This window comes from uncultured Parabacteroides sp. (assembly GCF_947855115.1).
Taxonomy (GTDB): domain Bacteria; phylum Bacteroidota; class Bacteroidia; order Bacteroidales; family Tannerellaceae; genus Parabacteroides.
Map to the genome: position 1 here is coordinate 57,672 of NZ_CANTZW010000015.1, position 52,812 is coordinate 110,483.

38 protein-coding genes and 3 tRNA genes (1 of these 41 cut by a window edge) are annotated in these 52,812 nt (G+C 47.3%); 27 read left to right on the plus strand and 14 right to left on the minus strand.

What is annotated here, in order from left to right; genetic code table 11:
* Positions 1-770: the 5' portion of a PhoH family protein gene (locus Q0110_RS10665; RefSeq protein ID WP_297906133.1), read on the minus strand. 556 nt of this gene lie to the left of the window's left edge; only the first 770 of its 1,326 coding nucleotides appear in the window; the start codon lies at positions 768-770; its stop codon lies off the left edge, out of view.
* A gap of 167 nt (positions 771-937) precedes the next feature.
* On the opposite strand from Q0110_RS10665, the gene Q0110_RS10670 reads away from it, so the two are divergent.
* A complete protein-coding gene (locus Q0110_RS10670) occupies positions 938-1,549 on the plus strand; it encodes a MarC family protein (protein ID WP_297906134.1) in 612 nt (203 codons plus the stop codon).
* A 5-nt stretch (positions 1,550-1,554) separates the two neighbouring features.
* Here the strand turns inward: Q0110_RS10670 and Q0110_RS10675 are convergent, their stop codons facing one another.
* The gene (locus Q0110_RS10675; protein WP_297906135.1) at positions 1,555-3,921 is read right to left on the minus strand and encodes an outer membrane beta-barrel family protein; all 2,367 of its coding nucleotides are present in this window, start codon (positions 3,919-3,921) and stop codon (positions 1,555-1,557) included.
* Between the two features lie 198 nt (positions 3,922-4,119).
* Between Q0110_RS10675 and Q0110_RS10680 the strand changes: the two genes are divergently transcribed.
* From Q0110_RS10680 to Q0110_RS10700, 5 genes are all read left to right on the plus strand, one after another.
* A complete protein-coding gene (locus Q0110_RS10680) occupies positions 4,120-5,106 on the plus strand; it encodes a linear amide C-N hydrolase (RefSeq protein ID WP_297906136.1) in 987 nt (328 codons plus the stop codon).
* A 99-nt stretch (positions 5,107-5,205) separates the two neighbouring features.
* Positions 5,206-6,087 (plus strand): helix-turn-helix domain-containing protein, encoded by an 882-nt coding sequence (locus tag Q0110_RS10685; protein WP_297906137.1) that lies wholly within the window; start codon positions 5,206-5,208, stop codon positions 6,085-6,087.
* A gap of 94 nt (positions 6,088-6,181) precedes the next feature.
* Complete coding sequence (locus Q0110_RS10690) at positions 6,182-8,563, plus strand: response regulator (protein WP_297906138.1); 2,382 nt, start codon at positions 6,182-6,184, stop codon at positions 8,561-8,563.
* An 83-nt stretch (positions 8,564-8,646) separates the two neighbouring features.
* A complete protein-coding gene (locus Q0110_RS10695) occupies positions 8,647-10,173 on the plus strand; it encodes a HAMP domain-containing sensor histidine kinase (protein WP_297906139.1) in 1,527 nt (508 codons plus the stop codon).
* 22 nt (positions 10,174-10,195) lie between these two features.
* Positions 10,196-10,879, plus strand: a complete 684-nt coding sequence (locus tag Q0110_RS10700) for a response regulator transcription factor (protein WP_297906140.1) — start codon at positions 10,196-10,198, stop codon at positions 10,877-10,879.
* Here Q0110_RS10700 and Q0110_RS10705 read toward each other — a convergent pair.
* Positions 10,869-11,126, minus strand: coding sequence for a TIGR03905 family TSCPD domain-containing protein (locus tag Q0110_RS10705; protein ID WP_297906141.1), 258 nt, complete (start codon positions 11,124-11,126; stop codon positions 10,869-10,871). The two genes, Q0110_RS10700 and Q0110_RS10705, sit on opposite strands and share 11 nt — an antisense overlap.
* Before the next feature lie 82 nt (positions 11,127-11,208).
* On the opposite strand from Q0110_RS10705, the gene Q0110_RS10710 reads away from it, so the two are divergent.
* The 6 genes from Q0110_RS10710 to Q0110_RS10735 all read left to right on the plus strand — a co-directional run bounded on the left by Q0110_RS10710 (position 11,209) and on the right by Q0110_RS10735 (position 19,809).
* Positions 11,209-12,528, plus strand: a complete 1,320-nt coding sequence (locus Q0110_RS10710; RefSeq protein ID WP_297906142.1) for a folylpolyglutamate synthase/dihydrofolate synthase family protein — start codon at positions 11,209-11,211, stop codon at positions 12,526-12,528.
* Positions 12,529-12,551: 23 nt separating this feature from the next.
* Positions 12,552-13,967: an MFS transporter gene (locus tag Q0110_RS10715; protein ID WP_297906143.1), complete on the plus strand. Its 1,416-nt coding sequence runs from the start codon at positions 12,552-12,554 to the stop codon at positions 13,965-13,967.
* 150 nt (positions 13,968-14,117) lie between these two features.
* Positions 14,118-14,957: a Bro-N domain-containing protein gene (locus Q0110_RS10720; RefSeq protein WP_297906144.1), complete on the plus strand. Its 840-nt coding sequence runs from the start codon at positions 14,118-14,120 to the stop codon at positions 14,955-14,957.
* 126 nt (positions 14,958-15,083) lie between these two features.
* Positions 15,084-15,899, plus strand: a complete 816-nt coding sequence (ispE, locus tag Q0110_RS10725) for a 4-(cytidine 5'-diphospho)-2-C-methyl-D-erythritol kinase (RefSeq protein ID WP_297906145.1) — start codon at positions 15,084-15,086, stop codon at positions 15,897-15,899.
* A 65-nt stretch (positions 15,900-15,964) separates the two neighbouring features.
* The gene (locus Q0110_RS10730) at positions 15,965-18,457 is read left to right on the plus strand and encodes a prolyl oligopeptidase family serine peptidase (protein WP_297906146.1); all 2,493 of its coding nucleotides are present in this window, start codon (positions 15,965-15,967) and stop codon (positions 18,455-18,457) included.
* A 197-nt stretch (positions 18,458-18,654) separates the two neighbouring features.
* Entirely contained in the window at positions 18,655-19,809 is a 1,155-nt protein-coding gene (locus Q0110_RS10735; RefSeq protein ID WP_297906147.1) for a carboxymuconolactone decarboxylase family protein, read from the plus strand.
* A gap of 93 nt (positions 19,810-19,902) precedes the next feature.
* Here the strand turns inward: Q0110_RS10735 and Q0110_RS10740 are convergent, their stop codons facing one another.
* Both Q0110_RS10740 and Q0110_RS10745 read right to left on the minus strand, forming a co-directional pair.
* Positions 19,903-20,556: a CatB-related O-acetyltransferase gene (locus Q0110_RS10740; RefSeq protein ID WP_297906148.1), complete on the minus strand. Its 654-nt coding sequence runs from the start codon at positions 20,554-20,556 to the stop codon at positions 19,903-19,905.
* A gap of 171 nt (positions 20,557-20,727) precedes the next feature.
* The gene (locus Q0110_RS10745) at positions 20,728-21,729 is read right to left on the minus strand and encodes a malate dehydrogenase (protein WP_297906149.1); all 1,002 of its coding nucleotides are present in this window, start codon (positions 21,727-21,729) and stop codon (positions 20,728-20,730) included.
* 153 nt (positions 21,730-21,882) lie between these two features.
* Here Q0110_RS10745 and Q0110_RS10750 point away from each other — a divergent pair, with 153 nt between their 5' ends.
* Positions 21,883-23,733, plus strand: a complete 1,851-nt coding sequence (locus Q0110_RS10750; protein WP_297906150.1) for a YgiQ family radical SAM protein — start codon at positions 21,883-21,885, stop codon at positions 23,731-23,733.
* A gap of 125 nt (positions 23,734-23,858) precedes the next feature.
* On the opposite strand, the gene Q0110_RS10755 is transcribed toward Q0110_RS10750, so the two are convergent.
* Positions 23,859-24,239, minus strand: coding sequence for a RidA family protein (locus Q0110_RS10755; protein ID WP_297906151.1), 381 nt, complete (start codon positions 24,237-24,239; stop codon positions 23,859-23,861).
* Between the two features lie 27 nt (positions 24,240-24,266).
* Positions 24,267-25,010, minus strand: a complete 744-nt coding sequence (rlmB, locus tag Q0110_RS10760) for a 23S rRNA (guanosine(2251)-2'-O)-methyltransferase RlmB (RefSeq protein WP_297906152.1) — start codon at positions 25,008-25,010, stop codon at positions 24,267-24,269.
* Between the two features lie 688 nt (positions 25,011-25,698).
* Between rlmB and Q0110_RS10765 the strand changes: the two genes are divergently transcribed.
* From Q0110_RS10765 to htpG, 5 genes are all read left to right on the plus strand, one after another.
* Entirely contained in the window at positions 25,699-26,139 is a 441-nt protein-coding gene (locus tag Q0110_RS10765) for a MarR family transcriptional regulator (RefSeq protein WP_297906153.1), read from the plus strand.
* Complete coding sequence (locus tag Q0110_RS10770; RefSeq protein ID WP_297906154.1) at positions 26,120-27,439, plus strand: TolC family protein; 1,320 nt, start codon at positions 26,120-26,122, stop codon at positions 27,437-27,439. Before Q0110_RS10765 ends, Q0110_RS10770 begins: the two co-directional genes overlap by 20 nt.
* A gap of 16 nt (positions 27,440-27,455) precedes the next feature.
* Positions 27,456-28,526: an HlyD family secretion protein gene (locus Q0110_RS10775; protein ID WP_297906155.1), complete on the plus strand. Its 1,071-nt coding sequence runs from the start codon at positions 27,456-27,458 to the stop codon at positions 28,524-28,526.
* On the plus strand, positions 28,523-30,127 hold the full coding sequence (locus Q0110_RS10780) for an MFS transporter (protein ID WP_297906156.1): 1,605 nt from the start codon (positions 28,523-28,525) through the stop codon (positions 30,125-30,127). The genes Q0110_RS10775 and Q0110_RS10780 overlap by 4 nt, the downstream gene beginning before the upstream one ends.
* A gap of 164 nt (positions 30,128-30,291) precedes the next feature.
* Positions 30,292-32,346 (plus strand): molecular chaperone HtpG, encoded by a 2,055-nt coding sequence (gene htpG, locus Q0110_RS10785; protein ID WP_297906157.1) that lies wholly within the window; start codon positions 30,292-30,294, stop codon positions 32,344-32,346.
* A 59-nt stretch (positions 32,347-32,405) separates the two neighbouring features.
* Here htpG and Q0110_RS10790 read toward each other — a convergent pair whose 3' ends face one another.
* Positions 32,406-32,729, minus strand: a complete 324-nt coding sequence (locus Q0110_RS10790) for a thioredoxin family protein (RefSeq protein WP_297906158.1) — start codon at positions 32,727-32,729, stop codon at positions 32,406-32,408.
* A gap of 112 nt (positions 32,730-32,841) precedes the next feature.
* Here Q0110_RS10790 and Q0110_RS10795 point away from each other — a divergent pair, with 112 nt between their 5' ends.
* The 5 genes from Q0110_RS10795 (at position 32,842) to nrfA (ending at position 37,281) form a co-directional block, all read left to right on the plus strand.
* Positions 32,842-35,160 (plus strand): patatin-like phospholipase family protein, encoded by a 2,319-nt coding sequence (locus Q0110_RS10795; RefSeq protein WP_297906159.1) that lies wholly within the window; start codon positions 32,842-32,844, stop codon positions 35,158-35,160.
* 76 nt (positions 35,161-35,236) lie between these two features.
* A tRNA-Arg gene (locus tag Q0110_RS10800) sits at positions 35,237-35,313 on the plus strand.
* Positions 35,314-35,339: 26 nt separating this feature from the next.
* Positions 35,340-35,413 (plus strand) — tRNA-Arg (locus Q0110_RS10805).
* Between the two features lie 28 nt (positions 35,414-35,441).
* Positions 35,442-35,515: transfer RNA gene (locus Q0110_RS10810), tRNA-Arg, on the plus strand.
* 302 nt (positions 35,516-35,817) lie between these two features.
* Positions 35,818-37,281 carry an ammonia-forming cytochrome c nitrite reductase gene (gene nrfA / locus Q0110_RS10815; protein ID WP_297906160.1) on the plus strand — a complete coding sequence of 488 codons (1,464 nt, stop codon included), beginning with the start codon at positions 35,818-35,820 and terminating at the stop codon, positions 37,279-37,281.
* Here the strand turns inward: nrfA and Q0110_RS10820 are convergent.
* Entirely contained in the window at positions 37,278-39,593 is a 2,316-nt protein-coding gene (locus tag Q0110_RS10820) for a sensor histidine kinase (RefSeq protein ID WP_297906161.1), read from the minus strand. The genes nrfA and Q0110_RS10820 overlap by 4 nt on opposite strands.
* A 98-nt stretch (positions 39,594-39,691) precedes the next feature.
* On the opposite strand from Q0110_RS10820, the gene Q0110_RS10825 reads away from it, so the two are divergent.
* Together Q0110_RS10825 and Q0110_RS10830 are read left to right on the plus strand one after the other, a co-directional pair.
* Entirely contained in the window at positions 39,692-40,153 is a 462-nt protein-coding gene (locus Q0110_RS10825) for a hypothetical protein (protein ID WP_297906162.1), read from the plus strand.
* A gap of 98 nt (positions 40,154-40,251) precedes the next feature.
* Positions 40,252-41,523 (plus strand): phosphoglycerate kinase, encoded by a 1,272-nt coding sequence (locus Q0110_RS10830; protein ID WP_297906163.1) that lies wholly within the window; start codon positions 40,252-40,254, stop codon positions 41,521-41,523.
* An 82-nt stretch (positions 41,524-41,605) separates the two neighbouring features.
* Here the strand turns inward: Q0110_RS10830 and pulA are convergent, their stop codons facing one another.
* Entirely contained in the window at positions 41,606-43,606 is a 2,001-nt protein-coding gene (gene pulA / locus Q0110_RS10835) for a type I pullulanase (RefSeq protein ID WP_297906164.1), read from the minus strand.
* A gap of 16 nt (positions 43,607-43,622) precedes the next feature.
* Positions 43,623-45,140 (minus strand): replicative DNA helicase, encoded by a 1,518-nt coding sequence (gene dnaB / locus Q0110_RS10840; RefSeq protein WP_297906165.1) that lies wholly within the window; start codon positions 45,138-45,140, stop codon positions 43,623-43,625.
* Between the two features lie 90 nt (positions 45,141-45,230).
* On the opposite strand from dnaB, the gene Q0110_RS10845 reads away from it, so the two are divergent.
* Both Q0110_RS10845 and Q0110_RS10850 read left to right on the plus strand, forming a co-directional pair.
* On the plus strand, positions 45,231-46,124 hold the full coding sequence (locus Q0110_RS10845; protein ID WP_297906166.1) for an immunoglobulin-like domain-containing protein: 894 nt from the start codon (positions 45,231-45,233) through the stop codon (positions 46,122-46,124).
* A gap of 470 nt (positions 46,125-46,594) precedes the next feature.
* Positions 46,595-47,521 (plus strand): magnesium transporter CorA family protein, encoded by a 927-nt coding sequence (locus Q0110_RS10850; protein WP_297906167.1) that lies wholly within the window; start codon positions 46,595-46,597, stop codon positions 47,519-47,521.
* 89 nt (positions 47,522-47,610) lie between these two features.
* Here Q0110_RS10850 and Q0110_RS10855 read toward each other — a convergent pair whose 3' ends face one another.
* The 3 genes from Q0110_RS10855 to Q0110_RS10865 form a co-directional block, all read right to left on the minus strand.
* Positions 47,611-49,854, minus strand: a complete 2,244-nt coding sequence (locus tag Q0110_RS10855; RefSeq protein ID WP_297906168.1) for a GH92 family glycosyl hydrolase — start codon at positions 49,852-49,854, stop codon at positions 47,611-47,613.
* Positions 49,855-49,894: 40 nt separating this feature from the next.
* Positions 49,895-52,072, minus strand: a complete 2,178-nt coding sequence (locus Q0110_RS10860) for a family 20 glycosylhydrolase (RefSeq protein ID WP_297906169.1) — start codon at positions 52,070-52,072, stop codon at positions 49,895-49,897.
* 127 nt (positions 52,073-52,199) lie between these two features.
* On the minus strand, positions 52,200-52,445 hold the full coding sequence (locus Q0110_RS10865) for an RNA-binding protein (protein ID WP_297906170.1): 246 nt from the start codon (positions 52,443-52,445) through the stop codon (positions 52,200-52,202).
* Between the last annotated feature and the right edge of the window lie 367 nt (positions 52,446-52,812).

A 52,812-nucleotide genomic window follows, 5' to 3' on the forward strand; every position in this document is an offset into this window, starting at 1 on the left:
TTTCCGGTCAGACCTACCAGCTTGATATCCGGGTCGTTCAACACCTCGAAAGCGAAACTCTGCTCGGCGTTGCGGGGCTGGATGCCGAAGTTCGTACCCTTCTCCACTTTCTTGATCTTATCCGTAAACGGGTTGAAACGGGCCAATACGCTATTGCGTACGCTTTTCAAGATAAAGCATTCGTTCGGGTCGAGCTTAGACCTGATTTCCAGCAGATCAGCGTCGATACCTTCCGGGGAGGCATAGATCTTGTCGATCATGTCGGGATCGATATTCTCGTAGGTCTCTTGCGCACGCTCGAAAATATCCACGTTCACCACCTTATCCGTGATATAATCCTCAACGGGAATACCCAAAGAGCGAGCCTTCATACGGAGGTTCACGTCTTTGCTGACCAGGATCGTCTTCACCGTCTTATCCTTCTCAGCGATACTCAGGGCACAGGAGAGGATACGGTGATCCGGTGTTTTCTCGGGGAAAGAGGCTGCCACGGTCGGGTGAAAGACCTCCCCTGTCCGGATGTAGAGAGTACCTTTGCCCGGCCCTAAGGAGGCACCTTTCAAGGAGAGATCGTTGCTGGTCAACAAGTCTAGCTCCCGGACAAACTCCCGGGCATTGAAATTGATCTGCTCACTGCCCTTCTTGAACTTATCCAGCTCCTCTAACACCACGATGGGTAGATAGATATCATTTTCCTGAAAGTTCTCGATACACTTATAGTCATGTAATATGACGTTCGTGTCCAACACAAAATTCTTCTTTGCTCCCATGGCCTTTCGATTTAATGATTACTGCTTCTAATATAAGAATAATTCCGGTATGTTGATAACCTTTGTCCGCTAAAATTAGTTACACACACCAATAATCTCGTCTTATTGACCAATTCAAGGAAAATGCCTATCTTTACGAAGACATAAAAATATAGGAGGATAACGTCATGTTTACAGATTTCAACTTCCAGCAAATACTTAGTGCCTTTATCGTATTATTTGCCGTTATCGATATAATCGGGGCCATCCCCATCATCATTGACCTGAAGGATAAGGGGAAGGATGTCAACGCATTGAAAGCGACCCTGATCTCTTTCCTGCTGTTATTAGGGTTCTTCTATGCCGGAGATATATTGCTCAGGCTTTTCCACGTAGACATCGAGTCGTTTGCCGTGGCCGGCGCTTTCGTGATCTTCCTCCTCTCGCTGGAGATGATCCTCGATATCGAGATTTTCAAGAACCAAGGGCCGATCAAGGAAGCAACGTTGGTACCGCTGGTATTCCCGCTGCTGGCCGGGGCGGGATCGTTCACCACTTTGTTATCGCTTCGGGCCGAATATGCCAGCGTAAATATTATCGTAGCCTTGGTACTGAATATGCTATGGGTCTATTTCGTCGTCCGCATGACACGCAAAGTAGAGAAAGCATTGGGAAAAGGCGGCATATACCTGATCCGTAAATTCTTCGGCATCATCCTGCTAGCGATCTCCGTCAAGCTATTCATGAGCAATATCACGCTTTTGATGGAACAGATAGAGGCAAGTACCAAGGCTATGTAAGGTCTCTATTTCCCGAACCGGGAGGTATCTACCGATTCGTGTTTCTTCGCCTTATAGCCGCCGAATTTCCAGACGAACGACAGTTGCAAGCAACGCTCGTCGTTCAGCTTCCTCAAACGGCTCCATTGGTTTCCTTGGTTTATCTTGATAGACCGGGGAATACCTGTGGCAAAGAGGTCATTCCCTTTCAGGGTCAAGCTGGCCCGGTCGTCCATAAAGGTCCATTTCAAGCCGGCAGATACCTCATATATGGAGCCGAGGTCGTAAACACCTTGAATGGCACCCGGGGTTACATACTGGCCGTCGACGGTCAGTTTCAAGTTAGGCCGGGAACAGAGATTGAAGGTATTGCTCATATGGAACAACCCGACATAGGCCTCACGATTATACGACATGCCGTGGAAATCACTATTCTTCTCCTGCATGCGCCATCCCCGCAAGGTGACACGGCTATTCCAGAAACTTCCCACATTGAATGGAACTACCAGCGCAAGCCCGGCCTCCAAGCTATAGTCCATATTCTCGTAACGAAAGATGTTTTTCAACTCCGTATCGCTTTGGTAAGGCATTTGGGCGAAATAATCCGGCGTATACTCACAGAAAGCGACCAACATGTATTTCTGCCGGAAGATATAGATCAACTGCCCCTCATACGAGCGATAAGGCTTCAAGGAAGGATTCCCGATCACCTCGGAATAAGAGCTTATAGGCATGACCTGGGGCGTAACCTGCCAGTAACCGGGATAAGTCTTATCGCTGCTCACCTCGAATTGAAGCATATGCGACGGAGAGAACACATAGCTCAAAGATACCGTAGGGAACAAAGACCATTCATTCCATAAGTTCATGCTTTCCTTGGCAGAGGTATAATCCGATTTAAAATACTCCCCTTTCAGCCCGACCGTAGCGGAGAAACGCTCGTTAAAACTCTTGGAAACCTCGGCGAAAAGATCGGCGCTATATTCTTTCTGCGTATTGTTCTCAGACTCCTCCTCGTCTATCTCATAACCATTTCCCCGGTTATATAAATATTCGGAATAATTCCAGGAAGAGGCGTACCCGCCGTGTAAGCCATAGTTCAAGCTCCATCCGGTACTGAAATCATGGGTCTTGTTCAGGAATACAGACCAACGGGATACGTCTTGCCCTGTATTGTTGATCAAATCCGTATGAGTACCGCCCGTATTCTCATCCAGGAAATAAAGCGTCGAGGGGGAATGGAAACGGGTGAAATCTATCCCGGCAGAGAGATTTTTATGGCTATCATACTGCAAACGAATATTGTGGGTTGCCGAACGGTCATCGTTACTAATATCGCTTGTGCTGACAGAAGTATTCTCCGGGTCCGACATATCCTGATAGGTAGTTATAGAGGTTCGCTCTGTCTTAGGTTTACTCCCGCGTAAATAATACGCAAGCGAAAGTTTGTCTTTATTCGCAAATGTATAATCCATGCCTAAACGAGCCGTAGCCAAGTTATAATGAGTGATCCCCCGGTTGTGTTGAGTTATTTCCGTCACGCTATTGTTTAATGTATGACGTGCCAGCATATCCTCGCCCGATACCGGCCGGCCCTTCATGCCGTTTACCAAGAAATCCATGTTAAAGCCTTTATTCGCGTACAGCAAGTTCACGTGGGCATCCCCGCTAGCGCGGCGGTTCTGCTTGTAACTCGTACCCACCTCCCCTTGCCAAGAATGGGTATCAGACTCGTTTTTACTCAATATGACATTCAATAACGCTCCTTTCACGTTGTATTTCGCCGGGGCGTTATACATTACCTCGGCCTTCTCCACCCTTGAGGCAGGCATGCTTTTCAGCAGTTGGATCAATTGGTCGGCAGACATCGTGGTCAATTGCCCGTTCAAGACGATACTCAAGCGACTGGCACCTACCAGTTCCAGGTTATCATTCCGCTCGATAAGACCCGGTAAGTCCTTGATGACCTCGAAAGCGTTCGTGGCGGTCTTATTCTTCATCAATTGTGGGACATCATATGTCAACTTTCCTCCCTCTAATTTCACTTGCGGGCGTTCTCCTTTCACGGTAATCTCGGCCAACTGGTAATCCTTGTCCTCAAGGACCACCATTCCTACCTCCGCACCGGTTATCACCTTCTCTGCCGTATTGTATAAGATATGTTGGAAAATAAGTCGGTACGAGCGGTCAAGAGGATGATCCAGCCGGAAACACCCAAGTGTATCGGTAACGACGGCATCCACATACACGGAGTCGAGGGTCTGTAAAATCACCGCCACACCGTCCACCGGCTGTTCCTTGCCATCCATCACCTTTCCGGAAATACCCTGTGCCATAATCTCGCCGAAACTCATCAGCAAACTTAAAATCATGCAATAAATAATACGTTTCATCTTAGTTCGTTTTATCATTTTTCGTTAACGCAAAGGAAGCGCATTCTTTTTAAAGACTATGTTATCGTTCGCTTACAGAGTCTTATCTAGTCTTATCAGAAATGTTATTTAGTCTTATCGAGGCCGAACTTTAAAGAACGCTTATTGTTGATATATCAATCAAACACAAGAAGTAAAGTATATTAAAAATTGAGGATCATGTGTACAAGAGTAGTTTATTCAGGAACGAACGGGATGGTGGCGACCGGCCGTTCGATGGATTGGAAGACCGATATGCACAGTAACCTGTGGGTGTTTCCACGGGGGATGGAGAGAAATGGGGAGACGGGAGAAGATTCCCTGAAATGGAAGTCAAAATACGGCAGCATCATCACATCCGCTTTCGAGATAGCCAGTACGGACGGGATGAACGAGAAAGGACTGGTAGCGAACTTGCTATGGCTACCCGAGGCCCAATACCCGGTAAGAGACAAGGACAAGCCGGGCCTCGCCATAACGATATGGGTACAATATATGCTAGATAATTTCGCCACGGTAGAAGAAGCGGTCTCTCTGGTCGGAGAAGACACGTTTCAGGTAGTATCCGATAAGATGCCGGACGGCTCTCGCTTGGCGACCTTGCATCTGTCGATCTCCGACGCAACCGGAGATTGTGCCATCTTCGAGTATATCGGGGGTAAACTAACCGTCTACCACAGCAAGGAATATAACGTGATGACCAATTCGCCAACCTACGACAAACAGTTGGCCCTTTGCGAGTATTGGAAATCCATCGGAGGCTTGAGTTTCCTTCCGGGAACCAACCGTGCGTCGGATCGTTTCGCCAGAGCCAGTTTTTACATCAATGCCGTACCTAAGACAGACGATGAGAAGACTGCTATCGCCTGCGTATTCAGCGTGATTCGCAATGCCTCCGTTCCTTATGGCATATCGACTCCCGAAAGCCCGGAAATCTCTACGACACAATGGAGAACGGTATCCGAGAGCAAGAACCTGATCTACTTCTTCGAGTCGAGCCTCACCCCGAACACGTTCTGGGTAAGACTGCGGGATATGGATTTATCGGAAGGTGCCCCGGTACTTAAATTATCCATCGCCAACGGCGAAACCTATCATGGTAACGCCTCAAAAGACTTCAAGCCCGCGATACCTTTCAAATTTCTGGGCGTAAAAGAGCTTACCTAGCCTTGACGAACCATTTTTTTGGATAATATGTTCTACATTTCCTCTCACGGCGATTGAGTTTCGATTAATATTTATATTTGACATCAAAAATCTTACAACATGGATAAACAATTCCTCTGCCTTGATTCACCGACCGACTTTATGGTCGGCAAATACATATCCGCCGATGAACTCAAGCAGTTTATTAATATCCCTTGTAAGATAAAAGCCGGGGCCTTTATCCTTTGCGCGGAAGGGCAAATACGCTCAACCATCAATATGTCTGAATCCATCACTTCGAGGCTCAATATCGTAACGCTGCTGCCCAATAGCTGCATACAAATACAGGAGATATCCCCGGATGTCTTGATCTATTTCATCGCGTTCTCCTTCGATTTCATGTGTTACGCAAATTTCATCAAGAGCACGATGGGCTATCTGCCGATGATCTACAGGTATCCGGTCATAGAGATCTCCCAGAGCAGGGCCAACCTGATCACGGACTTTTACGAGCTTCTTTACCAATATACCGTATATCCCGATATCTTGAGTAATAAAGAAATGATAAAAGCCATTTTCACGATGTGCAGCCAGGGTATCGTAGAAATATATTGTAAAACTTATCCGCTGGAGAAACAAGAGCTCACACGGCCTTTACAAATCTACCAAGAGTTCCTGAATATCGTATTGAAATATTATACGAAAGAACATAACGTATCGTTCTATGCCGAGAAGCTGGGCCTAACGTTCTCTTATTTCTCGACATCCATCAAAAAAGCGACCGGCGAGACTCCTCAAGAGATACTCACGCAGATAATAATCATAGACGCTAAGACCCAATTAAAAGGGACCGACCAAGAAATTAAGAACATAGCGATGGACCTTGGCTTCAACAACCTGTCGTTCTTCAATAAATTCTTCCGGCGACACGCAGGCATGACTCCGCAAGAGTATAGGGGCAAATCGTATACCTACTCCTATCATTTAAACGCTTCCGACTAATAGGGAGCAAAAACAGAACATATTATCGAAAATAGAATCCCGTCGGTTATCCTTGATAATCTTTAACTTTGCAAGATAATCAAAAAGATATATAATGGAAGACTGGGGAACGGATTTTGAGTACAATTTACTGATGGGACTTACGGGAGCCAGTGTCAGCAAGCATTTACTAGACGAGCATTTCACACTTTTATGGGCGAATGATTTCTACTACGATATGATAGGCTACTCGAAAGACGAGTACGAGACCCTTTTCCATAACAAGCCCGACCTGTACTTTAAAGGTTACGACGAGGCTTGGAATATATTATCCGATAATATCTATGGGGCGTTAGCGAACAATTCCAACGGTTACGAGGTCGTTTTTCAAATGCCCACGAAGAACGGGGAGAGATGGACAAAGATCACGTCTACGTTTACCAAGCAGCTTCAAGACGGTATCCCGATCTCTTATACCGTGATGACCGATGTGGAAGACATAATGCGGAGACGGATCGAGCAAACCATAGCTTACGACAATATCCCCGGTTTCATTTCCAAGCACAAGGTACATAAGGACGGTCATTTCACGCTACTGGAAGCGAACGATAAATACAAGGAATTCTCCGGCGCTGACAAGAATTCTTTCGCAACGTTCAGCCCCTTTTCCCGTCTAGACGAGGCAAGCCACAATACGATGGACACCCATATCCCCTGTATGTTGAAAGGAGAACCCGTACATTTCGTTATCCAGTCGAAAGACAAAAATGGACACAGTGCTTGGCTACAGTTGAACGGGGAATGCATTGGCTGGGAAGGTGACGAGCCTATCTATCTTATTGTCTACATCAATATCACCGATATCACTGAGCAGAAGGAGTTACAAAAGAAATTGGAGAAACAGTCGAGGCAGCTTAAAGAGGCACTAGAATCGGCCGAAAAAGCCAACCAAGCCAAATCGGACTTCCTCGCCCGCATGAGCCACGACATCCGGACTCCCATGAACGCTATCATGGGAATGACAGCCATAGCGCAAGCTCACGTGGACGAACGTGAAAGAGTACTCGATTGCTTGGAGAAAATCAACGGAGCCTCTAAATTATTACTGAGCCTGATCAATGAGGTACTCGATATGTCCAAGGTAGAGAGTGGCAGGCTGATCCTCTCCGAAGACGATTTCAACGTGGGGGAACTCTTGCAAGACTTGATCGTCATGATGCAGCCGGAAATAAAAAGCAAACAACAGACCCTGGACATACATCTCAAAAATCTGAAGCACGAGAACGTAAAAGGTGATACGCAACGGATCAAGCAGGTATTGATGAATATCCTCTCGAACGCAATCAAGTATACACCGGACAAAGGCCGCATCACAATAGATATCTATGAGAAAGAACCTCATGACGGCATCGGTAATTACGAGTTCGTGTTCGAGGACAATGGAAGAGGCATGAAACCGGAGTTCCTGGATAAGATATTTCTGCCTTTCGAGCGTGCGAGCGATGATGAGATCAAGACAATACAAGGAACCGGTCTCGGCATGGCGATCAGCCATAAAATCATCCAATTGATGGGAGGAGATATCAAGGTAGAGAGTGAATATGGCAAAGGTTCCCGTTTCACGATCAATATGCCCTTGGCATACCGAGACCAGAAACAGGCTGAGAGAATCGAGGCCGAAGATTTGGAAGTTCTCGTGGTAGATGACGATAAGATCGCCTGCCAAAGCACGTGTAACTGCCTACAGGAAATCGGGATAAACAGTGAATGTGTTTATTCGGGCAGCGATGCCATAGAAAAAGTACGGCAACATCATTTGGCCGGCAAGGATTACTTCGCCGTGATCATCGACCTGAAAATGCCTCAAATGAACGGTATCGAGACAACCCGGAGAATCAGGCGTTTCGTGGGAGCGGATGTCCCGATCATCATTCTCTCCGCATACGATCTGGAGGAATATGAGGCCGAGGCCAAGGAAGCAAAGGCCAACGGGTTTATCACCAAGCCTCTCTATAAATCCAAGTTGATCCAAGTATTGAAATCCTTCCTCGATGAAGAAGGCCAGCCGGAACCGATCCGTCCGTTCAAGTTATCGAACGCCGACTATTCCGACAAGCGTGTCTTGCTCGTGGAAGACAACGAGTTAAATCAAGAGATAGCCGTAGAGATCATCGGTAGTACCGGTGTCGCGATCGATACGGCGGTAAATGGCCTGGAGGCCGTTCATAAAGTCTCCCAATCAGAAGAAGGCTTTTACCAGATGATACTGATGGATATCCAGATGCCTGTCATGGATGGTTACGAGGCTACCCGGCAGATTCGTTCCCTCCAGCGAAAAGACACCGCACATATGCCGATCATAGCCATGACCGCCAACGCTTTTTCAGAAGACGTGACAAACGCCATCAAAGCGGGCATGGATTATCATCTGGCCAAACCAATTGATATCGGGGCATTAATGAGTATCCTTAATAAATATTTACAATCGCCGATATAAAGTTTATCTTGCAAATTAGAAGCTCATGTTGTAAAAATTATCTATTTTAGCGATAAATTCGGTTACAAGCATAAAGAGAGTTCATGAACATCAGACTTCGTTTTAAGTTAATCGCTTTGCTGATCACCTTATCGCTAGCCGGGCTACTGGTATTCCAAGGATACTGGTTGAAAGGTTTATATGAAACCTTATATAAGCAAATGGAGATCAATATAGAGGAAGCGATGAAGATCGCCGACTATAAGGAGTTGTTCCTGCGCATCCGGTCTGTCAAGAAAGAACAGGGGGTGCTGGGGCCTCAAACCCAAGAGATCTATTTCAACTCGGCGGCAGATTCGCCCGATGAACACGATACGGACAAACAAAACGGTACCCATATCGATGAGCAAGATACGAACACCGACGAGAGGAAGGAACTCCAGACAAAGCTCCCCATCTCACGCCTAGGGGTAAGTATCGATTACGGGGACGATGAGGAAGAGTTTAGCTCGATAGACTCTACGCTGACGGATTATCTATACATAATCGGAGAGTTGGAAGATATGGTGCAACAAGCGATGCACGCCAATATAGATTCCATAAAACCGGTCAATTTCGAGGCTTACAACAAATTATTGACTTTGGAGCTGGAGGCTAGAAATATCATGACAGAACATGAGTTGGTGACAATTTATAAGTCGGTCAACGGGGAAGAGAAAAGTTGGATGCACCTGAACAATCCGGAACGGTTCACTACATGGAAAAACCCGACGTATTTCGACTACCCGCTCCATAACGAGAGTACATTACTATATCGCTTGTATCTTAAATCGCCGGCCAGCGTGATACTCACCCAGATGAAAGGTATCCTGATCTCCTCTTTCCTATTGCTTTTGCTGATTATTTGCGCTTTCATCTATTTGCTCCGTACCATCTTGAAGCAAAAGACCGTGGAGGAGCTAAAGACCGATTTCACCAACAACATGACACATGAGCTGAAAACCCCGATCAGCGTCGGTTATGCCGCCGTAGACGCATTATTGAATTTCGGCGATCCTGTCAATGAGAAACAGCGGAAATACCTGACGATCGTAAAAGACCAGCTTATTCATCTTACCGGACTGGTGGAGCAAATATTGACGCTCGCCGTAGAGAACCGCAGTACTTTCCGCTTACGGCCCGAAACGATCTCTTTAAGCGGGCTTACGGCCCCCTTAATTGAGCAATATAGACTGAAAGCGAACAAACCCGTGGAGTTTACCAGCTCCATTCCCGAGGATATAGAATTGGTGGCCGATCGTACCCACCTATATAATATGCTGAGCAACCTTATCGATAACGCGATCAAATATGCCGACAAGGAACCTTGCCGTATCGAAGTAGCCGCCCGGCAAAACGACCGTGAGACAACAATCTCCGTAACCGACAACGGCCCGGGTATCAGCGAAACCAACCTGCGACAGATATTCGACAAGTTCTTCCGGGTTCCCCAAGGCAACATCCACGACGTGAAAGGTTACGGACTGGGGTTGTATTACGTAAAAGACATGATGGGTAAACACGGAGGAACGGTTCGTGTGGAAAGCGCACTCGGCAAAGGTTCTACCTTTACCCTGCATTTTAAACGATAACCCGAAAAATCAACGATCAAACATGGAAAAGATAAAAGTATTATTAGTAGAAGACGAACCTACATTGGCAATGATCATCAAAGATACGCTGGATGGAAACGAGTTCGACATAACCCTAGCGGCGAATGGCGAGGAAGGCCTCTCCCGCTACGCGGAGATCAATCCGGACATTATCGTAGCGGATATCATGATGCCGAAGATGGATGGCTTCACGATGGTCAAATTGATCCGTAAGACAGACACGCATACCCCTGTCTTATTCCTATCAGCCCGTTCCGCGGCCAACGACGTGGTGGAGGGCTTCGAGCTAGGAGGCAACGACTATCTGAAAAAACCTTTCGGCATGGCAGAATTGATCGTGCGCATCAAGGCGCTGCTGCATAAGGTATCTGTCCAGAAGCAAGAAGCTACCTCCTTCCGTATAGGGCTTTATACATTCGATTCCATCACGCAGACATTGACCTGCCAAGGGGAAAAACAACTCCTCAGCAACCGGGAATCCGAGATACTGAAACGCCTTTGCGACAATAAAGACCAAGTATTACCGATGAAAGAGATCTTGACAGACCTTTGGGGAGATGACTCTTTCTTCAACGCCCGCAGCCTACACGTCTTCATCACCAAGCTACGCCATAAGTTATCGAAAGACGGGTCTATCAAGATCTTAAATATCCGGGGAATCGGATACAAATTGATCATTGGTTGAATCGCTTCAATGCCTGCGCCATCTGGTCCGGGCATGAAGTACCCCTTCCATGGCAATCGATGCCGGACAAACGTCCGATCGCATCTTGGATACGCATACCTCTCAGCAAGGCGCACATGCCCTGCCCGTTTCCGTGGCAACCACCCACGATCTGCACATTCTCTATCACGCCATCCCGAGCATCGATTACCATCAACTTAGAACAAACGCCTCCTTGGGGCGTATAGGTCACACGTTGTGTCTCCATTTTCTTTTCTTTCCTTTTTATAAACAAGTCGCGAAGGTATAAATAAAATTAACTACATTTGTAGCATCTAATTTATAAAAGCATGACATACGAGGAAACGCTACACTATCTATATACCAGCATCCCGGTCTTCCAACACAGCGGACCTTCCGCCTACAAACCCGGTTTGGGTACAAGTATCGCCCTAGATGATTATCTGGGAAATCCACATAAAGCTTATAAAACGATCCATGTAGCCGGAACGAACGGCAAAGGTTCGGTCTGCCATTTACTGGCAGCCATCCTCCGTCAGTCCGGTTTCAAAGTCGGGCTTTATACCTCTCCCCACTTGGTGGATTTCCGGGAACGCATCCGGGTGAACGGGAAAAAGATCCCCAAAGATTACGTGGTCGATTTCGTCGAGCGTCATCGCTCTTTCTTCGAGCCTCTGCATCCTTCCTTCTTCGAGCTAACCTCCAGCATGGCCTTCGAGTATTTCCGAGACCAACAGGTAGACTATGCCGTTATCGAGGTCGGGATGGGAGGTCGTTTGGACAGCACGAACATCATCAAGCCAATCTTGAGTATCATCACGAATATCAGTCTGGACCATACACAATTCCTAGGGGATACGGAAGAGAAAATAGCGGCAGAGAAAGCCGGTATTATCAAGAGAGGCGTACCGGCACTTCTCGGAGAAACGGAGAAACACACGGTTTATGACGTTTTCAAGAACAAAGCAGAAAAAGTAGGCGCACCTTTCTATTACGCCCAACGAATGGATATGGTAAAAGAAGAATGTAAGCTGACGGTTGGTGGTAAATGGTTTTTCCCTTCCGTTGAATATGGGGAAATAGAAGGACAGCTTGGTGGAGAGGTACAGGTAAGAAACGCCGTAACCGTATTATCTGCCATCCATATATTGCGCTCGGAACTGGGCGTGGATATTATCCCGGAAGCGGTACACGAGGGTTTCGGCCACGTGACGGAATTAACGGGTCTGAAAGGACGCTGGCAAACCTTGCGCTCTAAACCTACCGTAATTTGCGATACGGGACATAACGTAGGTGGTTGGGAACACATAGCGGAGCACCTGAAAGTATTGCGTGAATATTGCGGGCAAATCTATATGGTTGTAGGTATGGTAAACGACAAGGATATCGATGGTGTACTCTCCCTGATGCCGCAAGACGCTTTTTATTTCTTCACGCAAGCCTCCGTGGAAAGAGCGATGCCTGTAGAGGATTTCGCGGCGCAGGCCATGCGACACGGTTTATCAGGGACTCTTTGCGATACGGTACAAGACGCTGTCGAGAAAGCGTTAGATTGCGCCCGTGAGAACGACTTGATCTTTATCGGAGGAAGTACGTTTATCGTAGCGGACGCTCTCCCTTTGTTCATGAAAGAAGACGAAAACAAATAATATAACTCTATAAAACAAATATCATGATAGAAAAAATTCATCAGAAACTAAGCGACTCGAAAGTCGCACGCTGGAGTGTGCTCGCTTTGGCGGCATTCACGATGCTTTGCGGATACTTCCTCACGGATGTAATGGCTCCGCTCAAGCCGATGCTGGAAGAACAGTTGGGTTGGAACAGTACGGAATATGGTTGGTTTACCAGCGCTTACGGTTGGTTCAACGTATTCTTATTCATGTTGATTATCGGCGGTATCATTCTGGACAAGATGGGTGTTCGTTTCACTGGGGTCACTTCCTGTCTTTTGATGATTATCGGTTGTTCCATTAAATATTATGCCATCTCGGATTCGTTCACGATGGAAGGAGAGCTTTTCGGATGGAAAGCGCAAGTGATGGTAGCGGCCTTCGGATACGCTATTTTCGGTGTCGGGGTGGAGACCGCCGGTATCACGGTATCTAAGATTATCGTACGATGGTTCAAAGGTAAAGAAATGGCGTTGGCAATGGGCTTGGAGATGGCTACGGCTCGTTTGGGTACGGCCTTAGCCTTGTCTATCACGGTTCCCGCCGCCAAGTATTTCGGTAGTATCTCCGCTCCCATCTTGCTTTGCCTTTGCATGTTGTGTATCGGCTTGATCGCCTTCCTCGTATTTTGCGTGATGGATCGCAAACTAGACGCTTCGATGGACGCTATTGAACAAGCGGAGGAGGAAGAACCATTCCGTTTGAAAGATATCGTGTTGATCGTAACCAGCAAGGGGTTCTGGCTAATCGCTCTACTTTGCGTATTGTTCTACTCGGCCGTATTCCCCTTCTTGAAATACGCCACGGATTTGATGGTCAATAAATATAACGTAGATCCGGAACTGGCGGGAAACATCCCGGCTATCCTACCTTTCGGTACGATTCTTCTGACCCCGTTCTTCGGTAATTTATACGATCGCAAGGGTAAAGGGGCGACGATCATGATCTATGGAGCCTTGATGTTGATCGGCGTACATTTATTATTTACGCTTCCGATCTTGAACCAATGGTGGTTCGCTACCATCGTGATGGTCGTACTGGGTATCGCATTCTCTTTGGTTCCGTCGGCGATGTGGCCATCTGTTCCGAAGATTATCCCGGAGAAACAATTAGGTACGGCTTATGCCTTGATCTTCTGGGTACAGAATATCGGTCTAAGCATGGTGCCCTTATTAATTGGCTGGATATTGGATACGTATTGTAAAATCGACAATGGCACGGGTAAGCCGGCTTACGACTATACGATACCAATGGCGGTCTTCGCCAGCTTCGGTGTACTCGCCCTCTTTATCGCCTTGATGTTGAAACGTGAGGACAAAATCAAAGGTTATGGCCTTGAATTGCCCAACATCCAAAAAGATTCAGATAAAGCCGAGGCCGAGATAATCGCCAAAGAAATGCTCGCAGAGCCTTAATAAAGGCCGATCCGGATATATGGAAGGTGTGGTAAACAGGTTTTATCACACCTTTTATATTTATATACTTTTGGTATCAAGTAAAAATAGATCCTTCTACGTTTATTCATACGGAAACCTTATCTTTGTAAGAACTAATATATAATATAAATGACACAACAAAACGCAATCAAAATCTTTGAAGAGAAAAAAGTACGTACTGTTTGGAACAGCGAACGGGAAGAATGGTTCTTCTCCATCATTGACGTAATAGCCGTATTAACCGAAAGTGATAACCCGAGAAAGTATTGGAGCGTACTAAAAACACGCTTAAAAAAAGAAGGGAACGAAACGGCTACAAATTGTAGCCAGTTGAGATTACTTGCCGAAGACGGTAAAATGCGCCTAACCGATGTCGCCACCACCGAGCAGTTATTCCGCCTGATACAATCCATCCCCTCTCCCAAGGCTGAACCTTTTAAACTGTGGATGGCACAGGTCGCTAAAGAGCGGCTTGACCAAATGCAAGATCCCGAATTATCCATCGAACAAGCAATGACAGACTACAAACGGTTAGGTTATTCGGATAGCTGGATCAATCAACGCCTTAAAAGTATAGAGATACGCAAAGACCTGACCGACGAATGGAAATCTCATGGCCTGCAAGAAGGGACGCAATTCGCCACCCTCACCGATATCATTTATAAAACATGGGCAGGAAAGACAGCTAAGGAATACAAACAATTCAAGGGACTGAAAAAAGAGAATCTACGAGACAATATGACCAATAAAGAATTGGTATTAAACATGCTCGCCGAACTTTCCACCAAAGAAATATCAGAGGCGACAACACCGGAAACAATGGTAGACCATATGAACGTTGCCCATAGAGGAGGTAATATCGCCAAAGAAGCACGTATGAGACTGGAACAAGAAACCGGCCAGCCCGTCGTAACCTCACTCAATGCCAAAGATATCTTGCAACTAAAACAAAACAAGGAAGACGCATAGCTATTTGTAGAGACGGGGCAAGCCCCGTCTCCTTCTTTCCTAATAACAACAAGAACAATAAAACATAAAGTTTATAAGGATATCTTCTTATCTTCGCGTACCATATAAAAACAAACATTAAGTACTATGATCTGTTTTCCGAATGCCAAGATAAACTTAGGTCTGAACGTGGTAAGCAAACGTCCGGACGGTTATCATAATATAGAGACCATTTTCTATCCGATCCCCGTAAAGGATGCCCTTGAGATCGTCGCCTCTGATCAGCAAAGCCTCACGCAAACCGGAATCCCGGTAGACGCTCCCCAAGAGAAGAACCTTGTCATAAAAGCACTGAACGCACTAAAAGCGAGATACGAGATTCCTCCGCTGGAGATCCATTTGCTGAAAGCTATACCTTTTGGCGCTGGATTGGGAGGCGGTTCTGCCGATGCCGCTTTTATGCTGAAGCTAGTCAATGATTTCTGTGGTTTGGGTATCCACCCGGATGAGTTAGAGGCGATAGCGTCTGCCATTGGAGCCGATTGCCCGTTCTTTATCCGTAACACGCCGGTATTTGCTACCGGTACGGGAAACCAGTTCGAGCCCGTAGATTTATCCCTGAAGGATTATTACCTCTGTTTGGTCAAACCGGACGTAGCCGTCTCCACCCCAGAAGCCTATTCGATGGTGACACCAAAAGTCCCGGAGACCTCTTTGAAGGAGATCATCAAATTGCCTGTATCCGAATGGAAAGAGCGGATAGTGAACGATTTCGAGAGAAGTGTATTCCCCAAGCATCCCGTGATCAAGCGGATCAAGGACACTTTATACGAGGAAGGCGCCTTATATGCCGCCATGTCTGGTTCCGGATCGTCCGTATTCGGCTTGTTCGAGAAACCAACTCACTTCAAGGAACGATCCTTATTCAGCGATTGTTTTCTATGGGAAGGGCAGTTACCATAAATCCGATAGAACTTTACAGCCTCGCATCGCTTGCGTAAAAACGTTTATCCTAAACTAATTTATATATGAACAGAAAAACAAACTTAATCCCGGCATTGCTTCTTTCCGCCCTTTCGCTTTACGCCATGGAAGACGTGAAAGTGACGCAATTCCAACATGCGGGACCGTTCACGGTAAACAAACCGATCCTAGCGGACAGCCTCAATGTAAACGGTAAGCCTTTCGAGGCGAAAACCCTATTAAAAGCGACCTTACCGTTCGAGCAAACGCTGGCAAACGCTACAGTCCTCAACGCAGACACGGCAGGAATGATCACTTTCGCCACCCCGCAAAAAGGATACGCCTTGCATCTATTTTCCTTCTTCTTGAACAGCGACCGGTACGTAAAAGGTACGCTCGAAATATCGGGTCCCGGGGCATTCGAGGTATTCGTCAATGACAAACCGGTCGGAGCATCTTCCGAGTTGGTGATGGAACCCCGCCGCTATCAAGTAATCGTTAAATACCTGACAGCGGAAACCGACACCTGTCCTCCCAGCCTAAAGGCAACCTTCAAGAGTGAAGCAGACGCAAGAGTTGTAGCCTCTTTGAACCCGGAGAAGCGTTATACCCTCCTGAATATCATAGAAGGAAAAGATTTCCAAGGTGTAAGTGTCTCTCCGGACGGGAAATATGCTTTGGTAAAATACGTCAACCGGTTCCCGGAAGGCAAGAGCGAATCGTACGGGCAATTAATGGATGCCGCTACCGGACGGGTCTTATTGCAAGACGGAGGTTTCCTGGCGACCGCCAAATGGATGCCTAAAAGTAACCTGTTGTATTACACCCGTACCGGCCTAGATGGTACGGAGCTGGTAACCGTAGATCCGGTTACCTACCAACAAACGGTATTAGTACCGGACCTCCCGAAAGGCCGGTTCATATTCACCCCCGATGAATCCGCGCTTATTTACACCGTAGAAGAGGAAGGCCCCAAGGAAGGGACGGACCTGATCCGTGTATTAGAGCCGGCAGATCGTATCCCAGGTTTCCGCGACCGCTCTTTCATCTGGCGTTATGACTTGAAAACAGGATTGTACGAGCAACTTACCTTCGGACATACAGATACCTATATCAACGATATCAGCGCCGATAGCCGTTATCTGTTGTTCAGTACCAGCGACCGGGTGTACACCTCCTTACCCCACTCCCGCAACTCCCTTTACAAACTGGACTTGCAGACCATGGCGATCGATACGATCTGGGAAAAAGCTCCTTACGTAAACCAAGCGGCTTTCTCTCCCGATGGTAAGCAGTTATTAGTAGCCGGCGATGGTGAAGCCTTCGATGGGATCGGACGTAATATCAAGCAGGAACAGATCTCCAACTCATACGATGGACAGCTATTCCTATATGACCTGACAAGCCGTAAAGCCTCCCCGCTCACCAAGGATTTCAACCCGAACGTGATCGATGCCGTATGGAACCGCTTCAACGGACAGATCTACATTCTCTGCGAGGACAAGGATTACCAGCGGATCTACACTTGCGACCCGGCAAACGGGAAAATCAAGCAAGTAGCCGTCTCCGAGGACATTATCACATCATACGCATTGGCCGACAACGCCCCGGTTCTTTTCTATTACGGACAAAGTACGTCCAACGCCAACCGCCTTTACGCCTATGACCTGAAAAGCGGGAAGAACCGTTTGATGTATGACCTCTCGCTAGAAAAATTAAAAGACATCGCACTAGGTGAGGTTCACGATTGGAACTTCAAGTCGGATGACGGAACAACCATCCAAGGCCGTTATTATCTACCGCCTCATTTCGACCCAAGCAAGAAATATCCGATGATCGTTTATTACTATGGGGGAACCTCTCCAACGAACCGTGCCCTTGAAATGCGTTATTCCATGCACATGTACGCAGCTCTAGGATACGTGGTCTACACCTTGAATCCTAGTGGAACGACGGGGTTCGGGCAGGAATTCGCCGCCCGCCACGTGAACGCATGGGGTATAAAGACCGCCGACGAGATTATCCAAGGCACTAAACTATTCTGCAAGGAACACTCGTTCGTGAACGAAAAGAAGATCGGTTGCATCGGTGCCAGCTACGGTGGTTTCATGACGCAATACCTACAAACCCGCACGGATATATTCGCCGCTGCCATCAGCCACGCCGGTATCAGCGCGCTAAGTAGCTATTGGGGCGAAGGCTATTGGGGGTATGGCTATTGTTCCGTAGCCAATGCTGGGACTTATCCTTGGAACGCCCCGGAGTTCTTTACCAAGCAAAGCCCATTGTTCAACGCCGATAAGATCAAGACCCCGCTCCTATTGCTTCACGGTAACGCCGATACGAACGTACCGATCGGAGAAAGTATCCAAATGTTCGCTGCCTTGAAAATCCTGGGAAAGACCGTGGAATTCGTACAGGTGGATGGCGAGAACCATGGTATCGTAGGCTATCAGAAGCGTATAGGCTGGCAAAATACAATCTACGCATGGTTCGCCAAATGGCTGAAAGATGAGCCGGAATGGTGGGAAGCCTTATATCCGGATCGTACTTTATAAGACTGTTTATTCGAAAGGAAGCGTCTGCGTCTCCCATCAGGGAATCGCAGGCGCTTTATTTGTTTGCCCAAGCCCAATGTTATCCAATCTTGATCCGTTCGCAAACGGTAATTTTGATACAAACATCCGTAATATGTATACATGTGCTTGAGATAAATCCAAATACCTTTGTAAAGTCAAACAATAATGAGATCCTTATGAAAACAAAAGTAATCGTACTCTACCTGCTAGGCTTCATACCGGCCTTCGCACAAGATATCCCAACATCTAAAACAGAACAGAATATGGACAGAATCGAACTCTGTAAAAAGAATTACGCCGAGCTATTCGGAGGCGAGGCATTGACCGGACAAGGAACAGATCCGGAAATGATGGACATTCTCCAGAAATTTATCTTCGGAGAGGTGTTCCGCACGGGAGATCTTGATAAAAAGACCCGAGAACTTATCACTTGCACCGTACTGGCCACGATGCAGACTTTACCTCAACTGAACGCCCACACCCAAGCGGCGCTAAACGTAGGAGTCAGCCCTGTCGAGCTACGAGAGGCAATATATCTATGTGCCCCATTTATCGGTTTCCCGAAAACATTGAATGCCTTAAGCACCATAAACGAGGTTTTCAAGCGACAAGGCATCGCTTTACCTCTGGAGAGACAAGCTACCGTTACGGAAGAAGACCGCCACAAGGAAGGGCAAGCCATACAAAGCCGGCTTTATGGCGAGGGAATTAAAGAAGCCATGAGAGATGTCCCGGGAAATATGGGCCCGGAAGTAGAACGGTTCCTTACTGAATTCTGCTTCGGCGATATATATACCCGTAACGGGTTAGATTTGAAGACCCGGGAGTTATTGGCTTATTGCATACTAACCACCCTTGGAGCAGAAAGTCAGCTTCACTCGCATCTCGAAGGAAACTTACTGGCCGGCAACAGCAAGGAGACCCTTACGGCAGCGGTTATACAATGCCTCCCCTATATCGGTTTTCCTTCTGCCATCAAAGCGTTGAAGATCATTAAAGAATCCTCTCGACCAGCTCCCGGGAAAAACTTAGTTCGTCTGTCCAGGATCACGGTTGATCCGGCCCAGCTAGACAGTTATAACGCCTTTTTGAAAGAAGAGATCGAGGCCTCCATGCGTCTAGAGCCGGGTGTCCTTACGTTATATGCCGTATCGGAGAAAGAGCATCCGAATAAAGTAACCATCCTTGAGATTTACGCAGATCAAGACGCTTACAAAAGCCATATCCAAACACCCCATTTCCAAAAATACAAGCAAGGAACATTACAGATGGTACAAGAACTGGAGTTGATAGATAGCACACCCTTGATCCCCGGTCTAAAGATAAAATAGGCGCATAACGAAAAAGCGCATCTGAGCAATGTTTGGAGAGAATAAATAAGGTAATACCTTTCGGAAACCTACATTTTTGAGAAACGAACTTTATTACTCATCATCATGAACAACTAAATTTTGGATAGCTTTTTTAACTTTTCGTAAGTCGCCGCAAGTCAAAATAGGGATAAGAGCGTTAATCTCGTTAATGCTTTTATCCCACCAAGCAAGTTCTTGCAATAACTCTATCAATTCATCGTCAAATCGTTTCCTTACAACCTTCGCGGGATTTCCGGCAACAATTGTATAAGGCTCTACATTTTGGGCAACCACAGAATTTGCTCCTATAATAGCACCGTTTCCAATGATAACTCCAGGCATGACGGTTACATTCTGACCAATCCACACATCATTTCCCACAACCGTATCTCCTTTAAAAGGCATCTCCGATAAAGACGGCACATCTTGTTTCCATCCTTCTAATATATAGAAAGGAAACGTAGATACGGCATTCATTTGGTGATTCGCCCCGTTCATAACAAATTCCACTCCCGATGCTATCTGACAAAATTTACCTATTATCAGTTTATCCCCATAAAACTCATAATGATGAGTAACATGTCTCTCAAAATCAATATCACTGAAATAAGTGAAATTCCCAACGATAATATTGGGTTTTGTTATCGTAGGTTTTACGTATGTAACATTATCAAATCCTTTTACGGGAAAGACCACATTGGGATCGGGAGTAATACTATCTCTCATTGCATATCGTAGAATAGGATTAGACCCAATTCTATTTACAAAGATAACCTTTTAATAGGCAACGGAAACTAGTTTCTATAAAATAAAAACAAGAATCCCCGTTTTCCGGCATGAAGCCATCCAAACGGGGATTCGATATATCCGCAAGAATCTAAATCACTTGATTTCCGATCATTTGATATTCGGATTCAATTTATGCCATTCGGAAATAGCAGGAAGCACGCCCATAGCGATCACCTCGTCACGCAAAGCGCAAAGATGCTTATAGCTCTTCTCCAACGCCGCCTCTTCTTCCGGAGTACCATGTACATCTTTCAATGCCACGCCCTCTTTCGTAATCGAGGTCTCCCAAGCCATCATGATATGATCGAACTTGCCGTTTGATACGTAAGCGCCAGCCGGCCAGCGGAACGGGTTGCCCCCCATAGCGGCAGCGATCATCTCGATAGATACATACGATGGGCTTTGGAAGGAAGAACGGCCACGCAAGGCGATAATGTTAGCGCCCCCCTTCGTAACCTTTGTCTGTATCTCGGTCCATTGATCTTTCGTCAAGGCATCCGTACCGATAAGCTCTGCCAAAGGCTTACCATCCACCTTAGCGGTAGAGGCGAAAACGGCCATCTGTTCGCCATGACCGCCATACGTGCGGCAATTCTCGACTTGATCCATAGAGATACCGAAATGCTTTGCCAACTCACTGCGTAAACGAGTAGAATCCAACGCCGCCAATGTCGTGACCTGAGAAGGCTTTAAGCCGGAATACAATAAAGTAATCAAACCGGTGATATCCGCCGGGTTAAAGATAACCACGATGTGTTTTACATCCGGGCAATAAGCCTTCACGTTCTTGCCGAACTCCTCGGCGATAGCGGCGTTTCCTTTCAAGAGATCCTCACGGGTCATACCGGCCTTTCTTGCCGCACCACCGGAATTTACGATGTATTTAGCGTCTGTCAAAGCCTCCTTGATATCCGAGGTGAAAGTGATATTCACACCCTCGAAACCACAATGGAACAATTCCTCGGCGACTCCTTCCAAGCCCGGTGCGTAAGGGTCGTACAAACAAATATTGGAAGTCAGGCCCATCATAATAGCGGTCTGTGCCATATTAGAACCGATCATACCTGCTGCGCCGACAATCGTCAGCTTCTCGTCTGTGAGTGTTTTCATAAGAATCCTTGTTTTAAATGTTTGTTTTTCTTTTCGACACAAAGATACGAGATTAATAGTTCTCTTACTAATCATAAAAACGAATCCCCCATAAATAAAAGTTATAAATGGCGTCTCTATGATTATTCCAAGATTATCACGTACCTTTGTATTATGAAAACATTTAAACTAGATAATTGGTTGCCCACGACGAAAAAAGAAGTCGAGGCACGGGGATGGGATTACCTCGACGTGATCCTTTTCTCGGGAGATGCCTACGTGGATCATCCCTCTTTCGGGGCGGCTGTTATCGGCCGTGTACTGGAAGCCGAAGGTTTAAGGGTGGCGATCGTACCGCAACCGGACTGGCGGGGCGACTACCGGGATTTCAAGAAGCTGGGTGCTCCCCGGCTTTTCTTTGGCGTGTCTGCCGGTGCCATGGATTCTATGATTAACCATTACACCGCCAATAAGCGATTACGTAGCGACGACGCCTACACACCAGACCAGCGTCCGGGGATGCGTCCGGACTATCCGACGATCGTATACACGAAAATACTGAAAGAACTCTATCCGGATGTACCCGTCGTATTGGGCAGCATCGAAGCCTCATTACGCCGGCTCACGCATTATGACTATTGGCAAGACAAGCTGTTGCCAGGAATCTTGGCCAGCAGCCCGGCCGATCTGCTGATTTACGGCATGGGCGAGAAACCGATCAAGGAATTGGTACAACGCCTGAAATCCGGCATTCCTTTCAACGAGATCAAAGACATCCGGCAGACGGTTTACCTGACAGATAAAGTGGAAACGAAAGAGGATGATATCGTGCTTTTCTCGCACGAGGAATGCCTGAAAGACAAATTGAAACAAGCGAAGAACTTCCGGCATATCGAAGAGGAATCGAATAAATACAACGCCGCACGGATCTTGCAAAAAGTGGGAAAACAGGTTATCGTGGTGAATCCCCCCTTCCCTCCTATGACAGAAGCGGAGATAGATGCCTCCTACGACCTTCCTTACACCCGCTTACCACATCCCAAATACAAAGGGAAAGTGATACCGGCTTTCGAGATGATCAAGTTCTCGGTAAATATCCACCGGGGTTGTTTCGGAGGATGCGCATTCTGCACCATATCGGCACATCAAGGGAAGTTTATCGCCTCGCGAAGCAAGGAATCGATCTTGAAGGAAGTGAAAGCGATCACCGAAATGCCCGATTTCAAAGGGTACTTAAGCGATCTGGGAGGTCCTTCCGCTAATATGTACCGCATGAAGGGCAAAGACGAGCGAATTTGCGCTAAATGCAAAAAGCCTTCTTGTATTTCCCCCGTTGTTTGCAAGAACCTGAACGCAGACCATACACCGTTATTGGATATCTACAAAGCGGTAGATCGCCTCCCTGGTATCAAGAAATCGTTTATCGGAAGCGGCGTACGCTATGACCTGCTCTTACATCGTTACGCAGACGAGTCCCTGAATAAGGCGGCCCAGACCTATACCGAGGAATTGATCGCCCGCCACGTATCCGGCCGTTTGAAAGTGGCCCCGGAACATACGCAAGACGAGGTGTTAAAGCAAATGCGAAAACCTTCTTTCTCGCAATTCGGACAGTTCAAGAAGATATTCGACAAGGTAAACCGGCAATACGGGTTGAACCAGCAACTCATCCCCTATTTCATTTCCAGCCACCCGGGATGTACCGAGGCCGATATGGCGGAATTGGCGGTAATCACTAAAAGCCTGCATTTCCAGTTGGAACAGGTACAAGACTTCACGCCTACGCCCATGACACTGGCCACCGAGATGTATTATACCGGCTATCATCCTTATACGTTGGAGAAAGTATATACGGCCCGCTCGAAAGAACAGAAATTGGCACAGCGCCAGTTCTTCTTCTGGTATAAACCCGAGTCGCGCCGCCAGATCACGCAAGTATTGCAAAAGATGGGACGGAAGGATTTGATCGAGAAACTATTCGGTCGGGGTGACGGCACAAATCCCATTCACAGAAAGAAAAGGTAATAGGCTCCCGATATTACCTATATAACGGATTATGAGAGCGGCTCCATTGCATCACGCAAGTAACCTTGAGGGGTAACGGGCGTAGTCCCGACAAGCGATGAGACTACTCCCGTTATTCCTTATGACTATTCTTTCACGGCGATCACCTCGACCTCTACCAAACCGTTTTTCGGAAGGGTCTTGACGGCCACTGCCGAACGTGCGGGAAACGCACCTTCAAATTGAGAGGCGTATACCTCGTTCATAGCGGCGAAGTCGCCCATATCCGCTAAAAACACAGTCGTTTTTACCACATCATTGATACTATAACCAGCCTCGGCCAAGATAGCGTGAACGTTCTTGAACGCTTGGGCTGTTTGCTCCTTTACAGATCCCTCGACGAAAAGCCCGGTAGCAGGATCAATCCCCAACTGTCCGGAAGCGAACAGCATATTACCAACTTGCACCGCTTGGCTGTATGGACCGATTGCGGCGGGAGCGTTTTTTGTAGCGATAACTTTCTTCATTTCTCTCTCTGATTTATATACATATTATTATTGCTCGTTCATACGTTGGCGAACCACCTCGTACACCACAATGGAAGCGGCAACAGACACATTCAAGGAACCGATCGTCCCGAACTGAGGAATCTTCACCATATTGTCGCAGATACGCAAGTTCTCCGGAGACACCCCTGTGTCTTCCGCTCCCATCACGATCGCTACCGGCCCTTCATACCTCACTGCCGTATAATTCTCTACCGCTTTCTCGCTGGCGGCAAATACTTTCACCCCGCTTTGTCGCAAGAAACGGATCGCCTGGTTGATACTCCTCTCCTTACAAACCGGCAATACATGCAAAGCTCCTGCGGAGGTCTTGATCGCATCGGCGTTCACCGAGACACTCCCTTTGGCCGGAATCACGATCGCATCCACACCCGCACACTCGCAGGTACGGGCGATAGCGCCGAAATTACGCACGTCCGTGACCCCGTCCAGCAATACGATGAAAGGGTCTTTCCCTTGCTCATACACAAAAGGAACGATATCCTCCAAACTCTGATAGGTAACCGCCGACATAAAAGCGATCACCCCCTGATGATTCTTCCGGGTCAAACGATCCAAGCGTTCAGCCGGGACACGTTGTACCGGTATCTCGCGGCCCTTCAGCACCTCGAACAACTCCTTGGATAGATCCCCCTGTAAATCCCGTTTCACAAGGATCTTATCTACCTCCTTATCAGCCTGTATAGCCTCAATCACGGCACGGATGCCGAACACCATCTCGTTTTCTTTCATATTGATATAAAACTATTTATTTTACAAATGTAAGGATAAATAATTGAAAGTTGAAAATCGGGAATTGAAAGTTAATGCGACGCAGCGTCATTTTCAACTCTCAACTCCTCTGCCCTCTCGTAACATCTATGGCATAAAGGCCCGTATTCCGATCGCTCTCCTAGAAATGTCCTTCTGAAGGCCATGTTATCATTTTCTCTTTTTACCCGCGAAAGTACATAAAAGTTTACCAAAAAACTCTTGCGGAAAATTTTGTGGTATGAATATTTTTGCATCCTTATAATACTAGCGTTCTTGATTTTCCTCTCCGGGCTCCTCGCCTCGGCGATACGCATCGCCGACCAATGGGAACGGGCCGTGGTGTTACGCATGGGAAAATATAAGGGGAAAAGGTCCCGGTCCATTCATGATCATCCCCTTGGCAGATGCCATGAGCAAGGAGGAACAACTTGTACCACAAGCATATACTTTGCCAACATTTTTTATCGCTTTGGCACAGCCGTGCCACGCTGATGGTACAGCTGTGCCACGGTAATGGCAAGGTCGTGCCACCTAGATGGCACAGCATTGCCATTACCGTGGCAAACACAGGGCAAATACGCCCTAGAGCAAGCGGCGATTAGTCAAACATTTGACTAATTCGAGGAAAACCACTACCTTTGCGTCCAGCAAGGTAAAAAATTATAGTATGGTAGAAGGTAGAGAATTCCGGGAACTTATGCTACAAGTTGTCCGCACCCGTATGGCGTTTCGTCGGTCTATGCAACGAACGCTGAAAAAGAACAACGCCGGTATAACATTCGAGATGCTTCAAATCTTAAGCAGCTTATGGCACGAACAAGGCATTACGCAACAGGCCTTGGCAGAGAGAACGGCCAAGGATAAGGCTTGCCTGACAAACCTAATGAATAATCTAGAGAGAAAAGGCTATGTTCACCGGAAAGAAGATCCCGAGGACCGGAGGAATAAACTGGTCTTCCTGACCCCGGAAGGAGAAAAGCTCAAAAAACAAATTCGCCCGATCCTCGATCAGGTTTACGTACAAGCGGAACATTCTATCGGAATAGAAAACGTAGAAACCATGTTATCCGAACTAAAAGCCGTGTATAATGTTCTTGAGAATATATAAGAAACATGCGTTGAGCCTGTTTTGCACGGCGGTCGCTACGTTTCCGGCAATCTCCCAGACTGATTCGCTTTTCTTGACCGTCGACCAACTCTTTGAGAGAGGCGTTCGGCACAATTTGCGGATACAAGCGGATGTCTTGAAAGAGTCCGCGGCACAAGAAAGATCACATACGGCACGTTCCGCACGATTGCCAGACCTGCAAATCGGCCTGAGAGGTGGTTATGTAGGGCAACCTGTCCTTTTCGAGCAGGGATTGTCTCACCCGACACGTCCGGAAACGCCCGACTGGTCACAGAACTATGCCATCGACCTTACCCAGCCTTTATATCAAGGCGGTAAGATACGGTATTCTATCCGGAAAGCGGATTTGGAAAGAGAAATCGCCTCTTTACAAACGCTAACAGACCAAGGAGAGATCAAGCTCGGCCTGCTCAACCAATACATCAGCCTTTTCAGCTTGTTTAAGCAACGTGAGGTATTATCCCGTAACATCGAGGAATCGGAACGGCGTTTGCAAGATATCCGTCGCATGAAAAAAGAGGGGTTGATAACCAACAACGACGTATTGAGGAGCGAGATGCAATTAACCAACGATCGCCTATCCCTGCAAGAGACCGAGAACAGCCTTATACTGGTATCGCAGCAATTGGATATATTGATCGGTCTCGATGAGAATCTGCTGTTGAAACCGGATACCACATTGCTGGATCAAATCGTATCCCTAGAGACTTATGAGGATTATGTGGCCCAAGCTTACGCCAATGACCCGGCAATACGCCTACTCCGCAAACAAACAGAGTTAGCCCGGAACGATATACGCCTGGCCAAATCCTCCTCACTACCCAGCCTGTCTCTATACGCGTCGAACACATTGGCGCGCCCCGTCTCCCGGACACTGGCAGATATGTACAATAACAACTGGAATATAGGGCTGTCGCTCTCCTACCCTTTATCTTCTTTATATAAAAACAACCATAAGATAAAGGAAAGCAAGTGGATGGTCTCATTACATAAAAACGAGGAGGAACAGAAAAAGCAGAAAATCCGTATGGAGGTACGTACCGCGTTTTTACGTCATAAGGAGGCTTTGCAAGAAGTGGAAGCCTTGAAACTGTCTGTGCGGCAAGCTCAAGAGAACTACAGGATCATGCAAAACAGATACCTGAACCAATTGGCGATCTTAACCGATTTACTCGACGCGAACACGGTTCTCCTCGACGCGGAGCTACAGCTCACGAATGCGCGTAGCCACGTGATTTACACTTACTACCAACTCCAGAAGGCTTGCGGCCGTCTTTAGAAAGAAACAAACGACTATGGCAAACGAATTGAAAGAGAAACATCAGAAACTAAAAAAGGTAAGGACACAGAACATTCTATTGAACTTGATATGTATCCTTTTAGCGGGGTCCGGTATTTGGTGGACAGCCAATTATTTCTGGCGCTACATCAATTATGAGGTGACGAACGATGCCTTTGTAGACCAATATATCGCCCCGTTGAATATACGTGCCTCCGGCTATATAAAGGAGGTACGCTTCAAGGAACACCAATACGTTCACCAAGGAGATACGCTTCTCATACTGGATGACCGAGAGTACCGTATCAAAGTAAAAGAGGCCGAGGCCGCGCTGATCGATGCCCGAGGATCACAAGAGGTGCTCCGCTCCGGCATCGAGACTTCCCATACGAACATCGCCGTACAGGATGCCAATATAGCCGAGGCCAAAGCGAGACTCTGGCAACTGGAACAGGATTACCACCGGTTCGAGCGTCTGCTAAAGGAAGAATCCGTACCCGAGCAACAATACGAGCAATCCAAAGCCGCTTTCGAGGCGGCGCAAGCCCGATACCAGGCGTTGGTGGAGCAAAAGAAGGCCGCTTTCTCCCAATTCACCGAAACCAGCAAGAAAACGACGGGAGCCGCGGCAGCGATCTTACGAAAAGAAGCGGATCTGGATCTAGCGATGTTAAACCTTTCCTATACGGTCATTACCGCCCCTTACGACGGTCATGTGGGCAGACGGACTTTGGAACCCGGACAATATGTACAAGCCGGGCAAACCATCTCTTATCTTGTACGGGACAAAGACAAATGGATCACGGCCAATTACAAGGAAACCCAGATCGCCCATATCTATATCGGGCAAAAAGTACGTATCAAGGTAGATGCCTTACCGGGAAAAATATTTAATGGGGAAGTGACCGCCATCTCCGACGCTACAGGCTCTAAATACTCATTAGTCCCGACAGACAATTCCGCAGGCAACTTCGTCAAGGTACAACAGCGTATCCCGGTCCGGATCGACTTGGAAAATCTATCGCCGGAAGATACGCGATGTTTAAGGGCTGGTATGATGGTTGAAACAGAAGCCCTACGCAAATGATCACGATGAAAGAGCTTGGGGTACCTATCCGTCAATGGGTACCAGATTGGTTAGGGTTAATTTGCATCTTCATCGTCATCCTTCCGGTCACGATGTTGAACGGCTCGTATACCGGCAGCATGCTGGAGGTATCGAGCACGCTCGGCACGAACACGGAGGATATAACCATGGGGTATTACGCGGCGGCGGCAGGAATGGCGGTATCTTACCCGATTATCCCGAAAATACTAGAAGCCTTCTCGATAAAATTCCTATTGTCGGCAGATTTAGTCGCCCAGTTCTTCTTAAGCTGGATCTGCGCCCGCTCCCAGAACGCCGACATATTGATCGTCTGTAGTTTCGCGATCGGTTTCCTGAAAGGTTTCCTCATGCTTTGGTTTATCCGGTACGCGCAAAAGATATTCAGTCCGCGAAACATACGTAGCCAGTTCTACTCCTACTTTTATCCTTTAGTCTTCGGAGGAGGACAAGCGTCTATGCTAGTTACCGCCCAGCTAGCCTATCATTACGACTGGAAATATATGTATTATTTCATGATGCTGATGATCTTATTAGCCCTATTGATGGTGATCATCTGTTTCCGTCATAACCGGCCCATCAAGTCCATCCCCTTGGCGGATTTGCATATCCGGGAAATGTTCATCATATCCATAGGGTTGTTGATGCTCATGTATGTCATCAACTACGGGAAGGTGCTCGACTGGATGGCATCTCCCAAGATTTGCCTTTACATTATGACCGCCCCCATATTGATCGCTTTATTCATCTGGTATCAATACCATTCGGAGCGTCCGTACGTGAATCTGGCTCCATTGTTCCAGCCGAAAGCCATCATCGGCTATTTCTACATGATGCTCGTCATGTTTTTCAGTACCTCCACGACCTTGTTGACCAGTTACCTGACCAATATCCTAAAAGTAGACAGCACCCACACTTATTCCCTCTATATCTATTTGCTTCCGGGATATGTGCTAGGCGCGTTCATATGTTTTTGGTGGTTCCGGTGGCAGCGGTGGCGGTTTCGTTTCCTGATAGCCGGAGGAATGAGTTGCTTTGTCATTTTCTTCGGGAGCCTTTATTTCGGGATCTCGCCAGACAGCAGATACGAGATGCTCTACTTCCCCATATTCCTCAGAGGACTGGGTATGATGGTCCTAATCATAGCTTTCGCCTTATTTGCCGTCGAAGACCTGAATCCCAAATATTTATTGTCAAATGCGTTTTTTCTCATTATATTCCGCTCGGTATTGTCTCCTATCATGGCAACCTCATTTTACAGTAATATATTATATCGCTTAGAGCAAAAATACATGTATTCCTTGTCGGAGACCATCACGCTAGCCGATCCGTTGGCAGCCTCCCGTTATAACCAGTCGCTTGGCAGCGCCTTGGCCCAAGGGCATCCCTACGACGAGGCCGTCCGGATGGCTACCAATACGCTTTATGGTACGTTGCAGCAACAAAGCCTATTATTGGCGTTAAAAGAGATACTGGGCTATTTATTGGTCATCTCGTTATTCATAGCGATCGTGTCCCGTTTCATACCGTTCCATAAAACGATCCGCGTCACATTCGCCAAAACGGGAGATGATATGGTTTGATCGAATCGCTCTTCCGGCTGCAAATCTATCAGCCGGAATCTGCCTTTTTGTCATTTATAGTTTACCAAGGATATTTTGGCATCCGTTTTGTATAGGAATTGGCGGATCTTGAGAATGATCAAGGTACGAATACGCATAAAATAACATAATAAGATATCTAGACTATGAGCAGTAAACAAGGTAACATCGGAGTAACTTCGGAAAACATCTTTCCGATTATCAAGAAGTTCTTATACAGTGATCACGAAATCTTCCTTCGTGAACTTGTTTCTAATGCGGTAGACGCTACCCAGAAATTAAAAACGCTTTCTTCCGTAGGCGAGTTTAAAGGTGAGCTAGGCGATTTGACCGTACAGGTTAAGTTCGACGATAAAACGATCACGATCTCAGACCGGGGTATCGGTATGACCGCCGAGGAGATCGATAAGTACATCAACCAGATCGCTTTCTCCGGAGCGGAGGAATTCGTCGAGAAATACAAGAACGACGCCGCTTCTATCATCGGCCACTTCGGTCTTGGTTTCTACTCCTCTTTCATGGTATCCAAGAAAGTGGAGATCGTGACGAGATCGTACAAGGAAGGCGCTGTCCCTATGAAATGGAGCTGCGACGGTACGCCGGAATATACCTTGGAGGAAACGACCAAAGAGGATCGCGGTACCGATATCATCCTGTATATCGACGATGAGAATAAAGATTTCTTGAACAAGGACAAGATCAATGGCTTATTGACAAAATACTGCCGGTTCCTGCCGGTCCCTATCGCGTTCGGCAAGAAGCAAGAATGGAAGGATGGCAAATACGTGGATACGGACGAAGACAACGTAATCAATGACACCAAACCGGCATGGGTCCGCAAACCGGCCGACATGACCGACGAGGATTACAAGAAATTCTACCGCGACTTATATCCTATGACGGACGAGCCTCTGTTCTGGATCCACCTGAACGTAGACTATCCGTTCAACCTGACCGGTATCTTATACTTCCCCCGCATCAAGAGCAATATAGACTTGCATCGTAACAAGATCCAGTTATATTGCAACCAAGTATTCGTCACGGATTCCGTAGAGGGTATCGTACCCGAGTTCCTGACATTATTGCATGGTGTATTGGATTCGCCGGATATCCCGCTGAACGTATCCCGCTCTTACCTGCAAAGCGACCAGAACGTGAAGAAGATCTCCAATCATATCACGAAGAAGGTGGCAGACCGCCTGGAAGAGATCTTCAAGAACGACCGCCCGCAGTTTGAGGAGAAATGGGATAGCTTGAAGCTGTTCATCCAGTACGGTATGTTGACCGACGAGAAGTTCTACGACCGTGCGGCCAAGTTTGCCTTATTCAAGGACGTGGAAGGTAAGTACTTCACTTTCGAGGAATACAAGAACCTGATCAAGGATAACCAAACAGACAAAGAGGGTAGCTTAATCTATCTGTATACGACAAATAAAGACGAGCAATACAGCTATATCCAAGCCGCCAAGGATAAAGGCTACAGTGTCTTGGAGATGGACGGGCAATTAGACGTACACTCGATCGGCCAGTTGGAGCAGAAATTCGAGAAGAGCCGTTTCGTGCGTGTGGATAGCGACACGATCGACAACCTGATCCGCAAGGAAGACGCTAATAAGGTGACCTTGAGCGAGGAACAAAAAACCGCTATGCAGGAAGTATTCAAGAGCCAGATGCCGAAACTGGACAAGACCGAGTTCTACGTAACATTCGAGGCCTTGGGCGAGAAAGCGAACCCTGTCATGCTGACACAAAGCGAGTATATGCGAAGAATGCGCGAGATGTCTGCCATGCAACCGGGCATGTCTTTCTATGGCGAGATGCCGGACAGCTTCAACTTCGTATTGAATACGGATCATCCGTTGATCAAGAAGGTATTGACCGAGGAAGAGCAGGCTTGCGACGAGAAACTAAAGCCGATCCTTGGCGATATCAAAGGATGGGAAGCCCGTCAAGCCGACTTGCGCGAGGCCCAAAGCAAGAAGAAAGAAGACGAGATCACGGCGCAAGAGAAAGAGGATATGACCAACACCAACCACAAATTGGACGAGCTTCGTGAGCAACGCAACCAAATCCTGGCCGAGTACGCTGGCACGAACAAGACGGTCAGCCAGTTGATCGACCTCGCCTTGCTGGGAAACGGCATGTTGAAGGGAGAGGCCTTGAGCCGATTCATCAAACGTAGCGTGGAACTGATTGGATAAACGAATCCTTATATATATAAAAACCGTTCCCTCCCCTTGGAAGGAACGGTTTTTTAGTCTCAGCCCACGACATCCTCCACCACTTTCCGCAACCGGTCCAAGCTCATTTCGCCCGATTGCCTCCACAGGGCTTCTCCTTTCCGCAACAGGATAAAAGTCGGGACCGACTCCACCGTATATAAATCGGCAAGGGCGCTTTCCTCCTCGATATTGATCCGCACCACCTCCAATTTACTTTTCTCCAGCTCCTTGAACTCCTCCACAACTGGCATCATTTTCCGGCAGTGAGGACACCAATCCGCATAAAACTCAGCCATGACCAAAGCGCCGGTCTCCATAACGGCTTTATTCCGTTCTTCCCTATTCAACTCTTTTTCTTTCATAACATCATATGTTTTAATCGTATTGGTAACTCAACAATATGAAAAAACAAAATGTTTATGTTTCTAAAGAAATACTTCTTACATTTGGAGAAGAAAAACAGATTGGGTTCATATGAGAAAAATAACCGTTATCATAGCCTTGCTCCTTGTCATCACCCAGATTACCTCCGCTCAGAAAGTGGGGTTGGTACTAAGTGGTGGAGGAGCCAAAGGAGCGGCACACATCGGAGTGATCAAGGCGCTGGAAGAAAACGATATACCGATCGACTACATCACCGGCACCTCCATCGGGGCGATTATCGGTAGCTTATACGCCATGGGATACTCACCCGATGAGATGCTAGAGCTGATACTTTCCAAAGAGTTCTCCTATTGGCAAACAGGGACGGTCGAAGAGCAATACGCCTATTATTTCAAGGAGCCTTACCCTACCCCGGAATTCGCCCATTTCTCCATCGACATGTCCGATTCCCTACAGATCAAGGCTAGTTTCCTGCCGCAAAGCCTGATCAATCCCATACAGATGAATCAGGCGTTCATGGCTTTGTTCTCACAAGCCACGGCAAAGGCGGGATGGAATTTCGACAACCTTTTTGTACCTTTCCGCTGCGTAGCCTCGGATATATACACCAAAAAGCCGATCGTCTTCAAGAACGGAGATCTGGGAGACGCCGTGCGTGCCTCCATGACTTTCCCGTTCTTCTTCCAGCCGATATGGAAAGACAGCATTCCTTTATTCGACGGAGGTATCTACGACAATTTCCCGGTAGGTCCGATGAAAGACGCGTTCCATCCGGATTTCATTTTCGGATCGACGGTATCGGGAGGAAACAAAAAGCCCTCGGAGAATCCCTACAACCAGATCGAGACCATGATCATGCAAAAGACCGACTATGAGGTACCAGAGGAAGACGGCATGATGATCAAGTTCAGTTTCCCTACCGTCTCCTTGCTGGATTTCCAGAAAGGCAAGGAACTTATGGATATCGGCTATAGACGTACCCTCTCGATGATCGATTCCATCAAGCAACGGGTTCCCCGGGAAGTCCCTTTAGAAGAGGTTACCCAAAGAAGGAAAGCTTATAAGGAGAACCTTCCCCCGCTGATCTTCCGCAATATTTACGTGACAGGCGTATCCGAGGCACAACGCAAATATATAGAGGCCCAACTGCATCGGGATATCAACAACGAGTTCTCCATGGAAGAGTTCAAGCGCGCTTACTTCAAGATGCTGACCTATTCCAAGATCAAGGAGATCTTGCCTCACGCCGTTTATAACCGGAAAGAGAAGAAGTTCGATCTTTACCTCGACGTGAAGATGAAAGAAGAGATCACGGTTGGCTTCGGTGGAAACGTGTCGTCTCATCAAGCGAATCAACTATACCTAGGGTTGGGGTATCAATACCTCGGACGGTTCGCCGCCGACGTGAACTCGAACTTTCAGGTGGGCAACTCCTTTAGCGGTGTCATGTTAAGCGGGCGAATGTACTTGCAAACACAGATCCCTACTTACTTAAACTGGCAAGGAGTCTTCTCGGACAAGAGATACTCGGAAAGCCAATCCCTCTTTTATGAAGACGTGGTGCCTGCCATGATCAAGCAGAAAGAACTGTACATGAAACTAAAATTAGGTTTCCCCTTCCTCAATCACGCGAAAGCGGAGATCGGGTTCGCCTACGGCCGGTTGAACGATTTCTACCTGCAAAGCACCACGATACCGTTTCCGAACGCCTCCTTCGACCATAGCTGGTACGATCTGTTCAGCGGTTCGCTAAGTCTTGAGCAAAACTCACTCAACACCAAGCAATATCCGATAAGCGGAAAACAGCAATTCCTAATCGCCCAATACGTAACCGGCACGGAGAAATATACCCCATCTCCTACTTCCGCGACCACGGAAGAACCGATCGGACGCAAGGTACATAGCTGGTTGCAACTGAAAGGACGCTGGAACCAATACCAAACGCTGAGCGACCGCTTTAACCTGGGTTACCTGGCGGAAATGGTCATATCCAGCAAGAACCTGATGAATAACTATACGGCCAGTGTATTGCAAGCCCCGGCGTTTACCCCGACCCCGCACAGCGAGATCGTGTTCAACGAGGCATTCCGGGCGAACCAATATGTGGCAGTCGGGCTTTCCCCGATCTTGAAATTAAGCAAGCTCCTGCACTTCCGGCTGGATTTGTATGGTTTCGCCCCGCTCTACGAGATACAAAAGACAGTGCCGGAAAACAACCCGTATGTCGGAATCCCGCATTACGGCAAGTTCTTGCGCTCGTTTAACTACATGGGCGAAGCAGCGGTCGTATTACAATTGCCATTCTTATGTATCAGTCTGTACGCCAACGGATACAGCTATCCGAAGGAGAATTTCAATTTTGGATTGAACATTGGTTACCTGATCTTCAATCCAAAAATGTTAGATTAAATTCATAAAAAAGTAGCCGAAACGTTTGCATATTTAAAACAAAAACGTACCTTTGCACTCGCAATCACGAAATAATGGCCGCGTAGCTCAACTGAATAGAGTAGCTGACTACGGATCAGCCGGTTACAGGTTTGAATCCTGTCGCGGTCACCATTTGAAGATCGCATAGAATATATATTGGCTCCTTAGCTCAACTGAATAGAGCATCTGACTACGGATCAGAAGGTTAAAGGTTTGAATCCTTTAGGAGTCACTTAAATATTCAGAATCATTTGCAGACTGGCTCGCTAGCTCAACTGAATAGAGCATCTGACTACGGATCAGAAGGTTATAGGTTTGAATCCTATGCGAGTCACTTTAAAGATCCTTATTTCATCCGGTATCCTTGGAAACGGTGAGATAAGGATCTTTTTCATCTCTCCCACTCAACCTATAGAAAAGCCTTACACGACCTGTAGCGTGAGCTTACACTATGGGTAACGCAAGCTCACGCTACAGGTATCGACGGCCCTCGCTACAGGTCGTGTAATCGCACATGAATATAAGTTGCGTAATCCACGGTATTTTTCATTGATAATCATATATTTCTGCCGGATATGCCATTATTATTCATATATTCGCAACCAATACAAAAACTCAAGATTAAAAGGTAAACAGTTGAAAGCATCCTATAAAATCTCTATAGCCATAAGTCTAATCGTCATCATCGCGTTAGCGATCCTACGAACCACGGTTGCCGGGCAAGACAATATCAACTTCATCGACGATACCGACGATGACAAGCCGGCAGATCAACGAAACAACGCCCCTATAGGCCTCCGTTACTCCAATGAGTACCAGAGTTGGAGACAGACCTCGGACACGACTTTCCGCAGCTTATACAACGGCAACCAACAAGCCGACATCTTGGCCGAACACCCCGGAATGGTCATATTATGGGCGGGATACGCTTTCTCCAAAGATTATTTAAGCCCCAGAGGACATATGCATGCCATAGATGATCTATACAAAAGCCTACGGACCGGCGCACCCATGAGCCCGACAAGCGGTCCACAACCAGCCGCATGCTGGGCTTGCAAAAGCCCGGATATACCCCGTTTATTAACGACCACCGATGCTAATACCCTCTATAAGAAGACATGGGCAGAGCTAGGACGAGAGATCGTGAATCCTATCGGATGCGCGGACTGCCACGATCCGGAGAGCATGGGCCTGCGTGTCACCCGTTCTTTCTTAAGAAACGCATATGAACGCAAGGGGCTACGCATGGAAGACGCGACCGAGCAAGAGATGCGCTCGCTGGTATGCGCCCAGTGCCACGCCGAATATTATTTCCAGGGAGAAGACCATGTATTGACCTTGCCTTGGGAACAAGGTTATACGGTAGAAAAGATAGAAGCCTATTACGATAGCATAAACTTCACCGATTTCACCCATAAATTGAGCCGGGCACATTTGATAAAGGCGCAACATCCGGACTTCGAGTTATTCCAGGCAGGCATCCACGGACAAAGGGGTGTTTCTTGCGGAGAATGCCATATGCCCGTTATCGGGAAAAACAAGAACCGATACAGCAATCATCATGTCGAGAGCCCGTTGGCGATGATAGACCGTACTTGCCAAACCTGCCATCGGGAAAGCGAGGAGACCTTGCGCAAAGATGTGTATGAACGGCAAAACAAAGTCTACGCCATACGCATGCGTGTGGAAGAAGAATTGACAAAAGCTCATATAGAAGCCAAATTCGCCTGGGACAAAGGCGCCACGGAGTATCAAATGAAAAACGTATTGAAACTGATTCGGCAGGCACAATGGCGTTGGGACTTCGCCGTAGCCTCACATGGGGCGGCTTTCCATGCCCCTCAAGAGGTCTGCCGTATCTTGGGCAGCGGACTCGATAAGGCTACCCAAGCCCGTATCCAAATCATGAAGGTATTAACGCAACTAGGCTATACCGAAGATGTTCCGATGCCGGATATCTCCACGAAAGCGAAAGCCCAGCAATATATCGGGCTTAATATGGAGGCCGAGCGACGGGCCAAGCAAAAGTTCCTGGAAACCGTCGTTCCGCGATGGAAGGAAGAAGCGAGGACCAACAAACGTTTCATCGAAGGCAATTAAGCCCTTTCCTTAAGCTTTAATCCCGGGGTATAAGGTAACGAGACCGTAAACTTACTACCCACGCCAACCTCTGATTCCAGCGATATGTTTCCTTGAAACGCATGGACGATACTTTGGCAGATCGCCAGCCCTAAACCTGTACCTTGAGCGAATTCATCCAATTTCTGGAAACGCTCGAATACCTTTTCCTTTTTATCACTAGGAATGCCTTTCCCCGTATCTTCCACGGAAATAAGGATCGATTTACCATCCGCGCTAAGCTCGTATCCAACCTCGATATATCCCTTTGTAGTGAATTTCACCGCGTTATTAATGAAATTCGTGCAGACCTGTGTCAACCGGAAATGATCCGAACGGATGATAAGAGGCTCGTGAGGTATCTTTATCTTTAATTCCACCCCCTCCGGCATCATCAATTGATGCGTATGGAAGATGTCTCCCATCAATTTGCTCAGGTCGAGGTTCTCGTAAGAGAAAGACATGCTACCGGATTCTATACGCGATAAATCCAATATATCGTTGATCAACTTAAGCAAGAGGTCGCTGTTTTTAGTTATCAGATCTATAAATACCTCCTTTTCCCCCGGCTCCAAAGGCATATCCGAGTTGAGCAACTGGGAGAAACCCACGATCGCGTTCAGAGGCGTACGTATCTCATGACTCATATTCGCCAAGAAGACCGATTTCATACGATCGGACTCCTCCGCTTTCCGGAGCGTGGATATAAGGTTGTTTTCCGTATCTTTTATCCGCTGGATACTCAAGCATAAACCACTCACCTCAACGGAACCATCGTTGGAAACCGAATCGTCCTCGTTCTTATTCTGGGCGTAACGGAATTCCCACCATTCATATCCTTTCTTATTAAAGTCGCAACGTCGTTGGGTCACTTTCCGCGACAAAAAGCCTGTATCCAGCAGATCCCGGTACTGAAGGAAATCTCCTAGCTCTCCCGGGTGTATGGCATTCTGAAACTCCTCGATGCTCATCGGCGAACGGGAAATGCCTAAATAATGATAGAACCTATTATCGAACTCGAAAATCCCTTTGCTATACCGGAAAGCGAAAATATTACCGCTATCCAAGGCAAAAGAAAGAAACATTTTCTCCTTTTTCAATTTCTCCTGCGCATCCTTCTTATGCAAAGCCTCCTGTATATACCGCTTTCTTTGGTAACTGAAAAGCAGAAACAACAAGACTACCAGAATAAAACCGGAACACCATATATAATATCTATACCGAACGGTAAAGGGCATGTTAACGATAACAGCCCCTTCCGGCAATTTACCCTGATCGATACCCCAACGTTCCAACGCATCGTAATCAAACACATAAGCCTTGTCGCTCTCTTTGATTTGCGGGAAATCGGATGGAGACATTCCCTCTAGGATAGAGGCAACCCGATTAACGGCATCCCTTACCTCATCCTCAAATGCCGTTATATATCCCCCAACGGCACCATTTCGATTGCCGATCAACTCATTGACCACGGAAAAACACGGGAAGGCGCTAAGCTGGCCCAACGAGATCGTCATATAATCTCTCTTGGTCGCCAGATACGCCTTATTATAGTAATTCTCGCCGAATCCTTTAATCAACGCATTGGCCGATTTCGCGTTGAGCGTGCTTATATACATCGTATCCGGTTTTATCTTGGGTATGTCCGATATAGATATCCCGTTTTTACCGGATAAACGTACCCGGTCCAAGGAGAATATATTATTCACGGCACAAATATCCTTAATCTGAGCATTCATATCTGCCAGCATCATATCATCCTGAAAGCTATCGTCCGAGACTCTTATGACGATGCAATTACCTATAAGTTGCCGTATCAGTTGTATGTTCCTCCTATAATCCGGCTTATCGTAAAAGCCCGTCATGTTCGGATATTTCCGGATAACCGGGATATTGGGATAACTAACTCCCATAAACACGACCGGGACTGATCCGACGGAAGGATGCCCGCTACCGGTCAAAGCATTCAAGGCCTGATCGTCGTTGACCAGAATAATATCCGGGTTCCACGTCGATAACTCATCCAGTTTCCTGAATAATTTCTGCCGCTGTTGTTTTTCCGAATACTGCTCACAATCCAGATAAAAAGAATAGACACTTGCGTGTATCCCTTTCTTTCGCAAACCGGCCGACATGATTTCCTTCATCTTCTCATAGGCGGGAAAATGGCTCTCGTAAGACTGGATCACAAGTATACGTCTCTCCTCGGATGACTCTGTAGAGGATTTACATGATATACAGGCAACAAAGAGAAACAGGATGGATATTATTTCAAATAAGCGCTTAGTTGGCATACCGCTCCATTAAGGTGTTTTTCTATGACATTACAAAACTAGAAATTTATTTCGTACATTTGGCCTTATTTCACGAATATAATTAAAGTATTGAGTTAATGGAACATGAAATCCAACTAAACGAGCACAACAAGCAGGAATATCCCCCTATGCACACGGCGGAGCATATCTTAAACCAGACGATGGTACGGATGTTCGGATGCCCCAGGTCTAAGAATGCCCATATAGAACGTAAGAAATCCAAATGCGATTATCTATTAGCGGAAGAGCCGAGTGCGGAGGTAATGGCCGAGGTAGAGAAAAAAATAAACGAGGTAATCGACCGGCATCTGCCCGTAACCATCGAGTTTATGCCGAAAGAAAAAGCCGGCGATATCGTAGATTTAAGTAAATTGCCCGCCGATGCCAGCGATACGCTACGCATCGTACGCATAGGCGACTACGACGCTTGCGCATGCATCGGGGCGCACGTGGCGAATACATCCGAGATCGGACATTTCAAACTGTTGAATTACGACTACACCGACGGAAGATTACGGCTACGCTTCAAATTGGTGTAAAAATTAAAGCAAGCGCAAACAATCAAATAAAAATATTTTATGTAAGTTTGCAAACGATTAAAAGAACATTTTAATACAGACATTAAATACAATAGTTTATGCAAACAATTGACAATTTCAATTTTGCCGGAAAAAAGGCATTTGTAAGAGTTGACTTTAACGTTCCATTGGACGAAAACTTCAACATCACTGACGACACTCGTATGCGTGCCGCTCTTCCTACATTAAAGAAGATCTTAGCTGATGGTGGTAGCGTAATTATCGGTTCTCACCTAGGCCGTCCGAAAGGCGTTACTGATAAGTTCTCTTTGAAGCACATATTGAAGCACCTTTCTGAGTTATTGGGTGTAGATGTTCAGTTTGCAAACGACTGTATTGGCGAAGAAGCTGGCGCTAAGGCTGCCGCTTTGCAACCGGGCGAAGCTTTGTTGCTTGAGAACCTTCGTTTCTACGCCGAGGAAGAAGGCAAACCAAGAGGTTTGGCTGAAGACGCTTCCGACGAGGAGAAGAAGGCTGCCAAGAAAGCCGTTAAAGAAAGCCAGAAAGAGTTCACGAAGAGATTGGCTTCTTACGCTGACTGCTATGTAAACGACGCGTTCGGTACCGCTCACCGTGCTCACGCTTCTACGGCTTTGATCGCTGACTACTTCGATACGGACAACAAGATGTTCGGTTATTTGATGGAGAAGGAAGTTAAGGCTGTCGATAAGGTAATGAACGACATCCAACGCCCGTTCACCGCTATCATGGGTGGTTCCAAGGTTTCTTCTAAGATCGAGATCATCGAGAACCTGTTGAACAAGGTAGATAACTTGATCATCACGGGTGGTATGACTTATACTTTCACGAAAGCGCAAGGCGGTAAGATCGGTAAGTCTATCTGCGAGGATGATAAGCTGGATCTTGCTCTTGACTTGATGAAAAAAGCGAAAGAGAAAGGCGTAAACTTGGTATTGGCTGTAGACGCTAAGATCGCCGATGATTTCAGCAACGACGCTAAGACTGATTTCGCTCCGGTTAACGAGATTCCCGATAATTGGGAAGGTCTTGACATAGGCCCGAAGACAGAGGCTATCTACGCCGACGTTATCAAGAATTCAAAGACAATCCTTTGGAACGGTCCTACGGGTGTATTCGAGTTCGATAACTTCACACACGGATCTCGTACGGTTGGCGAGGCTATCGTTGAGGCTACAAAGAACGGCGCTTTCTCTTTGGTAGGTGGCGGCGACTCTGTTGCTTGCGTTAACAAATTCGGTTTGGCTAACGGTGTATCTTACGTTTCTACAGGTGGTGGCGCTCTTCTTGAGGCTATCGAAGGTAAGGTTCTTCCGGGTATCGCGGCGGTAAAAGGCGAAGCATATAAATAAAAAAAGTCGGGGCGATCGCCCCGGCTTTTTTATTAATTGAGAATTGAGAATTAAATAAGGCTATCCTTATAATTCTCAATTCTCAATTTTTTATTCTTAGGATTAAGGCAGAAGAGGCGCTCACGGTGGTTTTACCCTGTACGGAACCTTTGCCGTCCAGATAAATCCGACCGTCTTTACAAACCGGAATCCAAGTTCCTTCCGGCAGAGAAATCGTTACCGCTTTACGGTTCCCGTTAAAGATAACCATAATCTTCTTCCAGCTATCTCCGTTGGCATGTTCTCCCAAGGTATACGCTACGACACCGGGCTGGTTTGTCTCTTGGAATTGAAGGGCTTCCCTCACTCCCTCGGCCGTGGCGATACGGAAAGCGGGGTGTGACTTACGAAGGGCGATCAGATCCTTGTAATAGTTGAAAACATCCTTGTTCCTTACCTTTAATGACCAGTCGATTTCATTGATCGAATCGGGCGATTGATAGCTGTTATGTACGCCCTTCTTATCGTGTAGCAACTCTTCACCTGCCCGCATGAAAGGCACTCCTTGCGAGGTGAAGATGATGGTCTGGGCCAGTTTGTTGAACCGTACCAACTCATCCGGGGTAGCGTCTTTGGGAGCAGAAAGTCTCAGTTTATCCATCAAGCAAAGATCATCGTGGCAAGAGACATAGTTGATCACTTGCGTAGGCTTTTTCGCATAAGGAGCTTTGCAATATAGTATCTGGTCATAATTGATTTGCGGATGCCGGATAGCGCCTACGATACCGAATTTAACAGACTCCTCATTGCCTTCCGGCTTTCCGGAGGCAAAACCGGCCTGCGTGGTCTCGAACACGCTTCCTTTTAAAGCGTCTCGCAGGTCATCGCTAAACACGGCCACGTCATTCAGCTTCGGGGCGTTTACCTTGACTGCCCTCTGATCCTCCGGTAACGGGGAATCGCTGGCGGTCCAACCCTCACCGTATACGAAGATGGAAGGGTCTAGTTTGGCTAACTCGGCTTTTACCTCGTTCATGGTCTCTACGTCATGGATCCCCATCAAGTCGAAACGGAAACCGTCCACATGATATTCCTCGGCCCAATATTTCACGGACTCCACGATATAACGGCGAACCATCGCCCGCTCGGAAGCGGTCTCATTCCCGCAACCGGAGGCGTTCGAATACGTCCCGTCCGGGTTATGGCGGTAAAAATAACCGGGAACGGTCAAGCTAAAATTCGATCCATCGCCCACGAACGTATGATTGTAAACCACGTCCATGATCACACGGATTCCATTCCGGTGCAAGGTCCGTACCATTTCCTTGAACTCGCGGATACGGGCCTCGGGATTATATGGATCGGTAGAGTAACTACCTTCCGGTACATTATAATTCTTGGGATCATATCCCCAATTATACACATTATCTTGCAGGCGGGTCTCATCCACCGAGCCATAATCATAAGAAGGGAGGATATGAACGTGGGTAACGCCCAACTCCTTGAGATGATCCAGACCGGTAGCCACACCGCCCGGGCCTTTCGTGCCATTCTCCGCCAAGGCGAGGAACTTACCTTTATGCGTCACACCGGAATTAGCGGCGATCGAGAAATCCCGGTGATGCATCTCATAGATAATTATATCGGAGAAGCTTTTCAGCTCGGGAGATTTATCCTCTTCCCAACCTTCCGGATCGGTAGCCGCCCAATCGATCACGGCCGCACGGTTCCCATTCACTCCCACGGCTTTCGCCCAGATACCGGGAGTCTCGTCCAGCCATTTATCGCCGATACGTATCTGGAAGGTATAGAAAGAGCCTTTCAAATCCTCACCGACGGAGATACGCCACGTGCCGTTATCCGAAGGTCTCATCGGCAACTGACGGATAGGCGAACCTCCCTCACCGGAGGCATAAAGATTCAGGCGAACCTCTTCCGCCGTTGGCGCCCAAAGGGTGAACACGGATTTCGCGGAGGAATAGAGCAACTCCAGATCGTCTCCCTCATAAGAAGGATACTCATCAAAGGACTTGTATTCTTTCGGCGAGTTGCAACTGAGCAACAACGACAGGTATATAGATACCGGAACTAAGTGTTTTGTCATGGCTGATTATATTTTATTAAAACGGAACCTCGTTACTGCTTCCCTGGCTCAAGAAATCCACTCCAGCCGAAGGGATCGGGGGCACCGGGCCTCCCGCGTTCATGGTAGAGGAGAATTCCTTCACCGCTATATCTTCCTCTATGTTCATGAACTTGGCAAACTCACTCTTGAAACGAAGCCGGACATCTCCCACGGCACCGTTACGATGTTTGGCGATGATGATCTCGGCCAAGCCGATCAGGGAATTACCCCGCTCGTCTTCCGTAATCTTATAATACTCGGGGCGATGGATGAAACATACCATATCAGCGTCCTGCTCGATAGCACCGGACTCACGCAAGTCGGCCAACTGAGGGCGCTTGCCTTCTACGCCTTGACGGGCCTCCACTCCACGATTCAACTGCGACAAGGCGATAATCGGGATGTTCAACTCCTTCGCCAATCCCTTCAACGAGCGGGAGATCGTACTCACCTCCTGCTCGCGGCTACCAAAGTTCATCCCGCTGGCGTTCATCAACTGAAGGTAGTCGATAATGATACACTTAATGCCATGCTCGCGCACCAAACGGCGGGCTTTCGTTCGCAGCTCAAAGACGGACAAGCTCGGGGTATCGTCCACGAAGATCGGCGCATCGTAAAGCTCCTTAATCTTAAAATCCAGTTGCTCCCACTCGTAACTCTCCAAGCGTCCGCTCTTGATCTTCTCGCCCGGTATCTCGCAGACATTCACGATCAAACGGTTTACCAACTGAACATTGCTCATCTCAAGCGAGAACAAGGCGACAGGCGTATTGAAATTTACCGCCATATTCTTCGCCATGGAAAGGACGAAAGCCGTCTTACCCATGGCCGGACGAGCCGCTATAATGATAAGGTCGGAATTTTGCCAACCGGAAGTCATCTTATCCAATCCGTTGAACCCCGTACGCAAGCCGCTCAAGCCTTCCTTCTGGAGAGCCGCCTTTTGCAACATCTCCATGGCATCCTTGATGACCGGGTTGATCTGGGTGACATCTTTCTTCACGTTACGTTGCGAGATCTCGAACAACTTACCTTCCGCTTCCTGCATCAGATCCTCCACATCGAGCGTCTCGTCAAAAGCTTTTCCCTGGATCATCGCCGTGAAAGAGATCAGCTCTCTCGCCAGATATTTCTGGGCGATGATACGGGCGTGATACTCGATATGGGCGCTACTGGCCACCTTGCTGGTAAGTTGCGAGATATAGAACGGGCCGCCTACCTCCTCCAGCTCTCCCCGTTTCTTCAACTGCTCCGTTACGGTAAGCATATCCACGGGACGCTGGCTAAGCGCCAAGTCTACGATAGCGGCATAAATCTTCTCATGCGCCTTCTCATAGAAACACTCCGGCTTCAAGATCTCGCTGACGATCGAGTACGCATCTTTCTCCAGCATCAACGCACCCAAAACAGCCTCCTCCAGCTCACGTGCCTGCGGCTGAAGACGCCCCATATCCGGTACCATCTCCACAGGCTTCTTCCTACCTCTTCCTGTATTTCTTGTTCCTTCTGCCATCATTCTTTCTATTTGGGGAGTCAAAGGTAATACCTTTTACCCATTTCTGAAAAAGATTCTTTATATTTAGGAACTAAAAACCGTTGAATCATGAAAGTGTATTTTATCGGATCAGCGATCATGGCGGGCTGTTTATTATACGGCTGCCAGAGTAATAAAGAGAGAAGGGGTGACAGCAGCGGCTACTCAGCCGATTCCCTGCCCATAACACGGCAGGATACCCTACCGCTGCCGGCCGATACCCATGCCACCCCTTCTGTTTCCACGGAAGGATGGACCGTCAAGCAGATACGAGACAGTATCGAATCGTTCTTCCATCAAGACCGCGACAGCCTTCCCCCGCACCTAAGGAAGATACGCATGAATATGACTTCCCTCTGGAACACGGAGGACTCCGTATTTCTAGAGCTTATCATAGCGGAAGCCCCGTACGTAAATGCGTTCAAGACCTATGTATTCGACTCACCCCTCATCCAGATCAGTGGAGGCCCTTACGACCGCTCACCCGAGGAAGCTATCAGCATGGACACCACCCGCTTCACCATGCGAGTAAGCCCGAATGTCTACCCGACCAGCATCGAGCGGATCGAGATCGCCATCACCAATCATTCCGACCAAGAAGGGATGGGAGGTGAATCGTATTTCATCGAGCATTTCGATGGTAAAGCATGGAAAGGGGTCCCGCAACCCTACACCTTCGTCGATCTTGGCTATCTGATCTCTCCCAACCAGACAAGAGACGATTTCTCGGCCACCTTGATGCCTGAGCTCAAGGAAAACCCTCCGGGATTGTATCGGGTACGCAAGACCGTCATCACCGGACAGGGCGCCGGCATCGTCCATTATCCTTTAGCTGCCACTTTCTACCTCTCCGATAACCCGGAGGATTATGAGGAATACACACGTTTCGCCAGCCAGCTCCACGAGCCTCGCCCCATGGCCGAATTCAAAGGAGTATCCTCGCGATACGGGGAAAACCTATGATGAGTTCCGTGAGGAAGCCTTACGGGTACTCCGGCTGATGCCCGCATGGGAACCCGCCGTAAACCGTATCCATGGCCCGGTCAGCATAAATACCGGACTCTTCTTCTACTTCAACGAAGAGGGGAAATGCGGGATTGAATAGACAGCCAGTACCACCTAGGCAGTACTGGAGTACTTCTTAAGCAGTACTCGGGTACTTCCATGAAAGTACTCTAATACTATTACTAGAAATATCGCCATACTCCCGGAGAAGTAAGCCAATGCCAACGTAAGCTGGCAACAATATCGCTGTCAATATACAGCCACATTACTTTCACTTACGTAAAAAAGTATTATCTTTGCGCCCGTAAAAAGTAATTTTTCAAATTATGGACGACAGTATCCCGCTAGAAACAAAACAAAGTATGAACTAACGAGGTGGAGGGTTTCATTAGATCCTCCGCTCGGATTAAACACGAAAGGAGGCAATAATGAGACAATTTCTTTATTGTGAGGCCGGTTATGTGGAAAAGAACCAATGGCTTCCTGATAGTTGGATAAACGTAGAGTGTCCGACTCCCGATGATCTCCAATTCCTGATGAATAGATTTAACGTACCCGAATCATTCTTGAGTGATATCGCCGATACGGACGAGCGCCCCCGTATCGAGTACGAAGGAAATTGGCTGCTGACCATCTTACGTATCCCGTTGCAGAGCCAAGATCGCGACATCCCATTCAATACGGTACCGATCGGTATCATCACGAACAATGAGATTATCGTGAGCGTATGTTACCATAAAACGGACTTGATCCCTGATTTCATCCGCTATACCCAGCGGAAAGAACTTCAGGTAAAGAACAAGTACGAGCTGATCCTCCGGCTGATCCACTCGTCGGCCGTATGGTTCCTTAAATACTTGAAGCAAATCAATTACGCCGTTACCGAGGCGGAAAAGGCTTTGGAGAAGAGCATCCGTAACGAAGATTTGCTGGCGTTGATGAAGCTGGAGAAGAGCATGGTCTTTTTCAATACCTCCATCCGCGGCAATGAGGTGATGCTGGCCAAGCTCCAGAATATCTTCCAAGAGCCGGAATATATCGACAAGGACTTGGTGGAGGATGTGGAGATCGAGCTGAAACAGGCCCATAACACGGTAAATATCTATAGCGATATTCTCACGGGTACGATGGACGCTTTCGCCTCTATCATCTCCAACAACGTGAACACGATCATGAAACGTATGACATCGCTTTCCATCATCTTGATGGTACCTACGTTGATCGCTAGTTTCTTCGGAATGAATGTACCGATTTACATGGAGGGGATGCCGCATGGTTTCGTGTTTATCATTTTGCTTTCCATCTTGCTATCCGCTACGGCCTTCCTTATTTTCAGGAAGATTAAATGGTTCTAGGACATAAAAACAGACCGGACGCAGAGGTCACCGTACTTATCGGTTCCGCCTGCGTCCGGCAAACATAAAGGTCAAATATTTATCTCAGCTTACTTATGCGTATCTTCGAGGACATAACGCAAGGTTCCGGCATTCACCAACTCTTCTTGCGAGATGGTGTAGCCTTTTAGTTTTTTATCGCCGGCGAAAACATCCTTGATATAGATCGCTTCCGGATTGCTATGCTTAGACTCGATTACCAACTCGCCCTTCGGATAGAATTTCTTGTCGAGCTGGATCGTAATCTTATCGAAAGTCGGGGAAGTCAGCACATAGTTCACGTCGCCCGGGCAAGCCGGATAGAAGCCCATCATGGAGAAAATAGCCCAAGTAGACATCGTACCTGTATCCTCGTTACCCGGAACACCGTTCGGAGCGTTATGATAGCAATCCTTCAATAACTGGCGAACCAATTTCTGGGTACGCCAAGCCTCTCCCTTGAAATAACTAAACAGATAAGGATAGGCGATATCAGGCTCGTTGGCAGGATCATAATTGCCGTCGTCAAACACTTTCTGCAATTTATTGACGAATTTCTTATCGCCTCCCATCAATTTGGCCAATCCTTTTATATCATGAGGAACGTAGAACGTGTAATTCCACGCATTCCCTTCATGGAAACCGGGGCTAGGCTCAAAGTTCTCGCCTTGTTTCGGATCGAACGGAGAGTAGAAGGTTCCGTCCGGCAAGATAGGACGTAATGTCCCGAACTCCTTGCAATAATAATGCTTGTAACCTAAAGAACGGTCGCGGAATAGCTTGGCATCCTCTTTCTTACCCAAGGCCTGGGCGAAATTAGCCAAGTTCCAATCGGCGATATAATACTCCAACGCATGAGACACGGAGTTATCGTATTGCTCACGTAAAGGAACGTAGCCTTTGCTGAAATAATCGTTAGCGTCCGGGCGAAGCAGATTGAACTCCCCTGGGGTAGTGGCGCCTTTACGCATCGCCTCATAAGCGGTTTCCTCATCAAAGTCACGCAAGCCGCGCATCCACGCGTCTACGATATATGGGATCGAGGGATCGCCTTCCATCGTAAAGGTCTCACGTCCGTAGAGTTCCCATTTCGGCAACCAGCCATTCTCCCGATACATATCCAACATCGTACGGATAATATCCAACTGACGTTCCGGATAAAGCAAGGTCATCAGGGTGCTAACGTTGCGGTATGTATCCCATAAGGAGAAGACCGTATAACGATTTCCGGTGGTATGGCCTACTTTCAGGCTTTCCATCATCGGGTACTCGCCATTTACGTCTTGCAGGATATTCGGATGAATCAGCAAATGGTACATGCCGGTATAGAAGATCGTTTTCTCATCCTTCGTACCCCCTTCTACTTGTACCTTGGAAAGATCCTTGTTCCACATCGCGCTAGCCGCCGTACGGACCTTGTCGAAATCGAAGCCGGGTTGCTCCGTGTTCATGTTCAGGCGGGCATTCTCGATACTCACGTACGAGATACCCATCTTCACCTCGATAGCCTCGCCCTCGTCCGTATCGTAATCGAACCATACACCGATATCGTCTCCGCTCATCTCACGGGTATAACTGGTATATAATTTATATTTTCCGGAGTAGATATCCCACTCAGCCTCTACCCCTTTCATCTCACGTTGTTTCTTCCAATAACCCATCTTCTTCGGGGCTTTGCTTACCTTCATCACGAAATACACCGGGAATACGGCTTGCGGATTGTAGCAGAACGTACCTAAAAGCTTACTACCCTCGATCTCCGTATCACTTACGATACGTACCGTGGCGCCGCTCTCGTTCGTCAAACCCTCGCCCAAGTTCAGGAGGATATGGCTCTCCCCTTTCGGGAAGGTGAAACGGCTCAAGCCCGTGCGCATGCTAGCTGTCGCCTCGGCCTTGATATTATACTTGGTCAGGGTGTTGCTATAATAACCGGGATGGGCCACCTCGTCTTTATACTCACTGCCGTAAGCCTTATAGTCTACGTTCAACTCGCCTGTTGTCGGCATTAATAACAAACTTCCCAGCTCCGGACAGCCTACGCCGCTCAAGCTACCATGGGCAAATCCCGTGAAAAATTTATTGTCGGCAGAATAAGGGGTAGACCACCATTGACTATCCTTGTCAAAACGATTCTTCTCCGACCCCATGACGTTGAAAGGCACTACGCTCATCATACCCTGCGGACAGATCGCTCCGGGATTCGTCGTACCGTAGTTGCTCGTACCGATGAAGGGGTTCACATAATCTACCGGTTGTTGCGCCGTAGCGAACAGGCTACCGCACAGCAAGAAGGTCATTAGCTGTTTCTTCATTTGATAAATGTATTTTAGTTGATAATTAATTGATTCGTTCTTACCAGATCACGATCTCATCCGTGAAGATGAAGCCTTTGTTCACCTCTTTGGCCTTGATACAGACGTAACGGGCTTTCCAATCGCCGTTAAACGTATATTCCTGAAAAGAGAGATCCTTATCCGTATTGGATACCGTAGTAGGGATAATGCCCCGCGAGGTATAGTTCTCCCCGTCTTCTGATGTCAGCAACTCCACCTCTCCCGGCTGGAACACGCCCGGCCCGATCAATTGCATAAAGCGGGACGATACCTTATGGATATCCGTCACCTCGCCCATGTCTACCACGCAATCCAAGTCATTCAAATACCCTTGCCAACGACCGTCCAGATAGGTCAAGCCTCCCCTATACCCGTCTAGTAAAGCATTCATGCCACCGGCCATATAACCACTATACAGCTTACTATTATAATGTATAGGCTTATTGATACCCCGGTGATAATCCACCTTTTTCTCGGTAGGCGTTCCTTGAAGCTGCCCGTCACGGAAGATAGCGGCCTTGATATCGGCAGAGTCTTTCACCACGATCGGGCTGTCATAGACCGGGGAAGAGGCAGTGGGAATAGAGCCGTCTGTCGTGTAACGTATCTCTGCCGGATATTTCTCCGCATCCAACATGACCTTGATCTCTTTCCTCAAGGTATCCACCTCCATTGTTGTCTCAATCTCGTCCGAGAGCGTGAAGGTATTGATACCCATCCGTTGCAGCACAGGGATATTCGCATTCATACGAGGCTTAAAATCCTCCCAACTGCGATCCTCTTGTGGAGTCCATCCTATCTCGGCAACCGCCAAGGCACGGGGGAACATCATATACTCCAGATGCTTCTCATCCTTGATATACTCCGTCCATGTATTGGCCTGTACTCCTAGGATATGCTTGCTTTCTTCCGCGGTCAACGAATCTACGGGAACCGGATTATAACTGTACGCCCGCTTGATCGGTGTATACCCCCCGATGGCATACGGCTGTGTCTTTGGATCTGCTTGATAGAAATCGAAATACATATAACCACCCGGCGTCATGATCACGTCGTGTCCCATACGGGCAGACTTGATCCCACCTTCCTCGCCCCGCCAAGACATGACGGTAGCCTCCGGAGCCAAGCCTCCTTCCAGAATCTCATCCCAACCGATCAATTTGCGGCCTTTGGAGATCAAGAATTCCTCCGCACGGTGAATCATATAGCTTTGTAACTCATCCACGTCCTTCATCCCGTTCCGGCGCATCAAGGCCTGACACTTCGGGCAGGTCTTCCAAGCTCCCTTCCCGGCCTCGTCTCCCCCGATATGGATATATTCGGAAGGAAACAACTCGATCACCTCAGACAATACATCCTCCATGAAGGTAAAGGATTTCTCGTTGCCAATGCAGAAATCCCCTGTCGTATAAGGCTTACCGGTACAACCTAGCTCCGGATATGCCACGAACACCTCGTCCGAATGCCCCGGAAATTCGATCTCCGGTATTATATTAATATGCCGGGCTGTCGCATATTCCACGATCTCACGGATATCCTCCTTCGTAAAGTAGCCCCCATACGCCCCCGGAGTTCCTTCCGGCAAATATTTGCGGTCCTTGCCGTCCCACCATTTCTGCCAATCGGATTCCGTGCGGAAAGCCACGTCTGTGGTCAGTTTCGGGTATTTATCCATCTGGATACGCCAACCTCCGGCATCCGTCAAATGCATATGAAGCGTATTCAATTTATAATAAGACATCACGTTCAATAACTTCATCACCTCCTCTTTCGGGAAGAAATGACGGGAGACATCCAGATGCAAGCCTCGATACGGGAAACGGGGATTATCTTGGATTGATACGCAAGGAATCCCTTTCGGCGTATATAACTGGCGCAACGTTTGTTCCCCATAAAACAATCCGGTTTCAGAAGCGGCTCTCAACTCGATCCCTTTATCGGTCACGTTTAACTCATATCCTTCCGGGTTCCCGTTGCCGAAAGATTCATCGACCACGTAACGGATCATCCCCGATTGCTCATTTCCGAATACGAGATTACTATCTACTTTGAAATAACCGCCAATCACTTCGATATGGGCTGGTTTAGGGATTAAGTTCACCTGCGGAACCTCTTTAGGAGCGCAGGAAAAAAGCAGCAAGGAACAAGCGAGAGCCAGTCCGGTTACTTTCTTGTAAGATCGTTTTGGCAACGTCATAATAGTTATTTTTTAGTTGTGTTATTCTTGGTGCGTAAATATACAACAATAATGGACAATATCAAAAAAGCGGGAAGACTATCGTCTCCCCGCTTCAGAGTTATTTTAAAATGTATATCTTCTAAAATTAACGTCTAGGAATCGCTTCTTTTACAACCATCTGACGACCTTCGTACTCAGCCTGGTTTAATTCATCGATAGCTTTTTGAGCCTCAACGGAGTTAGGCATCTCAGCGAAAGCGAAACCTTTAGAACGCCTAGTGTCACGATCAATAATTAACTTTACTGAATCAACAACACCATACTCTTCCAATACCTGTTGCAAATCAGACTCTCTTACTCGATAATTCAAGTTTCCAATGTAAATATTCATACGAAAAAAATTAAAAATAAATTAATAATAAAACAAGTGATGTTAGTGGAGATCAATTTCTAGAAGAGTATATTATCATTACTGAGAATAGAAACTCAAAGATAAAGAGCAAGACAAACTATCTTTTGTTTGTTGGTACAAAGGAAAGCATTCTTTTTGGATTACCAACTATAAAACCTGATTATTTTCAAAATAATTTACCTCACCCTCATAAAACGACTTACACGAGCCAAGAATCCACCACGTGTGTGAACCACATAAAAAAAGAAGAGAATCCTATAGATCCTCTTCCCTATTTGAAAAAGCCGCACTGTAGATATGAACAAACTCCGTATGACAGGATTTGAGTGCTTTGCCACCTTTGTAA

What these genes read in the sequence shown, in the direction of transcription:
- Q0110_RS10670 (WP_297906134.1), top strand. Translation starts at nt 938, where the DNA reads ATGTTTACAGATTTCAACTTCCAGCAAATACTTAGTGCCTTTATCGTA.
- Q0110_RS10675 (WP_297906135.1), bottom strand. Translation starts at nt 3,921, where the DNA reads ATGAAACGTATTATTTATTGCATGATTTTAAGTTTGCTGATGAGTTTC.
- Q0110_RS10680 (WP_297906136.1), top strand. Translation starts at nt 4,120, where the DNA reads ATGTGTACAAGAGTAGTTTATTCAGGAACGAACGGGATGGTGGCGACC.
- Q0110_RS10685 (WP_297906137.1), top strand. Translation starts at nt 5,206, where the DNA reads ATGGATAAACAATTCCTCTGCCTTGATTCACCGACCGACTTTATGGTC.
- Q0110_RS10690 (WP_297906138.1), top strand. Translation starts at nt 6,182, where the DNA reads ATGGAAGACTGGGGAACGGATTTTGAGTACAATTTACTGATGGGACTT.
- Q0110_RS10695 (WP_297906139.1), top strand. Translation starts at nt 8,647, where the DNA reads ATGAACATCAGACTTCGTTTTAAGTTAATCGCTTTGCTGATCACCTTA.
- Q0110_RS10700 (WP_297906140.1), top strand. Translation starts at nt 10,196, where the DNA reads ATGGAAAAGATAAAAGTATTATTAGTAGAAGACGAACCTACATTGGCA.
- Q0110_RS10705 (WP_297906141.1), bottom strand. Translation starts at nt 11,126, where the DNA reads ATGGAGACACAACGTGTGACCTATACGCCCCAAGGAGGCGTTTGTTCT.
- Q0110_RS10710 (WP_297906142.1), top strand. Translation starts at nt 11,209, where the DNA reads ATGACATACGAGGAAACGCTACACTATCTATATACCAGCATCCCGGTC.
- Q0110_RS10715 (WP_297906143.1), top strand. Translation starts at nt 12,552, where the DNA reads ATGATAGAAAAAATTCATCAGAAACTAAGCGACTCGAAAGTCGCACGC.
- Q0110_RS10720 (WP_297906144.1), top strand. Translation starts at nt 14,118, where the DNA reads ATGACACAACAAAACGCAATCAAAATCTTTGAAGAGAAAAAAGTACGT.
- ispE (WP_297906145.1), top strand. Translation starts at nt 15,084, where the DNA reads ATGATCTGTTTTCCGAATGCCAAGATAAACTTAGGTCTGAACGTGGTA.
- Q0110_RS10730 (WP_297906146.1), top strand. Translation starts at nt 15,965, where the DNA reads ATGAACAGAAAAACAAACTTAATCCCGGCATTGCTTCTTTCCGCCCTT.
- Q0110_RS10735 (WP_297906147.1), top strand. Translation starts at nt 18,655, where the DNA reads ATGAAAACAAAAGTAATCGTACTCTACCTGCTAGGCTTCATACCGGCC.
- Q0110_RS10740 (WP_297906148.1), bottom strand. Translation starts at nt 20,556, where the DNA reads ATGAGAGATAGTATTACTCCCGATCCCAATGTGGTCTTTCCCGTAAAA.
- Q0110_RS10745 (WP_297906149.1), bottom strand. Translation starts at nt 21,729, where the DNA reads ATGAAAACACTCACAGACGAGAAGCTGACGATTGTCGGCGCAGCAGGT.
- Q0110_RS10750 (WP_297906150.1), top strand. Translation starts at nt 21,883, where the DNA reads ATGAAAACATTTAAACTAGATAATTGGTTGCCCACGACGAAAAAAGAA.
- Q0110_RS10755 (WP_297906151.1), bottom strand. Translation starts at nt 24,239, where the DNA reads ATGAAGAAAGTTATCGCTACAAAAAACGCTCCCGCCGCAATCGGTCCA.
- rlmB (WP_297906152.1), bottom strand. Translation starts at nt 25,010, where the DNA reads ATGAAAGAAAACGAGATGGTGTTCGGCATCCGTGCCGTGATTGAGGCT.
- Q0110_RS10765 (WP_297906153.1), top strand. Translation starts at nt 25,699, where the DNA reads ATGGTAGAAGGTAGAGAATTCCGGGAACTTATGCTACAAGTTGTCCGC.
- Q0110_RS10770 (WP_297906154.1), top strand. Translation starts at nt 26,120, where the DNA reads ATGTTCTTGAGAATATATAAGAAACATGCGTTGAGCCTGTTTTGCACG.
- Q0110_RS10775 (WP_297906155.1), top strand. Translation starts at nt 27,456, where the DNA reads ATGGCAAACGAATTGAAAGAGAAACATCAGAAACTAAAAAAGGTAAGG.
- Q0110_RS10780 (WP_297906156.1), top strand. Translation starts at nt 28,523, where the DNA reads ATGATCACGATGAAAGAGCTTGGGGTACCTATCCGTCAATGGGTACCA.
- htpG (WP_297906157.1), top strand. Translation starts at nt 30,292, where the DNA reads ATGAGCAGTAAACAAGGTAACATCGGAGTAACTTCGGAAAACATCTTT.
- Q0110_RS10790 (WP_297906158.1), bottom strand. Translation starts at nt 32,729, where the DNA reads ATGAAAGAAAAAGAGTTGAATAGGGAAGAACGGAATAAAGCCGTTATG.
- Q0110_RS10795 (WP_297906159.1), top strand. Translation starts at nt 32,842, where the DNA reads ATGAGAAAAATAACCGTTATCATAGCCTTGCTCCTTGTCATCACCCAG.
- Q0110_RS10820 (WP_297906161.1), bottom strand. Translation starts at nt 39,593, where the DNA reads ATGCCAACTAAGCGCTTATTTGAAATAATATCCATCCTGTTTCTCTTT.
- Q0110_RS10825 (WP_297906162.1), top strand. Translation starts at nt 39,692, where the DNA reads ATGGAACATGAAATCCAACTAAACGAGCACAACAAGCAGGAATATCCC.
- Q0110_RS10830 (WP_297906163.1), top strand. Translation starts at nt 40,252, where the DNA reads ATGCAAACAATTGACAATTTCAATTTTGCCGGAAAAAAGGCATTTGTA.
- pulA (WP_297906164.1), bottom strand. Translation starts at nt 43,606, where the DNA reads ATGACAAAACACTTAGTTCCGGTATCTATATACCTGTCGTTGTTGCTC.
- dnaB (WP_297906165.1), bottom strand. Translation starts at nt 45,140, where the DNA reads ATGGCAGAAGGAACAAGAAATACAGGAAGAGGTAGGAAGAAGCCTGTG.
- Q0110_RS10845 (WP_297906166.1), top strand. Translation starts at nt 45,231, where the DNA reads ATGAAAGTGTATTTTATCGGATCAGCGATCATGGCGGGCTGTTTATTA.
- Q0110_RS10850 (WP_297906167.1), top strand. Translation starts at nt 46,595, where the DNA reads ATGAGACAATTTCTTTATTGTGAGGCCGGTTATGTGGAAAAGAACCAA.
- Q0110_RS10855 (WP_297906168.1), bottom strand. Translation starts at nt 49,854, where the DNA reads ATGAAGAAACAGCTAATGACCTTCTTGCTGTGCGGTAGCCTGTTCGCT.
- Q0110_RS10860 (WP_297906169.1), bottom strand. Translation starts at nt 52,072, where the DNA reads ATGACGTTGCCAAAACGATCTTACAAGAAAGTAACCGGACTGGCTCTC.
- Q0110_RS10865 (WP_297906170.1), bottom strand. Translation starts at nt 52,445, where the DNA reads ATGAATATTTACATTGGAAACTTGAATTATCGAGTAAGAGAGTCTGAT.